The sequence below is a fragment of the Alloacidobacterium sp. genome (assembly GCF_035631355.1).
Classification (GTDB): domain Bacteria; phylum Acidobacteriota; class Terriglobia; order Terriglobales; family Acidobacteriaceae; genus Alloacidobacterium.
On record NZ_DASQIX010000035.1, the window covers coordinates 1 to 57,671 of the forward strand.

Genomic DNA, 57,671 nt, shown 5'->3' on the forward strand with positions numbered 1-57,671 from the left:
CATCGGGATGAAGACCATGGCGCACATCTTCTCCGGCCGCCGCCATTTTGAAGCCGCGCAGCGCCTCGGCCGAATCGGCCAGTGGCCCTTCGTGTCTGATGGATGGGTGAAACACCTGCCCGGAATGCTGGGGAACTGGACTTCTGTGCGCGATCTGCGTCCGCTGCCAAAACAGACTTTCCGAAGTTGGTGGCGAGAACGAGAAAAGGCGTCCGTCGAAGCAACCTCCAGTTTCTCGCAACCTCCAAAAGATTTGTCATCCTGAGCGGAGCGCGCAGCGCGGAGTCGAAGGACCTGTTTTCTGTTTTGCTGTGGCACAATTTTGGTTTAAAGGGTCAAGTCAATGTCTGATATAACAAACGCGCGCGAAGCCATCCTCAACCGCATCCGCGCCGCAAATGCGACCACATCGCATTCCGAATATCAGGCCATCGAGCGCGAATACCAACAAACCGCCAGCCTCGACCGCGAAACAATCCTGAAGATCTTCATCGATCACCTATATGAATACGACGCGCGCATCTCTGAAGCAAAAGCGGATACACTTGCCACTGCCATTGCCGATGTCATGAAGTCGGGCAATCAAAAGTTCGCCATAGTCGCTAATGATTTTCCAGAACAGAATCTGCCGCCCGGCTTTTCATGGCAACGCGAATTAGAAAGCACGACCGACCAGCTCAACATCGCGGAAGGAGCAATCTCTGGCTGCGAAGTAGCTATCGCCCACACCGGAACCATCATCCTCAAAGGCGCGCGCAAGCTGACGCTCCTGCCCGACCGCTTCCTCTGCGTTGTCTATGAGAATCAAATCGTCGAGACAGTCCCGGAAGCCATAGCAGCGTTGGAGCAATACAAAACCGAGCCGCTGACGTTCGTATCCGGCCCATCTGCTACAGCCGACATAGAAATGACGCGCATCCGCGGTGTCCACGGCCCGCGCTTCCTGGACGTAATACTCGTCCGATAGACAGATGTGTTTTTAGGTAGAAGCCCCGGCCTTCAGGCCGGGGAATAGAACATTCGTCGATGAGGGCCTTTATCCCAGCGTGCAGCCCTAGGCAGAAACGTGCCGCACCCGATACCCGCGCACCCCGAAATAAAGCACAAACAAATAGCAGGCCAGCGGCACAAAAAACGCAGCCTGAATGTTCGTAGCATCCGAAATGCGCCCCATCAAAGCAGGAAAGACCGCTCCGCCAAGAATCGCCATCACGACCAGCGATGAGCCACGTTTCGTATACGGTCCCAGGTGACGAATGCTCAATGCGAAGATGGTCGGAAACATGATCGAGTGAAAGAACCCGAGCAGAACGATCCCTGCCAGCGCCGCATCACTATGTGTAAAAATCACTGGAAGAACCGAAAGCACGCAGCCCACAGCAAAAGCCGCCAGCATGTGCGCCGGCTTGATCCTCTTCATCAGCGCCGACCCGGAAAACCGTCCTATCATGAACCCCAGCAGATGCAGCTTCAGATAATTCGCTGCCACAGTGTCCAGCGTGCCTGGATGCGCATGTTGCACCAGCCGTATCACGAAACTCGCCACGCCCACCTGCGCGCCGACATAAAAGAACTGCGCCGCCACACCTTTCAGCAGGTGCGGAAACGCCAGAATCCCCGAAAAGCGCGTCGATTCTTCTTCCGCTTTCTCTTCCTGAACCACCGGCAGCTTCGCCGAAAAAATAATCAGCGCCATCACGAGAAAAATTCCGACGATGATCATGTAAGGCAGTCGGACTACGTCCGCTTCTGATCCGGCCGGCGCTGCATGGGCACGTGAAAGAATAAACGCCGACCCAAAAATCGGAGTTACCACAGCGCCCACAGCGTTGAACGACTGCGCCAGATTCAGTCGTTGTTCTGAAGTCTCGGGCGGCCCCAGAAACGTCACATAAGGATTCGACGACACCTCAAGAAACGACTGCCCGCAGGCCATGACAAACAGTCCAAGGAGAAAAACCGCATAGACATGGATCGAAGCAGCCGGAATGAACAGGAACGCTCCGCACGCACAGATCAGCAGCCCGCAAACGATGCCGCGCTGATAGCCAATCTTCTCCATCAGCCGCCCAGCAGGCCATGCCGCTAGGAAATACCCTCCGAAGAATGCCACCTGCACAAATGAAGACTGAAAATCCGTCAGGTGAAACGCGCCCTTAAGGTGCGGAATCAGAATGTCGTTCAGATTGACGCCAACCGCCCACAGAAAAAACAGGCTGGTAATCAGCATCAGCGGCAGAATGTAGCGACGCTCGGTGAGCGGTCCGCCCGTCTGCGGCGTCGATGTCGAGGAAATGCGCGTCACACCCATAGATGCAGCTATTCTCCCGCGACTACAGGATTCACCAGCGTCCCCAGCCCGTTGACATCGGCAGTGATCGTCTCGCCCGCCTTGAGCCAGCGCTGAGGCGTGCGTCCTAGTCCAACACCCGCAGGTGTGCCCGTGCTGATAATGTCCCCAGGCTGCAGCGAAGTAATCGAAGAGATGTACGCAATCAAATCCGGCAGCTTGAAAATCAATTCCCGCGTATTCGAGTGCTGCAGGACCTCGCCGTCAATCGAAAGTTTCACATCCAGATTGTGCGGGTCGGCAACCTCATCCTTTGTCACAATCGCCGGCCCGAGCGGCGCGAACGTGTTGAAGCTCTTGCCCAGCGTCCACTGCGATGTCGCCAGTTGCACATCGCGCGCGCTCACATCATTCAGAATCGTATAGCCGAAGATATGCTCCCGCCAGTCATCGCGCGCAATGCGGCTGCCGCCTTTCCCGATCACGCAGGCAAGTTCAGCTTCATAGTCCGGCTGCGAAGAAATTGAAGGCAGCTCAATCGCCGTATTCGCGCCGATCAGTGCGGAAGGCAGCTTCAGAAATATCGTCGGCACTTTAGGAATCTCCATCTTCGATTCCACCGCATGATCACGATAATTCAGGCCTACGCAGAAAATGCGCGGCGGATCCGGCAGTGGAGCCAGCAGCTTCACGGAATCCAGCGCAATGCGCGGTCCCGAAGCAAGGGAATCAGCCGCCTTCAGCGCTTCTTCACCACCGTGAATCACGGAAAGCACGCTGCGAAAGCGCGACGATACATCCACAATCGAATCGTCAATCAGCAATCCGGGTCGCGCCACCGCGTCAGTTTCGGCAAACGTAACGAACTTCATTCATTTCTCCAAAAGCGTCCATCCGGATAGCTGTAATCCTGCAGTGTCTCCGGATAAATCTCAGCGCTGTATCCCGGCTTTTCCGGCAGCATATAATGCGCGTTGCGAATCCGCACCGGATCGACAAAGTGCTCATGCAGATGACCGACATACTCTGTCACGCGGTCCTCAAGCGTGGTCGAAACCCGCAAATAATCAAACGCCGAAAGGTGCTGCACATATTCGCACAGCCCAACTCCGCCCGCATGCGGACATACCGGAATGTTGAACTTCGCCGCCATCAGAATTACGGCAAGGTTCTCATTCACGCCTGCAAGACGGCAGCTGTCAATCTGACAAACATCAATCGCATTGGCCTGCATCAGTTGCTTGAACATCACGCGGTTATGGCAATGCTCACCCGTCGCGATGCGTACATTGGGGACCTCGCGCCGGATGCGCGCATGACCCAGAATGTCATCCGGGTTTGTCGGCTCCTCCATCCACCAGGGATCCACCTCCGCCAATCGCCGCGTGTGCTCGATGGCTTCCTCAACATCCCATTTCTGGTTGGCGTCCATCATCAGCTTCTTGTCCGGGCCAATCGTGTTCCGTAGCAGGCGCGCGCGCCGCAAATCATCATCCGGCTTTCCGCCGACTTTCAATTTGAAATGCTTCCAGCCTTCGGCCAGTCCCTCGCTGGCCAGCCGCACAATCTTCTCATCGTTGTAGCCGAACCATCCGGCGGAAGTCGTATAAGCCGGATAGCCCGTCTCCTGTAGCTGCTTGAGCCGCGTATCCATACAGGCTCTGCGCGACCGCAGAAGCTCCAGTGTTTCATCGCTGGTCAGCGCGTCGTTGATGTAGCGGAAATCAATGGCGCGGACAATCTCCTCCGCATCCATGTCACTCAACAGTTTCCACAACGGCTTACCTTCCACGCGCGCATACAGGTCCCAGATCGCATTTACCAGCGCGCCGGTCGCAAGATGGATCACGCCCTTTTCGGGACCGAGCCAGCGGAACTGGCTGTCGGATGTCAGCAGCCGGTAGAAGGCCCCAAGGTCATCAGTGATGGAAGATAGCGTGCGACCGACAGCAAAGTGTGAAAGATACTTGAGCGCCTCGACGCACAGCTCCGTCCCGCGCCCAAGCGTGAAAGTCAGCCCATACCCAGTCGGCCCGTGTTCAGTTTCAAGAATGCAGTAAGCAGCCGAATAATCTGGATCGACATTCACCGCGTCAGAGCCGATATGTTCCCGCGAAGTAGGGAAGCGCAGATCGATGACGCGCGCGTGAGTAATCTTCAGTTCGCTCAATCGGAATCGCTCTCCTTCTACCTGCTATACAGCCGTCCATCCGCCATCGATGTCCAGCAGCGAGCCGGTCATGAACTCTGCTTCGTCAGAACACACATATCGAATCAGCGACGCAATCTCTTCCGGTTTGCCCATGCGACCCATCGGTTGGCGCGCATGCAGCTCAGCGCGTACCTTGTCCTTTTCCTGCGCGTGATATTTATCCAAGTAGCCCTCGACGAATGGTGTATGCACCGTCCCCGGGCAAATACAGTTCACCCGCAGCTCTTTCGCATACTCAACCGCAAGTTGCCGCGACATCGCCAGCACCGCGCCCTTCGTTGTGCAATAGGCAAAGCGTTGCTTGATGCCAACCTGACCGGCGACTGACCCGATGTTCACAATCGAGCCGCGTACTTTCAGCAAACGCGGCAGCAGTGCGCGTGTCACCAGATAAACCGACTTCACATTCACTTCCATCAGCCGATCAAAATCCTGCGGCTCGACTTTTTCAATCGATCCCACATTGGCAATACCGGCGTTGTTGACCAGAATGTCGAGCCTATTAAGCTGCGCTGCAACCGCCTCAATCGATTCGCGGTTCGTCACATCCATATGCGCAGCCTTCCCATTTGGCAGCGTCCCTGCCAGCGCCTGCGCAGCTGTCAGGTTAATGTCCGCCACAATCACCGAAGCCCCGCCGCGCGCCAGCTCTCTGCATGTGGCCTCGCCAATACCGCTCGCGCCGCCGGTCACCAGCGCCGTTTTCCCGTCCAGTCGAAATGCGTCTCCGCTACTCATCGAAATGCAATCCTTTGTACGTCTATGCGTTGCTGCCCTCGTGCCAGAATCGCAGCCGAAGGCTCCTCAGTCTTCAGTGCTTCCATGGCGACGTCGTTCAGAATCTCCGCAAACGCAGGAAGGTTCCGGCTGCGTGGCAGCCTGCGCGCTCCCAGAGAAATCTCCTCGATTCTGGCATACGCGGGAATCTGCTTCTGCACGTCGGCATTCCTCCAGGTCGAAAGCCGCACTCCAACCGTGCCATGCTTCACGATGCCCAGGTCCATCTCCGGCTGTGTCAGGAAGTGGATGAAGTCATACGCGGCCTGCTTGTTCTTCGATCCCGTCCCGATCCCCAGAGTCCAGAAGACCGAGAGTGACGCGGGCGGCTTGCCTTCATCCGCCGGAATCGGCGCAATCGCAATCTTGCCCTGAAGAGGAGAACCCGGCCGGTCGCAGCGCGCAGCAAAGCCAAACCAGTTCACCATCATCGCAATCGCTCCAGACAGCACCACATCGCCCGAGCGCGTCGAATCAAAATCCGCCGCTCCCGGATAACACATTGACGTATCGCGTATCGTGTTCCGGTAAAAATCCAGTGCAGCCGTCGCTTCCGGAGTGTCTAAAACCGCCTTGCCATCCTTGTCTTCAAACTCGCCGCCCCGGCTCCATAGCTGCAATGCAAAATCGTAAAGCGTATTGTGCCCATCCGGAAATGCCGCAAACAGCGTCCCATAGAGATTCTCAGCAGGCCGGGTAAAGAAACGCGCCATATCTGAAAACTGCTTCCATGTCGACGGCGGCTTCAATTCGTAACCGTATTGATTACGAAATCGCTCCTGCTCGCCGCGGTCCTCAAAAAGGTCCTTCCGGTAGATAAGGCATTCCGGCCCATCGTGCCACGGCAGCGTGTAAAGCTTATCGCCAAATATCAGAGGCTCGACAATCGACCGCGCCCATCCCTGCGGCCAGTCCGCCACTGGTTTCTGCTTCATATATGACGCCAGTTCTTCGACTGCGTACTCATCCACCGCCTCGGCCAGCCAGTCCGTACTGATGTAGCCAATGTCCCATGTGCCGTTGCGCAGCCCATTCTTCTCGAACATCTCGCCATGCAGCTTATGCAGGTCCAGCGGAACAGCCTCGAACTCCACTTCCGGATGCTGCTTGCGATAAATTTCGATCTCTTCGGCAAGCGCATTCTCAAAATCCACAAATTCCCGGACCGCGATGCGCAGGCGTGTAGTTGGCATATTCAGTGCCCCATCAGCGGAACCCCGTCCCGCTCGTTTGAAATATACGCGGCCTCAACCGTCCGCATCGTGTCGATTGCGTCTTCAACGCTGGTCGGCAGCGTTTTTACGTCGCCATTCACATAAGCCTGCAGCGATCCCATCGAGCCGATAAACGCATCCGGAAACCAGTTGCCTTCGGTCGGCAGCGCCTGCCATCCCTCATCCGTCCGCGCGAAACTCAGCGAATCCGGACGCCCCTTCGGATAATCGAGATTCACGCCCATCACCGCGTGGAGCGCTCCTTCAGTCCCTTCCCACTGCACATAACTATGCTGCGAATCCTTGAACTTATGGCCGTGATTCGTCGCAATATACACGCGCTTACTGCCGTCGTACTCGAGTATGATCACGCTTTTGGTTGCCGCCAGCTTTGCCGTTCGCGGATTCCGTACCGTTTTCGCCAGCACTCGTTTCGGATTGCCGAACCACGACCGCGCCAGGTCAACATAATGAATGCTGTGGTAAAGAATCTCTAGCCGCGGTGCTGTCGCAAGAAAAGTCCACAGGTCCCAGGGCGTGAAGACGTTCACCCGGACTTCCATGTCATGTATGTCGCCCAGCAGGCCTGCATCGGCCATATGCCGCGCCGCCATCATCACCGGCGCATAGCGCAGCTGGAAATTCACTGCCGCGGTCAGCCCCTTTTTACAGCAGATTGCCAGAATCTGCTCCGCTTCCGCGAGCGTATTCCCCATCGGCTTCTGAACCAGGGCAGCCGCGCCGTCCGGAAGTCTGGGCAGCACATCAAGAATCGCCCCCGCCGGTACAGCCACATCAAAAATGCAGTTGGCAGGCGATTTCCGAATCGCCTCATCCAGCGACGAAGTAGCGAGCGGAACGGAAAACTCAGCGGCCACCGCTGCCGCCCTCTCAGGATTCGCGTCTACCAGCGCCGCCACCGGAAATCCCGCTTTTCGATATGCAGGAAGGTGCGCGTCACGCACAATCCCGCCAGAGCCGACTACGATAATCGAACGCGGCTGCCGCGGCAGAGGCGGCTTCTGCTGAATACGGGCTGGAATGTCCATGCTCACGACAAAGAAAAGGAAAGCGCTCTCAAACTTCTATATGTAAAACTTATTATTTGTCAATAAAACATTAGCGGCCAGATGCGCCAGACCAAAGTCCGACGAATCTCGCCTACGCCATTCATTCGCCCGGAGGCGAAATCTTAAAGCTGTAAGCATAATCGCCTGGGGCCTGCGCCGGAAGCTCCAGATGCAGCCCATCGCTTTCCTGGGTGAAGTGAATCGCCCCGCTCGCTCCCAGCAGTGAAACATTCCCCACCTTGAACCCGCCGCCCTCGCCTAGCGAATGAATCACTAGTTTTCCGTCCGCAGGCCAGCCCATCGCAATTGCATACAGTGTCTTACCTTTGGTCGTAAACCGGATGTCCTGCGCCGTATAGGGCTTCGTATCCGCGTCGTTGAATGATCCCGCAACCACCTTCGTCGGGCCTTCGCCGTAAACCGTCCACGGTCTCGTCCCATAAATGGCATCGCCATTCACCTTCAGCCACGCGCCCATATGCTTCAAAATCGACTGCGCTTCCTCCGGAATCGTCCCATCTGACTTCGGCCCAATATTCAGCAGCAGGTTCCCGTTCTTGCTCACAATGTCAATCAACTGCCAAACAATGCTCTCCGGCGACTTGTAAGTATCGCCCTTGATGTACCCCCACGACTTCTGGCTGACAGAAGTATCCGTTTGCCAGTGCTGTTCTCGAATCTTGTCCAGTTGCCCGCGCTCAATATCCAGCACTGTCGTTCCGTCCGGAAACGCATTGTTCTTCCGGAACAGCACCACCTGCTGTCCATTCTTCGCCGCCTCGTTGTAATAGAACGCCGCAAACCGCTGCAGATACGGCTGGAACGTGTCCTGCTCCACCCACCAGTCGAAATACATCAGCTCCGGATGATACCGCTCTACAATCTCGCCGCTGCGCGCCAGCCAGTCATTCAGGTAAGCTGTATCGGGATGCCCCGTCTGGTCTTTGTCCGGATCGATGCCCACATGCGCCGGCCCATAAAACGAAGCATACTTCGGGTCCTGAACGTCTGAAGGGAACTGCCGCCCGCCGTTCATGAACCAGTAATGCTCCGCACGGTGCGACGACGCCCCAAAGTGCAGCCCTTCGGCCAGAATCGCCGTCCGCAGCTCGCCGATAATGTCCTGCTTCGGCCCCATCTTCGCAGCGCACCAGTCGCTCAGGTTGGAGTTGTACATCTGGAAGCCGTCATGGTGTTCCGCCACCGGAATCACATACTGCACGCCTGACTCCTTGAACAGCGCGGCCCACGCCTTAGCGTCAAAGTCCTGCGCCTTGAACATGGGGATAAAGTCCTTGTAGCCGAACTTGGTCTGCGGCCCGTAGGTCTCCACCTCATGTTTGAACTCGGGACTGCCCTGCACATACATATTCCGCGGATACCACTCGTTCCCAAATGCCGGCACCGAATACACGCCCCAGTGAATAAAAATCCCGAACTTGGCGTCTTGATACCACTCCGGAATCTTGTACCCTTTCAGCGAGTCCCAGCTTGGTTGAAACGGCCCTTCATGCGCCGCCTTGTCCACATCGGCCAGCACCGCCGTGCGCTGCTTGTCATACTTCGCTACCGATTTCTGCCAGACGATATCGTCCGCATTAGGCTGCTGCGCCACGGCAATCAATCCGGCGCTCATCACCACCATCCCGGCCAAAACTCGCAACCCACGTTTAGCTCTCAAGCTCATTCTCCTATTTGTCCCTGCGGTGAAACAGGTTTTCCTCTGCGCACCTTAGCGCCCTCAGCGGTAGAGGTTTTCGCCTGCAGAGGCAAGATGTACGCCGAATCACTCCTTTTATACGCTAAACACCCTTTTGACCGGCAACACCAAATGCTCTACAGTCTTTCCGAATGGCCGGTTTACAATCGCTGCAATCCCCCACGGGGCACCCACTTTGAAGACGCCAAAACGACGCTACCCGACTCCGGCCCTTGAAAAAGGCCTCGACATCCTTGAACTTTTCGCACTTGAACCGTCCGGCCTGACCAAGAGCGACGTTGCCCGCCGCCTCAACCGCACCGTCTCGGAAATCTTCCGCATGTTGTTGTGCCTGGAGGAGCGCGGCTATATCAGCCGGTCGGACGAAGACGACCGCTTCCGTCTGAGCCTCAAAATCTTCCGCATGGCGCTCGAATACCCGCCCACTAAGCGCCTCGTCGCCGAAGCGCTTCCCGTCATGCAGGACCTGGTGCACGAGCTCAACCAGTCCGTCCATCTGGGAGTACTCGAAGGTGGCCACGTCGTCATCATCGCGCAGGCCGATTCGCCCGTCAGCCCTGGCTTCTACGTCAAGGCCGGCTCCATCGTCGATCTCATGCACGCCGCCACTGGCCACGTCATCCTGGCCCACATACCGCGCGAGCAGTGCAACCGCGCTGTAGAAATTTGGCAGCACCAGACCGGCAACCGCATTCCCAAGGATTTAGAGGAGCATCTCGCAAAAATACGCGAGCAGGGATACGAAGAGCGTGACAGCTACCAGATACGCGGCGTCATCAACATCACCTATCCCGTGTTGGACGAGAACAACAATGCGGTCGCCGCGCTCACCGTACCATACCTGGCGCGACTCGAAGATCCGGCCACGCCCAGGACCGTGCGCGCCGCTCTCCGCGAAGCCAGCCTGAAGCTGACAGAAGCCATCGGCGGTACGCACCATCCCGCCATCGCACAAGCCGAAAAGAAACCAGCAAGAAAGCCGAGAGCCCCGCAGCCCCAACCCGCTTAAACCTTATTCGCGATTAAAGACCATGATGTCGGGTTTGTCGCGTCCCGGTATGTGAATGGTCATGGTGAGGATTTTGCTGTCTTGGGAGATCTCGATCTGCTGCGTATAGAGGGTCTTGCCATTAATTTTGTCGATGCGCTCAACGCTGCGATCGTTGATGCGACGCCCTGAGGAGGCATAGCCCGCGGGCACATTAGGACCGGAGCCGGGATAGTCCTTGCCGTCAAATTGGAGGCTTTGCGTTACCTGGGCGGAGACGTTGGTAAAGGAGAGCCCGCCATCCTGGAATGGCTTGATCTCCATCTCGTAAGTGGAGTTGACGTCTTCCGTAGTGCTTTCCCATGTGCCTACAAAGCCAGCGGCAGGGCCAGAGATGCGCTGGTAGATGTAGTGCAGATTGGTGGTGGTCCCGTTGTTGTGATAGCCGGTAAAGTTGTCGGTTAATGTTTTGCCGTCGGGGGAAAGCTCCCATAGTCCGATGATGGTGGTGCGGCCGTTGGTTTTGCGGATCACCTTCCAGTTGTTGGCGTCCTGGACGATGATGGCGAGGGTGCTGCCGAAAAGACCGGGCTGGTCAGTGCCGTCGGCTACGATGGTTTCGACATTGTCGCCAGAAAAATTGAGGTTATATTTGTCCGGCCCAGCTGATTCGACTTTCATCTGATCGGTGAGACGGCTATGTGCGGGATCAAGCTTCCATTTGCCGAGGAAGGGAATGACCGAATCGCCGGGAGCTGCATAGAGAGTGCTGGTTAACACGGCGAGAGTGAGCAAAAAGCGTAGAGTGCGTTTCGTCATGGCTTGCTCCGTGTATGAACGGTGCTGCTTTGGCTGCACTGTTAGGTATGCATGAGAGTGACCAATCGGGATGCAGCCAGAAGAGGTGGAATTAGCGGGAGCTAATTATCACAAAAGTAATGGTTTAGGCGCGCGATGAGCGCGGAGCGAACGCAATGTGGAGCAGAAGAGATGTTCGCCATCGGACAGCATGTGTGCTGAAGCGGACACTCAACTTGGAGGAATGCCTCTATGTGTACCAGGCTTTCCGCTTTATCTAACTCCCGCGATGGAATAAATTCCTCATCCCTCAGTTCTCCTCGATGAACTCATATTGCAGGAGCAACATCAGGCATGAAAAAAAATACGACTCATCCTGAACCGGATGTCCTCGACTCATCCGCATCATTGGACGGCATCGACAGGCGCGGTTTTCTCAAGTGCATGGCCTGGGCTGGGACAGGCGTGGTCTGGAGCTTCGCCGGGGGCGTTCCCATATCGCGCGCTTTTGGATTGCCGATGCGCGGCTCCAGACAAGAAGACTTCAGCTTCGTCCAGATCAGCGACAGCCATATCGGTTTTAACAAGCCCGCGAACACCGATGTTACTGGGACACTACAGGCCGCTGTAGACAAAATTCTCTCCGCACCCGGCTCGCCCGATTTCCTGATCCACACAGGCGATCTGACACACACTTCCAAGCCATCTGAATTCGACACCATGGACCAGGTGCTCACCGGCGCCAGGCGGCAAATATTCTATGTCCCCGGCGAGCATGACACCGCCGTCGACGACGGCAAACTCTACCTTGAGCGCTACGGCAAGGATGCTGCCGGAAATGGCTGGTACAGCTTTGACCACAAAGGTGTGCACTTCGTTGGCCTGGTGAACGTGGTCCAACTGGAAGGCATGGGCAGGCTTGGCCAGGCGCAGCTTGACTGGCTGAAGAAGGATTTGGCTTCACGCAAAAGCAGCACCCCAATCGTGCTTTTCGCCCATATTCCTCTCTGGGCTGTCTACCCAGACTGGGGATGGAGCACGTCGGACAGCGAGCAGGCCTTCTCTCTTCTCAAGCGCTTCGGTTCCATCACCGTCCTCAACGGACACATCCATCAGGTCATGCAAAAGGTGGAAGGCAACGCGACCTTTCACACCGCCATGTCCACCGCCTTTCCCCAGCCTGCTCCCGGCTCGGCTCCATCGCCGGGCCCGGTGAAGGTATCAGCGGAGAAATTGCGCGGCGTGCTTGGGATCGCGGAAGTTCATTTTGTGGCGCAGCGTCATTCACTTGCAGTCGTCGATTCCACGCTCACTGCTAGGGCCGAGAAACAAACTTCTTCAGGCGCGGAAATGAGCAACAGGTGATCCACGAAGGTGCAGGGCTAAACGGGAGCGAATCGAGCATGATGTCGGAGCAGAAATGATGTTAAGACAAAACTCAATCCTGTCGTGGATGGTCGGTGTTGCAATGGCTACGGCGCTGCTCTCTGGTCTGGCCATCTTTCCTCGCGCCAGTAGCGCCTATGCCAGTGCCGATGCTGACCGAGGCAAGCAACTCTTTGAAAAGCGCTGCACCGGATGCCACTCCCTCGACCGGAACGAGGAGGGTCCGCGGCTGCGTGGCGTTTACGGCAGGCAGGCGGGCAAATCGCCCGGCTTTACATATTCAGCGGCGTTACAATCGTCGCAACTAACCTGGAATGATGCTTCGCTCGATAAATGGCTCATGGATCCCGATTCGCTCATCCCTGATAACGGTATGGAATTCTATGTTGCAAATCAGGATGAACGCGCCGACATTATCAGCTATTTGAAGAAACTGTCTACGAAGTAAGCACGACTTAAATGTTTCCGCGAGAAGGAAATTTTAGCCCTGAAATGTAAGAACCCATGGGGTTGCACAGGAAATGGACCCTGAGTTTTTTGAACAGCTTGCAATGCCGCTGTTCGATTCGTTGTATAACCTCGCCCACTGGTTGACTGGCGACCGTGTCGACGCGGAAGACCTGGTGCAGGAAACCTATGCCAAGGCATTGAAAGGATTCAAGTCATTTCAGGAAGGCACCAATCTGAGGGCATGGATGTTCCGTATCCTCCGCAACACGTTTCTCACATCGCGCAGTGGCCTGGCGGCACGCAGTACCTCGTCGCTTGAAGACGAGGAGGAAGAAGCAGGGGCGCTCGCCGCGCATAGCATCACGCCGGAGTCCCTCCTGCTGAGAAGTGAGGACCGGCAGCGCGTACTCGACGCGCTGGCGGAGTTGCCCGTCCATTATCGCGAGATTCTTCTGCTGTGCGAAGTCGAGGAGCTTTCCTACCGGGAAATAGCCGATGTGCTGTCGCTACCCATCGGCACTGTCATGTCACGCCTGTCACGCGCAAGAAATTCGCTGCGCCGGCTGGTGGAAATGCCATCCATGAGGTCTCAACATGAGTCCGTTTGATTGCGACACTGACGTGCTGGCGCAGTATCTCGATGGCGAACTGCCGCTGGACCAGGCCGGCCACATTCGGCAGCACATCAGCGAATGTCCGCGCTGTGCAGCCGAGGTCGGTGCGCTCATCAGCATGAAACGCAGCCTGCGCGCCGCCGACGGCCATTTCACGCCCGCGCCCGAATTCCGGCGGAAGATACAACAGCAGATTTCGCGTAGGCCCCACCGCGGCTGGGACCTGCGTCTTTCGTGGGTCTTCGCCGCACTGGCGGTGGTTCTCATCGCCCTTGTCTGGTTGGAACATCCGCGCCATGCGGATGCCTTCACTGAGGTCGCTGATTTGCATGTCAGCGCTTTGGCCAGCGCGAATCCGGTCGATGTCGTTTCCACGGACCGCCATACCGTCAAGCCTTGGTTTGCCGGCCGGATTCCGTTCAGCTTCAATATCCCCGAACTGCAAGGGACTGAGTTCACATTGCTTGGCGGACGAATCGTCTACCTGGACCAGCATCCCGGAGCGCAGCTCATCTTCGCTTATAAGCAGCACAAGATATCTGTGCTCATTTTTCGACAGTCTTCTGCCCCGGCAAATGAGCTGACTGATGGGGGAAAGGTGGAGAAGCGCAACACCTTTAACATCGCCGCATGGAACGAGCAAAATCTGCGCTTCATAGTGATCGGCGACACAGCTCCTACCGAAATGGATAAGTTGATCCAGTTGATAAAAACCGCAAATGAATAGTCGGATAAACCAATGCGACCTCTCACTCTTCTCGAAGAGATATGAGTGAGACAGGCGCCTCACCTTCGAGACCGCAAAAACTCAAAATGTTTGTGCGGCACAGGAGATGAGAGCACGATGCTTGTAGTCGGAATCCCGTAAGGCAAAAGGCGCTCAATCACCTGCTCCAGCTCTGCGATGGAGGCCGCCGTCACCTGCAGGAAGAAGGCGTCACCTCCGGTGACGTGATGGCATTCCCGGACTTCGGGCAGCTCTTTCACGAACTTGAGGAAAGGATGATAGCGCGGCCCGTCGCAGGTCATGCGAATGATGGCCAAGATCGGCAGACCAAGCGCTTCGCGGTCGATCTCGACCGAGTAACCGCGGATGATTCCTGCATCTTCCATGCGTCGCAGGCGCTCGGCGGTAGCTGAAGGGGACAGCCCGATGCGTCGTCCCAGATCGGCATAGGAAGCGCGCGCGTCGCGTTGAAGCTCGATGAGCAGCTTTCTGCTGTAATCATCCAGGATTTCCGGTGAATCCATTGAAATAATCTCCTAAATAGATGAAAACCATTATAGGTAGCTATAAATTCAGTGGAAATGCCATGTACGGGGAAATGTATGACTCGGTACCATTGCGAGTCATGGCAGTAGCAGCACCGCTCGCGCTTTCCGGACAAGCGCTCACCATCGAAGAAATCGCATCTGTGGCGTTCGACAGCCGCGAAGTTACAGTGGCCGTCGAAGCATGGCCTAAGATCAGGGCATCACGCGAAGTCGTGGAAAAAGTTGTCGTCAACGGCGAGACTGCCTATGGAATCAATACCGGATTCGGCAAGCTGGCCGATGTCCGCATCTCAAGTGGCGACCTGAGCGCGCTCCAGCACAATCTGGTTCGCAGCCATGCCAGTGGACTTGGCGAGCCGCTACCCGAGCCGGAGACTCGCGCCATGCTGCTGCTCCGCGCTAACGTCCTGGCCAAAGGGCACAGCGGCGTACGTCCGGTTGTGCTGGAGACACTGATCGCGCTGCTCAATCACGGCGTTCATCCTGTTATTCCGTCGCGCGGGTCGGTGGGGGCAAGCGGAGATCTTGCGCCACTCGCGCATCTCGCTCTGGCGTTGATTGGCGAAGGGGAAGTCATTTACAAAGGCGAGCGAGTCGGGGCCTGCTGCGCGATGCTCGAAGCCGGAGTGGATCCACTTACGCTCGAAGCCAAGGAAGGATTGGCGCTGCTGAACGGCACGCAAGCCATGGCTGCAACCGGAGCGCTTGCGCTTGGCCGTGCATTGCGCGTGACCCAGCTATTTGATCTCGCCGGGGCGATGTCGCTCGAAGCGCTGCGCGGGACACCCACTCCGTTTGATGAGCGCATCCACACGGCCCGCCCGCATCGCGGACAGATTGAGGCGGCCGCGCATCTCCGCCGCCTGCTCGCAGACAGCGAGATACGCGAATCGCATCGCCACAACGATCCACGCGTACAGGACGCTTACTGTCTGCGCTGCATGCCGCAAGTCCACGGGGCCGCTCGCGGCGCGCTTGCTCATATCCGCGAAGTCATCGAGACAGAAGCTGGCTCGGCCACCGACAATCCGCTGATTTTCACTGACGGAGACGACATCCTTTCCGGAGGCAACTTTCACGGCGCTCCGCTCGCTCTCGCGCTCGACTATGCAGCCATTGCTCTGACTGACCTGATGAGCATTAGCGAGCGCCGCATCGACCGTCTCATCAATCCGGACATTAACGAGGGACTTCCGCCGTTCCTGTCTGATACGCCGGGCATCTCATCCGGCCTGATGATCGCGCACGTTGCCGCCGCCTCGCTGCTCAACGAGGCCAAAGTGCTCTCACATCCGGCAAGCGTAGACTCGGTGCCGACTTCCGGCGGCAAGGAAGATCATGTCTCTATGGGCATGACCTCGGCGCTCAAGTTGCGGCAGGTTGTCGAGAATGCAGAGCGGGTGCTGGCGATTGAGATGATGTCAGCAGCGCAGGGGCTGGATTATCGCGCGCCACTTAAGCCGGCTCGTGAAGTGGAATGTGCGCGGATTGTTGTTCGCGGCGTGGTGCCGCGCCTTGTGGAGGACCGCGTATTGTCGGGGGATATCGAGAAGTTAGCAGACACGATTAGGTCAGGCGCATTTGACGATTGGAGAAACTAGCATTGGGTGCATTGGGTGCATTGGGTGCCCCACATCTCGAAGAGATGTGGGTTCCTCCTAAAGGAGAAACAGAGATGTTAGAGACAACTACAGAAGTCATTCGCGCTCCGCGAGGCACCGCGCTCAATACCAAAGGCTGGCAGCAGGAAGCCGCGCTGCGGATGCTGATGAACAATCTTGATCCGGAGGTGGCTGAACGTCCTGACGACCTCGTTGTCTACGGCGGAACCGGCAAGGCCGCGCGTAACTGGGAGTGTTTCCACGCCATCGTCCAAGCTCTTAAGGGCCTGGAGAATGACGAAACGCTGCTTATCCAGTCGGGTAAGCCGGTGGGCATCCTGCGCACGCATGAAGCGGCCCCGCGCTTGCTGCTGGCCAATGCCAACCTTGTCGGTAAATGGTCGAGCTGGGAGCATTTCCACGAACTGGAGCGCAAGGGCCTGATGATGTACGGCCAGATGACGGCCGGTTCGTGGATCTACATTGGCAGCCAGGGCATAGTACAGGGAACGTACGAAACGTTCGCCGAAGCCGGGCGCCAGCATTTTGGATCGCTTGACGGCAAGTTTGTCGTTTCAGGCGGAATGGGTGGGATGGGCGGCGCGCAGCCTCTTGCCGCGACTATGAATGGCGCTCGTTTCCTGGGAATCGATGTTGACCCGGCTCGCATTGAGAAGCGGCTGGCAAGCGGATACTGCGACCACATCACGCGGACGCTCGATGAAGCGCTCACTATCCTCGATGCGGCAAAGAACGAGGGAAAAGCGATTTCCGTTGGGCTAGTAGCGAACGCGGCTGACGTGCTGCCGGAACTTATCCGCCGCAACATTGTTCCCGATGTGCTGACCGACCAGACCAGCGCGCACGATCCGCTGAATGGATATGTGCCGAATGGGATGAGTCTGAAAGAAGCGCTCGATTTGCGTCAGCGCGATGCGGACGAGTACACGCGGCGCTCCATGAAAACGATGGGAGAGCACGTGAAGGCGATGCTGGAGCTGAAGCGCCGAGGCGCGGTCACATTCGACTACGGCAACAATATCCGTGCGCAGGCGAAGCTGGCCGGGGTGGAAGACGCATTTGAAATTCCGGGCTTTGTGCCGGAATATATTCGTCCGCTCTTCTGCGAGGGCAAAGGGCCGTTTCGCTGGGTCGCGCTCTCCGGCGACCAGAAGGACATTTACCGGACGGACGAGCTTGTGCTGGAACTCTTCCCGGAAGACGCGAGTCTTCGCCGCTGGATTGAGCTTGCGCAGAAGCGTATCCACTTTCAGGGACTGCCCGCGCGTATCTGCTGGCTCGGTTATGGGCAGAGGGCAAAATTCGGCGTTGCCATGAACGAGTTAGTTCGCAAGGGCGAGATCAGCGCGCCGATTGTGATTGGCCGCGACCATCTCGATGCTGGCTCCGTCGCGTCGCCCTATCGCGAGACAGAAGGGATGATTGACGGATCTGATGCTGTCGCTGACTGGCCGCTGTTGAATGCGTTGGTCAACACAGCGGCGGGCGCATCGTGGGTGAGCATCCATAACGGAGGAGGAGTGGGTATCGGCTATTCGCATCATGCAGGCATGGTTGTTGTCGCCGATGGATCAGATCTGGCGGCGCAGCGACTTGAACGGGTGCTGACCACAGATCCGGGAACCGGCGTGCTGCGCCATGTTGATGCAGGCTATGAGAAAGCCATCGAGTTTGCTAAGGACAAGGAGATTCGCGTGCCGATGAGCGAGAGGCACGCTTGAGCCAATCATCACTCCTCGTTACGAACTGCTCTCAGCTGGTGACACTGGTGGGGCCGGCGCGTCCGCGCATTGGCCCGGAGATGCGGGAACTGCACATCATCAACGATGGCGCGATGCTGGTGAAAGATGGACACATTGCAGAAACCGGAACAAGGGAGCAGGTTGAACCGCTGGCTGAAGCGGATACACACGTTGTTGATGCTGGCAGGCGGGTCGTTATGCCGGGGTTTGTGGACGCGCATACGCACTTAGTCTTTGCCAGCAACCGCGCTGATGAGTTCGAGATGCGCTGCGCAGGCATGACCTATCAGCAGATCGCAGAGCGCGGAGGCGGAATACGATCCACGGTCCGCCGCACTCGCGAGGCCACGGAAGATGAGTTGGTCACTATAGGACAGAAACACGCTGGCTGGTTTCTGCGAGGCGGGACGACGACGGTCGAGGCGAAGTCCGGATATGGCCTGACTGTCGAAGACGAACTAAAGCTGCTGCGTGCAGTGCGCCGTGTTTCGGAAACAACACCCCTGCGCTGCGTTCCGACGTTTCTTGGCGCGCACGAAATTCCTGACGAGTACAAATCGCGACCCGACGATTATGTCGATCTGGTAGTGAATGAAATGATTCCCGCCGTTGCCGCTGGAAAACTGGCGGAGTACTGCGACATTTTCTGCGAGGCTAAGGTTTTCAGCGTAGCCCAGGCAGAGCGTGTGCTGACAGCGGCAAAGCAGCATGGACTTGGCCTGCGTGTACACGCCGACCAGTTCACATCAAGCGGAGCGGTTGAGCTTGCAGCTAAACTGGGTGCGAGGACAGTGGACCATCTGGAACAAACTACGCCGGAATCGATTGCCGTCATGAAAAGGGCAGGCGTGCAGCCAGTGTTGCTGCCGGGTTCGGTTTATGCCATTGGTTCGCAGAAATATGCGCCTGCGCGAGCGATGATCGAAGCAGGACTGCCGGTCGTGATTGCCACGGATTTTAACCCCGGTTCGTCGCCCACGGCTTCGATGACGATGATTCTGTCGCTTGCATGCACGCAGATGAAGATGACACCGGCGGAAGCGATTACAGCGGCAACCGTGAATGCGGCGTGGAGTTTGAATCGAGGATACAGGATAGGTAGCCTCGAAGCCGGTAAATCTGCGGATTTCGTCATCCACGATGCTGGAGACTATCGCGAGCTTGCGTACTATTTTGGCGGTCACCGGGCACATGCTGTTTTCGCAGCGGGCATGAGAGTTTGACGCAGCCGCGCGGCTCTGATACTGATAAGTCAACCGCCATGGAAATCAGCAGCCAGCGCCGTGAAGTAGTTCCGCAGTCCCGCGCGATTGCCATTTCCATTTGCATCGGCATCATTCGAATTACTTTCGAACAACATGCGGGTGCATAAGGCGACCGGAGTTTAGAAGCAACACAGAGCCACCACCCGCAACGGGTGGTGGCTTTTTTATTACCACCCCAGTACGTGAATACCGCGCGTGCCGGGAACCCGGTTTTTGGCGTGAGGAAGTCATAGGAATGAGCGTGTCATTAGAAGACGTACAGGCAGCGCGGGCGCGGGTCCGCGACTTTATCTATTGTTCACCCGCGCAGCACTCGGCAGCGTTATCGCAGATGACGGGGCAGGAGGTGTTTCTCAAGCTCGACAACCTGCAGCGCACGGGGGCCTTCAAGGAGCGCGGCGCCCTCAACAAGATTCTCATGTTGACGGAAGCCGAAAAGTCGCGCGGCGTGATTGCCGCTAGCGCGGGCAATCACGCTCAGGCCGTCGCATTTCATGCAACACAGCGCGGCATCAAGGCGCGCATTGTGATGCCACTGATGACGCCGCTGGTGAAGGTGTCTTCGACCTCCGGGTTCGGCGCAGAGGTTGTGCTGCATGGGGCGAATTACGATGAAGCCTATGCAGAAGCGACGCGACAGGCGGAAGCGGACCGGATGACATTCCTGCATCCGTTTGACGACGCGCAGGTGATTGCCGGGCAGGGGACCATCGGGCTCGAATTGCTGGAACAGGTGCAGGGGCTTGAGGCGGTTGTCGTACCCATCGGCGGCGGCGGACTCATCAGCGGTGTGGCCTGCGCCATCAAGGAAAGCAATCCGAAAATTCGCGTTGTAGGAGTGCAAACCGAGCGGCTGCCCTCGATGCTGCGCGCCACGGAAGCCGGCAAACCGATCACGGTTTCGGCTGAAGCAACCATCGCAGACGGCATTGCCGTGCGGCGCGCGGGTGAGCAGACACTAGCTCTAGTCCAGAGCTATGTCGATGAAATTGTGACCGTGGACGAGGAAGAAATCGCGAAGGCGATCCTTATTCTGCTGGAACGGGAGAAGACTCTGGCGGAAGGCGCGGGCGCGGTTGCTCTGGCCGCATTGTTGCAGCGTAAAACCTCACTGAATGGCCAGCGGACAGCGGTTGTAGTGGGCGGCGGCAACATCGACGTCAGCCTGCTGGCGAAGATCATTGAGCGCGGTCTGGTGAAAGACGGACGGCGTACGCGGCTGCGGATTCATCTGACGGACAGGCCGGGAGCGCTGCATCAGCTTACGAAAATACTTGCCGATGTACGGGCCAACATTGTGCAAACGGCGCATGACCGCGCCTATTACGGTGTGAACCTAGGCGACACCGTCATTGACTTTACGCTGGAAACGCGCGGCTATGAGCATATCCGCGAGATAGCTGATGTGTTGACCGCAGCCGGCTATCGCCATGAGAGGATCGAGTGATCCGGTGAACGTCTAGTGTTTGCCGGCGGGTCTTGGGCCAGTTGATTTGCGCACGATCAGGGTAGGCTGAATGGGATATTCGGCCCCTTTGACTGCACCGGATTGGTAGGTGTTGTAGAGCGCGCGAAAGGCCATTTTGGCGATTTCCTGCCGCGATAATCTGACTGTGGTGAGCGCGGGTCGCGTGAAAGCGCTCAACTCAATATCGTCAAAACCGATAATGGAAATGTCGCCCGGGATTTCGAGGCCGCGCTCAAAGATTGCGCCCATAGCACCGATTGCCGTGAGGTCGTTGGACGCGATGACTGCCGTTGGACGCGACTTCAGATCGAGTAGGCGCGCCATCCCCTCATGTCCTCCGTCAGTGCGGTGGTTGCCTTCTTCAATGAGCTGAAGATCAAGATGTAGGCCGTTGCGCTTCATGCTCTGGATAAATGCGCGTTTACGGATACGCGCCGATTCAAGCGACATTGGGCCTGCAATGAAGGCGATGGCCTTGTGTCCCAGGCTGGTCAAATGCCCCACTGCCGCGTCGACACCTGAGGCATAGTCAACGAGGATGTTGCTGATGCCTTTTTGCGGGACGGCGGTATCGAGAAAGGCCAGAGGAATTCTGCGGTTATGGAATTCATCGATCAGATGTTCGGCGATTTCCGAAGTCATGATGGCTACGCCGTCCACCTTGCGCTGCAGCATCCGGCTTACGCATAGTTCCATGCGGTGCGGGTCGTAGTTGGTGTTTGCGATCAGCACTTCCTGGCCGTGCTGCACAGCAATGTCTTCAAAGCTCTTGACTAACTCGGGAAAAAACGGGTTAGTGATGTCGGAGATGATCAGCCCATAGAGGCTGCTGCGTCCTGAGCCGAGTGCGCGCGCGTTGGTGTTGGGGTAGAACTTTAGCGTTTCTATCGCTCGGCGCACACGCTCGGCTGTTTCCGGCGTGACCTTATCGGAGCCGTTGATGGTGCGGGAAACAGTTGCAGTGGAAACTTTGGCGAGCTTGGCAACCTCTTTAATGTTCATACCGGTTCTGAAGTCGAGGGCAAACGGCAAGAATTTTGCGGATGCCTGTACGTCTCAAAAAGAATAAACACTTTAAAGATTGGATAGTATCGCAAAGCGACAGATTGTGACACGGTTGCGGCTTCATGCACTTCGGGCTGAGACGAACACCATGCCAAATCTGCTATATTCAGCGCGTGTCCCGTTGTAAAAAAAGGTGCCATTTGTACAGAGGCGGACGTGTGTCTGCCACTTCCATTTTTCTTATTTTCTTCGCAATTCTGTCCGCACGCGGACAAACGCCTCAGCCTGCCCAGGCCCCGATGGGAGGCAATGCCACGGGAGGGGTCCATGCGCCCGTCCATGACGCTGAAAACAGGCCCATTACCGCCGGCGGATTCGTAGACAGCGGCCCAGTTATTTTTCAGGACATCAGCAAGCAGGCGGGTCTGACGGTCTGGCGTCACCAGATGGGAGTTCCGGAGAAGCAGTTCATCATTGAGACGAATGGCTCTGGCGTGGGGCTGATTGACTACGACAATGATGGCTGGCTGGATATTTATCTCGTAAACGGCTCGACCTATGAAGCCGAACAAGGCAAAGCCACAGCTCCGCACGCGGCGCTCTTCCACAATAATCATGACGGCACGTTTACCAACGTCGCTGAGAAAGCCGGAGTCACCAACGATCGCTGGGGTTTTGGAGTCGCGATCGGCGACTACGACAACGACGGCTGGCCTGACATATTTGTCGGCAATTACGGCAAGAACCGCCTGTATCACAACAACCATGATGGGACCTTCACCGACGTTGCCGAGAAGGCCGGAGTCACGCTCGGCAACTGGTCAACCGGGGCCACGTTTGGCGACTACGACGGGGATGGCCGTCTCGATCTGTTCGTGCCGGGGTATATCCACTACGACATGAGCAATCCGCCGGTACCGGGAACGAAGGCTGTAGGGTTTTCGGGATGCCAGTTCCGCGGCGTTGCAACCATGTGCGGCCCGCGCGGCCTTCAGGGGGAGCACGACCACCTCTTCCATAACAATGGCAACGGCACGTTTACCGATGTGGGCGAAAAAGCAGGAGTGAGCGACCCGAACGCCTATTACGGCTTTTCTTCCATCTTTGTTGACCTGAATAACGATGGCAAAGTCGATCTAATAGTCGCCGACGATTCGACGCCCAACTACCTCTACATCAACAAAGGCAATGGCACGTTTGAGGACGACAGTTACGCCTCGGGATTTGCCCTCAACCAGGACGGGCGGGAGATTGCGGGCATGGGCATTGCAGTTGGCGATTACCAGAACAATGGACTGCTCGACATTGTCGCCACTGATTTTTCTGACGACTACAAAGTCCTGTTTCATAACGACGGCGACGCCAATTTCACTGACGTAAGCTACCACGCGGGCATCGCGCAGGAGAGTATTCCATTTCTCGGCTGGGGCGTTGGTTTTATTGACTACGACAACGACGGGTGGAAAGACATTTTCATGGTCAACGGGCATGTCTATCCGCAGGTGGACAAGTATGACTGGGGCACCAGCTTCGCCGAGCGGCCGCTGCTATACCACAATATGAAAGGCCAAAAGTTCGAATATGTGCCTCCGGTGAAGGGGACAGGACTTGCTGATGTGGTCGCGGGACGCGGAGCGGCGTTTGGCGATCTCTTCAACGACGGCAAGATCGATGTGGTCATCAGCGTGATGGACAGCACGCCGGTGCTGTTGCGTAACGTGAATGCCGACAACCATCACTGGGTAGAGATGAAGCTGATTGGCGGGCCGAAAAGCCCGCGCGACGCTGTAGGCGCGACGGTTTACCTGACAGCAGGCGGCATCAAGCGGCGCGACGATGTGTTGAGCGGCGGCAGTTACATTTCTTCCAACGATCAGCGTGTTCACTTTGGGCTTGGCGAAACGACCAAGGTTGATCAGGTCGAGATTCATTGGCCCAGCGGTGCGGTTGAGAAGCTATCTCTGCCGAACATCGACCGCATTTATACCGTCCAGGAAGGCAAGGGCATTGTCGGTGAGCTGTGCACGGCCTGCGAGAAGTCCGGCAAAGAGTCGAAGTCTAAATGATGGGTTTTTGCCAGGGTCGCCTCCGCACGATCGGCACCGCTATCGTGTGCGGATTGTTCCTGCTGCCTGCGATCTGCCGTGCTCAGACACCCACTCCGGGAAACTTCATCGAAGTTACTGATGCGGTCGGCATCCACTTCCTGCATCAGGCGCCGCATACCTCGAAGAAGTATCTGATTGAGACGATGGGGTCGGGGGTTGCGCTCTTTGACTACGACAATGATGGACGGCTCGACCTGTTCCTGGTCAATGGTGCGCCTTTTGGCGATCCAACTCCTAAGGGGACTATTCCGCAGAAGACGGGGCCTGAATATTGGAACCGGCTCTATCACCAGAAGGCCGATGGCACTTTTGAAGACGTGACGGAGAAGGCAGGACTGCAAGGCGTTGGATACGGCATGGGGGTCGCTGTCGGTGATTACGACAACGACGGCTATGAAGACCTGTATGTGACCGCTTATGGCGGCAACAAGCTCTACCACAACAATGGCAACGGCACGTTTACCGATGTCACGGCCAAGGCCGGTGTTGGCGGCAGCGGCTGGTCGACCAGTGCGGCCTGGGTCGATCTGGATGGCGACGGGCGGCTCGATCTTGTTGTCCTGCGCTACATCAAGTGGGACTGGGACGATTTGTGGTGCGGTGAGCATCGCGAGGGATATCGCGGCTACTGCCACCCCGACGTTTTCCAGCCCATCACGATGCTGGTCTACCACAACAACGGCAATGGCACTTTTACTGAGGAAGCGCACAAACTTGGTCTCGACAAGCCTGCGAAGGCCCTGGGCATCGCCATTGCCGATTACGACCACGACGGGCATCCTGACATCTTTGTCGCCAACGATTCGATGGTGGAATATCTCTTCCACAACAAGGGTGACGGGACCTTTGAAGAAGTGGGCCTCGATTCAGAGGTTGCGGTCGATAGCGAAGGCCGGACGTATGCCGGAATGGGCGTGGATTTCTCGGACTACAACAATGACGGCCTGCCTGACCTTGTCGTGACCGATCTGGCGAACCAGAAGTATGCACTTTATCAGAACAACGGCGACGGCTCGTTTACGTATTCGAGCTACACGTCGGGCGTTGCGGGCATGACTCTGCTGCATTCCGGATGGGGCATTCGCTTCATGGACTACGACAACGACGGCCGCAAGGACCTGCTGATCGCCCAGGGGCATGATCTGGACACGATTGAGAAGACCTTTCCGCAACTGCATTACCGCGAACCTCCGCTGCTGGCCTGGAACGCGAATGGCAACAAGTTCATCGACGTTTCGGCGATGTCGGGCGCTGCGTTCACCAGGCGCTGGGTAGGGCGCGGTATGGCCATCGGTGACATCAACAATGATGGACTGCTGGATGCTGTCATCACCGAGAATGGCGGCCCTGCGCACATCCTGCTCAATAAGACGAAGACCGATAATCACTGGCTGGGCATCAAGCTCGTTGGCCACAAGAGCAACCGCGATGGCATTGGGGCGGTCATCAAGATCACTACGTCAGCCGGGCCGCAGTGGCAGACGGTGACAACCAGTGTCGGCTATCTTTCATCGAGCGACCCGCGCGCGCATTTCGGTCTGGGTAAGGATGCATCGGCGCAGACGGTAGAAATCCGCTGGCCGAGCGGCATCGTGCAGACGCTCAAAGATGTGAAAGGCGACCAGTATGTGACGGTGGATGAGGCGGCGAAGTGAACCGGCTCACGGGCCATTTTCTACGGGGCCGAAAAAGTATGTGTCACTCTTTGAGCCTGACTATCGCATGGAAGCTGCTTGTTTTGTGCCATTAATTCAATGGCTTTCGTCAGAATCTTTCGCAGAATTGAATCATGATCATAGCCTGATGAAGTTGTACGCGCGTGGCCGGCAGCAGCAACCCTGTTTCTGGCGGCTTCATCAGGAAGGTATTGCCTTATTTTGGCCAGGCACTCTTCAAATGATGAAAAGAAAATGGCCTCCTCATCTTCTTTGAACAATTCCAGGTGGCGCGGGGTCCGTTCAGCCAGCATAAAAGCCGCAGCGGCTGTGATTTCGTAGGAGCGTTGAGCTACCTCGTCCATGTTGGATTTAGTTACAAAGCAAAGATTGATTTTGGATTTCCAGATACCTTCACGGTAGGCATTTCCGACCAACTCTCCCTGTCGAAAAATGGCTTTCATAATTTCGGGAGCAAGCGCTTTTTCCCAGCGTGATCGGGGGCCGGAGATGTCGAGAAGAACGTTCTGATGGCAGAGTGAGGTAAAGAACTCGGCACGATTGTCGTAAGGCGAGCCGATAAACGAGACATTGCGAGTCCTGTCTTTGTCGGTCAACGGAATGGGAGATGGGAAATGCAGATCACGATCATATCCAACCAGTGTGGTCACGACTTCACGTCCTCCGTGGTCTTTGAAATCCTTCACGCTGCTCTGGCGCTGGACCGCATGGAGGTCAAACGCTGGGAGCGCCTTCTTAAATAGCCGGAACCCCGGATCATTACGAGGCCCGAAGGGGTTGTCGATGAGATAGTCGATTGTAAAGACATCCATCCCGCGTAACTTGTGAAGCGCAGCGGGCGAAAGGGAGAGTGCTTTATCGCTGAACAAGACATTGATACGGTTCAGCCTGGCGACGTTGAGAATTTCCCGATTGAACCTAGCAATCTTCGGACCTATTTGGGTTCGTAAACAGATTTTGTCCAGGAGGCTGACGACCGGCAAGTATTCGCTCAGATCGATGCTCCAAATCCCATCGAGCCCTAGCCGCTCCAATGCTTTCAGTCTGCCCTTGCTGGCAGACCCGGAAGCCGCGGTACCTACGAATAAGACCCGTAAGTCTTTCAAACCTTTCAATGTGATCTCCTTTGATGACACACAGCACCGGATCGTCTGCAAAACAGCTCCAGAACAGCAGTGGACGAGTCCAGCATCCAGCAGCCGTCATTGCGTGGGCCGAATAGACTGTCCTGGTTGAAGCAGACGATCTTTGCTCCGGTGGCCTTAATAGTCTGAATCGTCTCGAACATGACAGTTCGGAGTCTGGTCCATGTGATCTGATGGGGCGCTTGCAATAACCCTGAAGGATATGGTTGCGCTATTGAAAAGGATCACTAATTAAGATAGTGGCAAATATTTAGCCAATATGAGTTATCTGTAAATAATTGATTCCTATGACGATATTTCATTTCATGCATTTATGCCGCCTTTTCCATGCAATTTTTATTGTAGCCAATTTCACGAAAAATTCCTGCGCAATGCGCGACTGGCGTTAATACAGATCTCCCATGCTAAAGAGGGGGAGGCGCACGGCCACGTGAATTTATCGACGTAGTTATAGCTGTTGTCGATGATTGATCCGGATATTCGCCAGCGTTCCTACTCCAGCTGAAGTTGCCGCTTTTGAGCACCCATAAACGCTGTCAATTGACGCATTCATTTGTTTTCAACTGCAGACATAGGCCCACAGCACTTCGCTGGGCGCTAAAGACCGAACTGAGAGGGAGTGACGATGGAGCTTGTCGAGCGAAGAGTTACTGATCCACTTCGAACTCGGCAGGAACCTTCCCCGAACGGACTGCCCGATCCAAGGCTGCATGGTCCCGTTCGTTCTGGTCGGCGTAGTCCACGGAAAACGCCGCGATGGCGCGATCGAACGCGTCACCGTTCCCCATATATCCGCTGAGAAGCGTGGGTGTTCCCGACCGCGCGTGGGAGAGCGCGAGGGCCTTTCCGCACCATTGCGCATACAGACCTAGCTCGTACTTTCCGAACGTTTCGACGCGCGGACCGATCTTCACGTCGCGAAGCTGGCGCACGAAGAAGTCTCGCGTTTTGCCGCGCGTCCACCCCAGAAACATATCGCTGGCAGACTGCATCAGGCGATAGCCATTTACCACGCGCTCTCCGTGATTCGAAAAGGCGCTCGCGCCTGCGTACGGTTCGAGGACCGATGCGCGTGCTTCCTTGACCTGGAGAAATAGTGGATCATTTTCTCTCGCCATGAGAAGAAGCACCCAGCAGGAGGTGCCGACACTGCCGATGCCGACCACTTTTACCGCAGCGTCGTAAATCGTATATCGATCGAGCAGAGACCGATAGGAGGGGGGAAGTGTATCGCGATAAGCCCTGAGAGAACTCTCGACGATCTTGCTCACTGTCCCGGGAGGGTTCAATTCGTCATGGAAGATGGTCGGGAGAATGTCCTTGATGAGCGGTATGTCTCCTTTATGCTCGACCAGCTTGGGAAAGAGTTCTTCGCCTCGGCTTTTTGCCTGCTCCTGCGCGATGCGCTTCATCACTCTCTTGCGAATATCGGGATCGTCCATCCCCGCCAGAGATGCGGGTTCCATGGCGTAATACCACAATTCCAGAGTCTTCAATTGGCTGAACTCGGCCATCGATTCACGGTAGCTGCGGACGCACGTCGCGGCAATGTCCTTGCCGGCGCTGTCGCTGATCCCGTTGTCGCGGCATGCCACCACAAAGCTTGCGGCAAGACGTTTGACGTCCCACTCCCACGGGGCAGGCAGAGTCTCGTCCAGATCATTCACCGAAAAGATGATCTTCCGCTCAGGCGTGGCAAAGCCCCCGAAATTGCAGAGATGCGCGTCGCCGCAGCACTGGACTCGGATACCGGTCGAGGGCGTTGTCGCAAGATCGGCCGCCATGGCAAGGGCAGAACCGCGATAAAAGGTGAACGCGGAGCGCACCATACGTCCGTGGCGCAGGGGGAGCAGTTTTGGAAGTCGGCCATGCTCGGAAGCCAGAACCATCTCCACCGCTTCGCGTCTGTTTTTGGCGGCGTTCCACCTCGCGTGGGATTGGCGAGGGCATTTGTCCCTCAGCGCCTTTCCTTCCGCGTACCGTTCTTTGTAGCTGGTTTCTTTTACGACGGTCAGCAGACTCGTTTTGCGCTGCTTTTTTGCCATTGGATCTTTTCCCATACGGTCAGGCCGCAGGCGTACTCACGGCCCGCTGCACTGCCCTGAGTTTGAATGTTCAGAGGAGGTGAAAAAAAGATAGGCGTAATATCCGCTCCCTGGCAACTAAAAACTCACAGTCAAATCCGAACGCAGCACCACCAGATCTTTCTAGCAATCCCGCCGGTATGGGATTGCTTCCGGGTTGCCGTAATCCGGCCCGCTGGAGCGACACAGCAATGTTCCGGAGGATAAATCGAAATTTATTACGGAAATGGTGATGCGGAAGGCTGAGAAGGTTTGATTTCCCCGCAGGTCCCTGCGCTCCTTCGGCGCTCCGGTCGGGATGACAATTCAACTGCCTAATTCCACCGCTAAGGGTTTCCTTCCTCATGTTCTTGTGATTGAGTGAAATTCGGCTTCGCGCCAGGTGTTGCCGATTTGCGGTACTCTGTTGGCCGGAGCTGGGTTCCGTGATCGAGGCGCTGCGGCAGGAATTCAATCAACGCTTTCGCCCGGAAGCATACCGCAATATGCTGCACAGCCTCGACGCATGCGTACGTACGCATGTCGAGTTCCGCGTAGCCGAGACGCCGTGCTTCTTTCCCAAATCCATGCTCGACGAGATGGCTCGAATCGGCGCGGAGCTGACACATCAGCTTGTCGGCAACAAAGCATATCTCGACGCCTCGCGGGCGATGATTCCCGCGGAGTATCGCGCGGCGGATGAGACGCCGCATCCGCACTTTATGACGGCGGATTTTGGTCTGGCGCGCGACGCGCAGGGAAAGCTGGTTCCCAAGCTGGTTGAGCTGCAGGCATTTCCGTCGGTGTTTGCATATCAGTTTGTGCTGAACGAGGTATACCGATCGGCATTCAAGCTGAATGGCGACTTGGGGTATTTGCTCGGCGGGCATACAGAAACAAGTTTCTGGAAGCTGATGGAGCGGGTGATTCTGCGCGGGCACCATCCGGAGAACGTGGTGTTGACGGAAGTTGAGCCGCGCAAGCAGAAGACGCTGCCGGATTTTCTCGTAACGGCGGAGCGGCTTGGCATCGAGATGGTGGACATAGCCGAGCTGGTGGCGGATGTGCGGCCGGGAAGGCCGACACGGTTGTGCTATCACAAAGGGAAAAAGCTGATACCGGTCCGGCGCATCTACAACCGGGCCATCGTGGATGAGCTGATCCGCAAGCAGATTGAGCTGCCTTTCGATTATCGCGAGTCGTTTGACGTGGAATGGGCGGGACATCCGAACTGGTACTACCACATCAGCAAGTTTTCGATTCCGTATCTGGACCATCCGGCGGTGCCTCCGGCGGTCTTTCTTGATGACTGGATGGCAGGCAAAGGGCGAAAGCGGCTTTCACCAGACCGCGAGCAGTGGATTCTGAAGCCGCTGTTCTCGTTCGCGGGCAAGGGGATTGAGTTTGCGCCGTCAGACGAGATGCTGGCTGCTATCCCCAAATCGCAGCGTCATGAGCATCTGCTACAGCAACGCATCGATTTTGAGGCGGTGGTGGAGACGCCGCATGGATTGACGCAGTCCGAGATCCGCATCCTGTATCTTTGGCCAGACGGCGGCCATCTGGAGCCAGTCTTGTCACTGGTGCGATTGGGGCGAGGCAAAATGATGGGCGTCGACCACAACCGCGACAAGGAATGGGTGGGCGGATCGGCGGCGTTCTATCCTGCGTCAGGGCATTGATTTGTATGAATGTTAACGGCGACCGCACGTAACGATCCGTATTCCCGAAGCGGACAATTTGCAAAGCAAATGGTGACAAGATTTGTTGTCCCTTGGTTACATGGAAGGTGTAAACTTTGGTAATTCGGGGGAAGTATTACGTTCCGGTAAGGTAAAGAGAGCCTTTTGGATCTGATACGTAGTGAACATGCCGGAATACTCCTCCAGTTTTGAGATTGAGTCACAGGGAGCGCGCTTCTCTGTGCGGTTTCCTCTCCAGATTCCGTTAGTGATTTTGTCGGGGAACCGGGAGTTTTCAGGGACGACGGAAAACATTTCAGCGAGCGGGGTATTGTTTCGACTGAAGAACGACTTCCGCTTAATGCGCAGGTTGAGTTCCTGCTGGAGATTTCCGCAGGAGGAGTTTTTGGTGACAACACTGCTGCTGTTCATTGTCTTGGACGGGTCGTTCGCTCGTATGAAGAACGTTCCAACTGTTTTGCGGCCGCGGTGATTGATGAGTATCGCTTCCAATAGAGCGACGAAGTGCGGGTAGAAAAAACGATGACGTCGGAAGCAAAACCGAAGGCAGTTGACAGCGCTGCGCAGGGTTCAAACGGCGCAGTTGGAGTTTCCCCCGCAAAACCAGTGATTCGGGTCATTATGGCCGATTCGCAGGCCATTTACCGCGTCGGCATGCGCAAGGTATTTGCGCTGGAAGACGATATCCAGATCATTGCCCAAGTGGACAGCCTTGCCACGCTGCAGGCGTCACTGGCGCAGCACTCGGCAGACGTGCTGGTGCTGGAAGGAAACCTGCTGGCAGGCAAGGGCAGCGCCATTGCCGACATCCTTCAGCAGGCTCCCGAACTGAAAATTATTGTGCAGGCTACAGCCAATGATGAGTCGCACATAGTAGAGCTTTACCGACGCGGCGTGCGAGGCGTGATTCCGCGGTCGATTTCGCCCGATCTGCTGGTGAAGTGCGTGCGCAAGATTGCCGCTGGGGAAACCTGGATCGACAACCAATCTGTTACCTGGGTGCTTGAGGCGTATCGCACACAGGCTTCCGCGCTGGCCAGCCCGAAGAACCAGCCGCGGCTATCGCCGAAAGAACTGGCGATTATCGGCTGTATTACGCAGGGCAAGCGCAATAAGGAAATTGCTTATCAGCTCGGAACCAGCGAGCAAGTGATCAAGAATTATCTGCGCAAAATTTATGACAAGCTCGGCGTCTCAGACCGGCTGGAACTGGCCCTTTACTGCCTGCATCATCACCTGCAGAGCAAGGGCGGCGAGGCCGAGGCAAGGGCGAGCATCGAAGTGGCGCTGGGCGAGGCTGTGAAAATCTAGGCAGCCTCATAAGTCTGTCGACTGGCCAACATCTCACAATTGTCCTACAGCCATCAGTCCTGTTTTCCGGACGGGCGTTTGTCTCAATTTCATCGTAAGAAGGCGGGTCAAGCCGGGAGCGATGCCACAACCACCAGATCCGGTACTTTACGGTGGACTTGATTTTTCACGATCATTACTTCAGCGCCCCAGAAAGCAAGGAAGCCACATTCGCGCCGCCCTTAGCCTGGACGAAGTTTGTAAGAATCGGCACAAACTTCTCAACCATACCCGGTGAGAGGCCCAGCTTTTGAAATGCGGTCGCTGTTGACGCCAGGCCACCTACGCTGCTCGGCAATGAGCCGGTCAGACCTGAAAGTCCTGAACCTTCGCTCGCGGAAGGCGCCGCCTTCAGAAAGCTGCCCATGCCTGGCACTACCGCCGCAATTTTGCTGAAATCGGTTGGGCTGAGGCGGCTCTTAGCCAGGCTGAACAGAGCGCCCGCTCCCCCGGTAGCCTGCTGCGGCGTAACCGAGAGCCCCTTCGCCAGCTCGCCGACTAGTTCAGGACTCGCGGGCTGCAAACCATAAGCGGGAATGGCCTGTGCAGCGATGAAAGTAATAATTGATAGACAAACGACACTCATCCTTCTCGTTGACCAAGTCATGGTACACCTCCTCCATTCTGAGAAAGCAGGAGTCTGAGAAAGCGGAGCTGGCTCTGCCGAATCTGCTCAATGTGCTGGTTGGAACCGTCTGCTACGCAAATTGGGCATCTCCACAAGCACTGAAATTCCAATCGCGAAATATACGTAAGCCTTTGGGATATGCGCCCAAGACCTCAGCAATTAGTGTTATGCCAATAGCCTGAGAAAACTGAGCGCCGCAATTTTAACAGCAGGAAGCTGATCTGGAAATGCACTGACTTTGGCCTTCATCGAGCAAATTAGCCAAAAGGGTCAAAAAATGAAGAATGGTTGGCCTTAGAGGGCGATTTTAGAACTTTGTGGCGTCCGCCTTTGGCTGATGCGGTTACATCCTCCGATAGCAACTGAAGGTAATGATGCAGGTCGCTGCCCTTCTATTGCTACCTGACAAGGTTGCGTGGCATGTCAACATCCTATCCCATGTCTTCTATGAGACATGGGGCACCCTCATTGTGTTGATTTCCAAGATATGGGGCACCCGCCCATCCTCGAAAGGACGGTGCTTCTACCCAACACCGCTTCTGAATTACGCTGTGAGCCGATGTGACCTTAGTTCGAGAGTGGCTGACGGGCTTCTTCCAGCAGCGATATCAGGGTCGCAAGTTTCTCCCTGCTCATGTGTTTGAACAACTGCTTCGTGCTCTCGTTGACCAGTGGATCGGTTTCCTTAAGCAGTTGCAGACCCTGATCCGTGATTTTCGTGTAGATGACACGCTTGTCTTTCGGGTCACGCTTGCGGCGGATGAGATTCTGCTTTTGCAGGCGGCCGAGCAAGCGTGTGATGTCCGGATCGCTGCTCACGAGGCGTTCTCCAAATTCTGAACAACGCAGGCCCTTGTCACCAGCTCCGCGCAGAATGCGAAGGACGTTGTACTGCGTGGGCGTAATACCGTGCTGCTTGAAGAACTGCTGCCCGTGGTGCTGCAACCGGTCGGATGTGCGCCGGATGTTGAGCAGCGCTTCTTCTTCGATCGTTGCAAAAGAGCGGGTTTGTTTGATTTCTTCCTGCAGTCTGCTGGTCATGTTCGTTTTTGAATACCAGTCGCTCTTCTCGAAAGGACGCGCCTGTAAACAAATCATAACGGCAAATCAGAAGGGCGGGATGATCCGGGTGCCGCTCTGGTAAGCTCCAATTTCGGGCCTGCTGATGCCAACTCGTTTCTTTTCAAATTTCCAGTCGCTCACACCGCGGCAGCGGCACGCCTTTATTGCCGCGTTTCTCGGCTGGTCTCTCGATGCTTTTGACTACTTTCTTCTGGTCTTTTGCGTTTCGGCGATTGCCGCCGATTTTCATGCGCGGGCATCGGCTGTGGCCGAAGCGCTGTTTCTGACACTGGCATTTCGTCCGGTGGGAGCGTTTCTTTTTGGCGCGATGGCGGAGAAGTATGGGCGGCGACCGGTGCTCATGCTCAACATCGTCTGCTATTCAGTTTTTGAACTGTCGTGCGCCTTTGCCCCATCGTTGAATGCGTTGCTGGTTTTGCGCGCCCTTTTTGGGATTGCTATGGGCGGAGAGTGGGGCGTGGGCGCGGCGCTGGCATTTGAGACGCTGCCGAAGGAAGGCCGCGGGTTCTTTTCCGGACTGCTGCAGGAGGGCTATGCCGTTGGTTATCTGGTGGCGGCAGCCGCGTATGCCGTGCTTTACAAGCCTTTCACGCATATGTTCTGGCTTGGGCATGTGGTTGGGTGGCGCGGGCTTTTTGTAGTTGGCGCGGCGCCTGCGCTGCTGATTCTTTATATCGGCTTCAAGGTGGAAGAGTCGCCGGCGTGGCGCGAGGGCAGGAGCAGCAGCACTAAACCGGCGGTGTCAGTTGCAAAGAGCATTTGGCGGTATGGGCCGGCATTTCTTTTCCTCGTTCTGCTGATGACAGGGTTCAACTCGTTCTCGCACGGAACGCAGGACCTGTATCCGACGTTTTTGCAAAAAGATCACGCATTTTCCGCCGCGCTTACCGGCGGAGTGGCAATTATCTACAACATCGGCGCGCTGCTCGGCGGCGTCTTCTTTGGCGGCCTCTCGGAACGCTTTGGGCGGAAGCGCGCGATTATCGCCGCGGCATTGCTCGCCTTGCCGGTGGTTCCCTTATTTGCGTTTGGGCAATCGCTGTATGCGCTGACTGCCGGAGCCTTCCTGATGCAATTTATGGTGCAGGGAGCATGGGGTGTTGTGCCTGCGTATTTAACGGAGCTTTCGCCGGGACCAGTGCGAGCGACTCTTCCTGGGCTCGCTTATCAATTGGGAAATCTGCTTGCGTCGCGCAATGCGGTCGTGCAGGCGAAGGCAGCGGAGCATTACGGCAGCTATGGTGGGATGCTGGCGGTGACGGTGCTGATTGTGACTATCTATATTGCTGTCGTTACGATGTTTGGGCGCGAAGCTAAAGGCGCGGAGATGACGGCGGGATAAGCCGCTTCTCTGACGGGTGTCAGCTTACAAACTTCTTATGCATTCCTTGCAACATGTTTGTGGTTCAGGGCGTTTGATGGAAGCGTGGACGGAAACGCATTCGCACTCTATATCCTGCTCGTTATCGTTACAGCCAGTATCTGTGCTCTGGTGTGGGTCTTCTATCATCTGGCACTGGAGTCACGGAGAAAGAGGCATCGCTGAGCTGGGAAAGCGGCGGCCCAATGTCTGCCGCTTGATTTGCACGAAGCTACAGGTTGCCGCGCGCGGCCTGTTCGCGTTCGATAGCTTCAAAGAGTGCTTTGAAGTTGCCTTTGCCGAAGCTGCGACTGCCTTTGCGCTGGATGATCTCGTAGAAGAGCGTCGGGCGATCTTCTACCGGACGGGTGAAGATCTGAAGCATATAGCCTTCGTCGTCGCGGTCTACAAGGATGCCAAGTTCTTCTAGTTCCTGAACAGGCTCGTCAATCTTGCCGACTCGATTTTCAAGCTCCGTGTAGTAGGTGTGCGGCACTTTGAGGAATTCGACGCCCTGCTTCTGTAATTTCGCTACCGTATGGAGGATGTTGTCCGTGGCCAGCGCAATGTGCTGCACGCCGGGGCCGTGGTAGAACTCGAGGTACTCTTCAATCTGCGACTTGCGGCGGCCTTCCGCAGGTTCATTGATCGGGAACTTTACGCGCCCATTGCCGTTTGCCATCACTTTCGACATGAGGGCTGAATATTCTGTGGAGATGTCTTTGTCGTCAAAGTGCTGGTAGAGAGAGAAGCCCATCACGTCGGCGTAGAAATCGACCCAGCGGTTCATTTCGTTCCAGCCAACATTGCCCACCATATGGTCGATATAAAGCAGGCCGACGGGACGCGCGAGTGGATCGCTATCGACGGCGCGGTAGCCGGGCAGGAATGCCCCGTTGTAATCGCCGCGTTCAACAAAGGTGTGGACGGTATCGCCATAGGTGGCGATGGTCGAGAGCTTGACTATGCCGTGGTCGTCGCGCAGTTCATAAGGCTCATGCACACTGCGAGCGCCTCGCTTGGTGGTTTCTTTCCAGGCAAGCTTTGCATCGTCAACCCAGAGCGCAACGTCATGCACACCGTCGCCGTGGCGGTGGACATGCTCGGCGATTTCGCCGTCAGGACGCAGAGCGGTTGTCAGTACAAAGCGCACTTTGCCTTGCTGCAGCACATAAGAGGCGCGGTTGCGGACTCCGGTTTCCGGACCGGCATAGGCAACGAGCTTCATCCCGAATGCCAGGCGATAGTAATACGCAGCCTGTCGCGCGTTACCAACGTAGAACCCAACGTAGTCTGTTCCGTTCAGGGGAAGGAAATCTTTTTGTGTTTGCACTTCCGGGTGCGCAAGCGTGGACATCGAAAACATACTCCCAGTACTGAGTTAGACGCGCAGGTCAGTGGCCAAGATGCCGTTCAAGCCATGCCTGCGACCCACTAACATATACCCAGCGATTAAGAGTTGGCCAGAGTCAGACGGCTACTTCGGGAGAAATGAAATGCCGCTGAAAATTACAGATCGCGATGCACTGCTCATTATCGATGTGCAAAATGATTTTTGTCCGGGCGGCGCGCTGCCTGTGCCGCATGGCGATGAAGTGGTCCCGGTCATCAATCGTCTCGCGCCGTTATTTACCTGCGTTGTCTTAACGCAGGACTATCACCCAGCCGGGCATTTATCGTTTGCATCAAGCCATTCCGGGGAAAAGCCATTCAATACTACACGCGTGATATATGGCGAGCAGACGCTGTGGCCCGACCACTGCATCCAAGGAAGTGAAGGAGCGGCGTTTCACCGAGACCTGGATACAACGAGTGCACGGTTAGTATTGCGCAAGGGTTTTCGACGCGAAATTGATTCGTATTCGGCGTTTCAGGAGAACGACCGCGTGACGAAGACGGGGCTCGCTGGGTATTTGCGCGAATTGGGTATAGAGCGCGTATTTCTTGCCGGGTTGGCTTACGACTATTGCGTGCACTATTCCGCGGTTGATGCGCGCGGCGCCGGATTTAAGGCGGTAGTGATTGAAGACGCCTGCCGCGCGATTGGATTGAACAACTCAGTTGAGGCGGCACGGAGTGAGTTCTCCAGCTGCGGAGTGGAGCAGATCACCTCGTGTGAATTTAGTTTGGTAGTGCGATAGCCGCGTATTGACACTCCCAATTTAGAGTGCGATGCTCAAATGTTTTGAACCAAGAGGGCTTTTACATGAACCCAGCCGCCACGCAGTTGCACATCGCCGAACCATTTCTTATCCAGCAGGATTGGAACGCCTACACGCCGGAGCAACATGCGGTGTGGGCGGAGCTGGTGAGGCGACGCATGCCGCAGCTTGAGGAACATGCCTGTGCGGAATATCTGGACGGCTTTCACCGCATTGGACTGCGCGAGGATTCGATTCCGAACCTGGCCGAAGTAAACAAGCGTCTCGGCCCGCGCACAGGATGGAACGCGACTCCGGTCAGCGGCTTCCTGCCACCCGACGCCTTTTTTGAAATGCTGGCCGCGCGGCAGTTTCCTACAACGACATGGCTGCGCAAGCGCGAGTCGCTCGAATACACGCCTGAGCCGGACATCTTCCATGACGTTTTTGGGCATGTGCCCATGCACGCGCATCCTGTATTCGCCGATTTTTTGCAGCAGTATGGCCGCGTCTGCGCCCGTCTAGTCGAGGACAAGGACAAACTCGAACGCATGGGCCGGCTCTTCTGGTTCACAGTCGAGTTCGGAGTGATTCGTCAGAATGGGACGATCAAGCTGTATGGCAGTGGGTTGATTTCTTCGCACGGGGAATCGACGCACGTGATTAACAGGACTTCAGAAGGCGGTCCGGAGATTCGCGACTTCGACCTGGATGCGGTGCTGAAGCAGGAGTTCATTGTGTCGGAGATGCAGAAAGTGCTGTACGCGGTCGAATCGTTTGACCAGATTTATGAGGCGGCCAAGGAAGCCGAGGGGCGTCTCGTATAAAGCTATGCAAAATACCCTCTGTTGACCCTGATGGATGTGCAGACGAAAGTGCTTTATCTGTGAGGCTGGTATTTGTATAGATGAAAGCCATCTAATGGGTTGGTATCGTTGTCTGTGAGCGTAAAATTACATGATTTGTAAGCAGAAGCTCCGCTCCCGGTGCGTTTCGAGGAGCGGTTTTCTTTGTCTTGTTTGCGACGCGGGCTAGTTCTTGTCAGACACAGGCAGAATGATGTGCGACGCGTGCTCAGCCGATCCGTAGATATGCTGTGTAGCTGATTTGTAGTCGGATGGCGTGGCGGTCATGATGCTGGGTACAAAGGTCTGCGGGTTGCGGTCGTAGAGCGGGAACCATGAGCTCTGCACCTGCACCATGATGCGATGGCCCTTGAGGAACGCGTGGTCTGCGCCATGCAGGCTGAACTTGAATTCCTCGAGTGTGTTAGCGGGGATGGCTTCCGGGTGTTCGTAGCTCTGGCGGTAGCGGCCGCGGAAGATTTCGTCAACGATCATCAACTCAGTTCCGGACATTTTGCCCAGCGCGGAGTCGGTGGGGTAAACGTCGATGAGCTTGACGACCCAGTCGGAGTCAGTTCCGGAGGTAGAGGCGAAGAGATCGGCTACGATGTCGCCGGTGATGGTCACTGGGTGGTCGAGGACGGATGTCTGCCAGGTGGCGATGTCGCTTCTTTTGCCTAGAAAGCGCTGGTCCTGCACGAGCCAGGTGTACCAGCCCGAGCCGCCGGGCGCGTAGGTGGCTTCAATAGGGCGCTTGCGGTAGGGGACGGGGTTCGCCGGGTCGGAAGTGTAGGTAGTGAAGGTAGTAGCGTCATCGCCTGTAGGCCTACTGAAGCTGAGTGAGCCGTCGGCGTCGAGGTAGAGGTCCTTTACTGTGACGTCCTGCGTTGGCGGCCAGTGGCTGTAGCGCATCCAGCGGTTGGTGCCAGTCTGAAAGCTGGCGGTATCTTTGAGATCGAAGCTGCCCTCGTCCTTTAGATAGTGGGCGAAGAAAGGCGCTTCAATCTGGGAGCGGAACTGGTCTGTGGTAGCTGCGCCGAAGTTTACTTCGCCGAGACGGCGCGTGGTGCGCGCCCACTCACCGTGGTTCCAGGGACCGAGGACGATGAAGACTTCGTGATTAGTATCATGCGGCTTGAGGGCGGCGTATTCGGCCTGCGGCCCCCACATATCTTCCTGGTCCCACCAGCCGCCGACTTCAAGCGTAGGCACGTTGACCTGGGTCAGGTGCTTCTCTACGGCGCGAATCTGCCAGTAATGGTCGTAGGCAGGATGGTCGAGAAAGCCCTGCCAAGTAGGCAGAACGCCGACGCCTGCTTTCTTGATGTCGCCGGCGAGCGAGCCGGCATCGAGAAAGAAGTTATAGGCGTCTTCATTGAGTTTGTTGAAGGCGTTTTCCTTGCTGGTCTCAAGACCAATGGCGTAGTCGTATCCGTAACTCTGCCGCCACGCGCCATTGTGGAAGAAGTCATCGCCCATCCAGAGGTCGGTCATGGGCGCCTGCGGCGAGATGGCTTTTACCGCCGGGTTCGGGTCGATGCCGGATTCAATGGCGAGAAAGCCCGGATAAGACACACCCATCACGCCGACGCGGCCATTGTTGTTGGCGACATTCTTGATGAGCCATGCGACGGTGTCATACGCGTCAGTGGTTTCGTCGATTCCGTTCGGGTCTGGTGAGTTGGGGTCATGGTGCTCGACGATGGGGCGATTCATAAAGAACTGGCCCTCGGAGCCGTAGCGCCCGCGAATGTCTTCCATGACGAAGATGTAGCCGCTCTGCGCGAGCTCGGTGTAGCGCGAGTTGATAGAGTCTGAGGTCGATTCATCAACGCCGTAGGGCGTGCGCTCCATCAGGATGGGCAAAGGCTCATTCGTGTCGGTGGGGCGAAGGATGACAGTGTGCAGGCGAACGCCGTCGCGCATGGTGATCATCATTTCGTGGCGGTCATAGGGGCGAAAGTGGTTGGACTGAGGCTGGTCGCTGATGCGTGTGGCATTGACTTCTTCTTTACCTCGGTTGCCTTCGAAGACGAGCTTCATGCCGGCGACTTTGCCCGCAGCATCTGTCAGGAAAATGTAGCGCGTCGTGCCTTTGCCTTGTGCGAAGGTATCTTGCGAGACGGCATGCAAAGGCGTATGCGGCATACGCGGTCCTTCGGCTGCCAACTGATTGCCATCGCGGAAGAACGAGATGGTGATGTCCGGTTCGTCGTCATAACGGTACTGGCCGACATACTTGCTGAGGATAGCGGCGTCTACGTTGACCTGGGCTGCGGTTGCGAATTGCGCGGCAGAGAAGAGGACGGATAGCGCGACGACTATCCGAAGAAGCAAACAGCGAGTTGGCACGGCGTGAATCCTTTGCGATGGCAAATGCAAAGAAAACCATAGCAGAGGAGAGGCTTTGATAGTCGGGAAGAATTGTGAGGAGAGGCTTTTTGTGACGATTATTGCTACAAATTCACCTCGGGATTCTGTACTACCCGGAGATCGGGACGTACTTTTGCAAGTCAATATAGTAATTACATTTAAGTAAACTTGCTCCATCCATCAGAGCCGGGGAAATCTCACATGGCACAGTTCATTTCCATAAAAATGATTGAATATTGCGGCCATACGGTGCACAATGTTTACTTTATTGTAAATATCAATATCAATAACAAAGCTGTACTGCTGTAACTTTCGGAGGACCCCGTGATCAAGCAACGCGCACTCTGCGTTTTCCTATTCGTGCTTTCCCTCACCGCATTCACATTTGCCCAGACAGCGACGACTTCGCTGCGAGGAACCGTAAAAGATCCCAGCGGCGCGGTTGTGCCGGGCGCAGCCATTAGCCTGACCGACAATGCCACCGGCAAGGTTTTGCAGACCACTTCCGGCAGCGGCGGAGAATACCAGTTCAACCAGATTCCGCCGGCAAAGTACACCATCAAGGTCACCGCTGGGGGCTTTGCCAATCAATCGAAGGTTGCCGAGCTTTTGGTGAACCAGCCGGCCACCATCGATTTTTCGTTGTCGGTACAAGCGAGTGAAGAGGTGGTGAACGTCAGCGCCGAGGCGGAAACGTTGAATACTTCCGACGCGACGCTGGGCAACTCGTTTAATAATGCAACGATCCAGTCCCTGCCCAGCGAAGGACGCAATGTGCCGCAGCTGCTGGCATTGCAGCCTGGAGTTCTTTATCTGGGGCAGGACAACGACCAGAAAAATGACAGCCGCTCTGGCGCGGTGAATGGCGGGCGTTCTGATCAGGGCAATGTGACGATTGACGGCCTGGACGACAACGACCAGATCACAGGAGATGCGTTCACAGGCATACTTCGCCAGACGCTTGATTCAGTCGAAGAATTCCGCGTGACCACGAGCAACTCCAACTCGGATTCAGGGCGCTCTTCCGGCGCGCAAATCTCGATGGTCACCAAGTCGGGGACCAATCAGTTTCATGGAAGCGTGTATGAATATCACCGCCCGACATTTACGGTCGCCAACGACTGGTTCAACAAGCAGGCGCAGCTGGCGAATGGAGAGCCGAACATTCCCGGCAAACTGATCCGCAATACGTTTGGCGCGGCGGTCGGCGGCCCTATCAAGAAAGACAAGCTCTTCTTCTTCGCTAATTATGAAGGTCAGCGGACCGCTGAGAATACGCAGGTGAATCAGACAGCACCGACGGCGACCTTCCAGCAGGGTCTGGTGATTTATCAGTACACAACGGATGGGCAGACCGTGGCTGGAAACCAGACGCTGACCGCGGCCGATATCGCAAAGATGGATCCAAACTGCTCCGGGAACGGCACTTGCCCCTGGGGTCCCGGAATCAATCCCAATGCGCTGGCGGTGTTTGCGAAGCAGTATCCAGCGGCCAACGGCTCCAATGCGGGCGACGGTGGATTCAATTCAGGCTCCTATACATTCTCATCGCCCAGTCCGGGGTCGCTGAACACCAGCATCGCAAAGCTCGACTACCGCCCCAGCGACCGGCAGGCATTTTTTGTCCGCGGCAATCTGCAAAAGGACACCTCAGCCGGGCCCGAGCAGTTTCCGGGCCAGCCTCCATCCTTCAACCTGGTGGACAACTCAAAGGGAATCGCAGGCGGATATACACTCACGCTGACTCCGAACCTGGTGAATGACCTGCGTTATGGCTACACACGGCAAGGGTTTTCCAATCGCGGGCAGGTGGATGACGATTACGTCAGCTTTCGCTTCCTGAATCAACCGCTGGCTAGGACTTTCAGCACGCTTCAGAATGTTCCGGTCCACAACATCGTTGACAACGTCTCATGGACAAAAGGAAGACACACAATCTCCGGCGGCGCGAACTGGCGGCTGATATCCAACAACAACACCACGAATACCAACTCCTTTACTATCGCTTCTACAAATGAGTATTGGCTGGTGAATGGCGGAACAATCGCCAACACCGGGACTAGTCTTGATCCTGCTGCTTTTGGTTATCCAGCTGTGTGCTGCGGAACATCCAACGGATTTACAAATTCTTACAACATCGCCATTGGCCTGATCACCGGGCTGGTTCCGGAAACAGAAGCCCAGTACAACTACAACGTATCAGCAGACGGGACGACCGGGAACCAATACGCGGATGGCGCCTTTATCAAGCGCCAGTTCAAAGCCAACGAATTTGAATACTACCTGCAGGACGCCTGGCGCGTATCGCCGAAGCTGACTTTGACCTTTGGCATCCGCCACAGTCTGCTGCAGACGCCGTATGAAACCAGCGGCCAGCAGCTGGCTCCTACTACCAGCACGCATGACTGGTTCATGCAGCGCGCGGCGAATGCAGCGCTGGGTAATCCCTACGAACCGATACTTACGTTCGCTCCAAACGGGCAGGCGCGCGGAAAGAGCGCCTACTGGCCAATGCAGAAAAACAACATTGCGCCACGGTTCTCCTTTGCCTATGCGGCGGACTCCAAAACATCGATTCGCGGCGGCTTTGGCATGTTTTATGACCATTTTGGCCAGGGCATCGTGAGCTCGTTCGACCAACTGGGGTCATTCGGACTCACGACTACCGTCACCACTCCTGCCTCCACTTATAGTGCGGACACTTCTCCACGCTTTACGGGGATCAACAGCATTCCGGCATTGCCGCCGGGACTGGGCCAGCCTTCCACCATCAGCTATCCTTACACTCCTCCGGTGACCGGATTTGCAATTGCTTTTGGTTTGGACGACCATCTGAAGACTCCCTATTCGTATGCCGCTGATTTTTCCATTCAAAAGGAGCTTGGTCAGGGCTTTGTGTTTGAAACTGCATATGTGGGCCGGTTTGGGCGCCACTTGATGCAGCAGCTTGATCTTGCCGAGCCGGTGAACTTTGTCGATACGAAATCAGCCACAAACTATTTCACCGCAGCCACTGAGCTTTCTAAGGACGTAGATGAAAGTCTGACCACCGTGCCGACGATTCCGTATTGGGAAGATTTGTTCCCGAACCTTGCAACAGGTGGAACGAGCGCCACGCAATACATCTATGACAACTTCTGGGTTTTCAACCGCGGAAATGAAACAGGCGCATTGCAGGCATTGGATACCCCGCAATCTGTGGGCGGGGCCGGCGCGTGCGATCCATCGAATGGCGGCCTTGGCTGCTATCGCTTCTGGCAGCCGCAGTTTTCATCGCTGTTCTCCTTTTCGAGCATCGGCAACAGCAGCTACAACGCGTTGCAATTCATTCTGCGCCATGCCATGTCGCATGGTCTCGAAGTGGATTTGAGCTACGTCTTCTCCAAGTCGCTTGATATGGGTTCCGACACCGAACGCATGGTCTACAACACCGGCTTCAGCACCATTCTGAACAGCTTCAATCCAAAACTGAATAAAGGTGTTTCAGACTTCGACACCGCGAACAATGTGACTGCAAATTGGGTCTATCAGCTTCCGGTTGGACGCGGCCAGCACTTTGGAGGCGGCATGAACGGCTGGGCCGATGCTTTCCTGGGCGGCTGGCAGTGGTCGGGCCTGTATCGCTGGACCACAGGTCTTCCCTTTGGCATCATCGCCCCTGCCTGGGGGACAAATTACGAGGTCCAGAGCTACATGGTGAAAACCGGGCCGGTAATGACTCATAAGCATATCCAGTCCAATGGGTCGCCGCAGGCATTTGCCGATCCCAATAACCTTGCTTTGCGGCTGCCCTATCCGGGTGAGGCTGGCGAGCGAAACAACTTCCGCGGGGACGGCATCTTTGATATCGACTCCGGTCTTACCAAGTCGTGGAAGATTACCGAAGGCCAGAACGTGAAGTTCTCATGGGAAGTTTTCAATGTGACGAATTCTGTTCGCTACGATTTGAACGCGACAACGACCACTTCATTTACTAATACATACGGCAGCGGAGCTCTTGGCGTGTATGCGGCGACTATGTCGCTTCCACGAAAGATGCAGTTCTCGCTGCGCTACAGCTTCTAACCGAATACCTGAACAGGGGGCTCGCTGAGTATTCAGCGAGCCTTCTAAGCTATGGCTTCCTTCTCTGCTTCTCTCCCTGCCAGATTTTCTCCACCTTGTCACTCTGCTGATTCCCCAGTATCCACTCGTGGTGTGTTTTATTCGCCGAATAAGTATTTTTGATACTTGCCCCGCCAAGTCGATGCAGGTGTTTAATTTGTGCAGATTCCCCTTTTTCATGCCAGTGCGAGTGGTTTTCATGGGCTGCAAAACAGTCTGACGAAAATGTGTTGAAATTCACCAAGCACTGGCACACAATGGTTGCCTTACCGCAACAGAGCTTGAACGAATAACAAAGGACGACCGCTGCCATTAGCGGCGGTCTTGCTGTATTTTCCTGGAGGAACCTGTGGCCAAGCGATACGCAATCTGCGTTCTCCTATTCCTGTTTTCCCTGATCTCACCTGCATTTAGCCAAACGGACACAACATCTTTGCGTGGGTCCATTAAGGATCCGAGTGGAGCCGTTGTACCCGGCGCGAGCGTTACGCTGACTGACAGCGCGACGGGAAAGGTGTTACAAGCTACTTCGAGTGCCAGCGGCGATTACCAGTTTGTACAGATCCCGCCGGCGAAGTACAACGTCAAGGTTTCGGCAACTGGATTCGGCGAGCAGACAAAATCTGCTGAACTGCTTGTGAATCAGCCGGCGACGATCGATTTTGCGATGACAGTCCAAGCCAGCACAGAAGTTGTCAATGTCAGCGCCGAGGCTCAAACTCTTAATACCTCTGATGCCTCGCTAGGCAACTCAATGAACAATACGTTGATTCAGGCGCTGCCAAGCGAGGGACGCAACGTGCCTGACCTGCTCTCCCTGCAACCCGGTGTACTTTACCTCGGGCAGGATTCGGGAAGGCCCAGCAACAGCATGCTTCAGAACGACCCACGCAGCGGCGCTGTGAATGGAGGCCGATCCGACCAGGGCAACATCATCGTTGACGGTCTCGACGACAATGACCAGGTCAACGGCTATGCTTTCACGGGAGTACTGCGGGAGACCCAGGACTCGGTTGAAGAATTCCGCGTGACCACAGGACTTTCAGGGGCCGACCAGGGGCGCTCATCAGGGGCGCAGGTCAGTATGGTCACGAAGTCGGGGACTAATAGCTATCATGGGGCCGTCTATTGGTACAACCGTCCGACGCTGACTGTGGCCAATGACTGGTTCAACAAGGAAGCGCAACTAAGCAGTGGTGAAGCGAACAGACCCCCCAAGCTTATCCGTAACAATTTCGGGGCGGCGGTCGGTGGTCCGATCTTCAAAGACAAGCTGTTCTTTTTCGGGAACTACGAAGGGCAGCGACAGGCGGAGAACCAGATTGTCACCAGGACCGCTCCGACGGCCAGCTATCAGCAAGGGATCCTCACCTATTTAAGCAACGGCGCCCCTGCTTCGATCTCGGCTGCACAGGTTACGGCACTCGATGGGGGCTGTCAGGTATGCAATACGTCTGAGTATCCAGCCGGACCCGGTCCCAATCCAAATGTGCTTGCATACTATAATCAATATCCGGCGGCCAACGGCACTGCAGCGGGGGATGGCCTGAATACCGGTTCATTCACATTTTCCTCGCCCAACCCGGTAACCTTAAACACCAGCATTGCCCGCCTTGACTATACGCCCAACCAAAAGCAGCGCATTTTCGTGCGCGGCAACCTCCAGAAAGACACGGCTGGCGCGGTTGAGCAGTTCCCGGGCCAGCCCCCGTCTTATCAACAGACCGACAACACGAAGGGCATTGCGGCTGGTTACACGTACATGTTCACTCCGAATTTGGTCAACGACCTGCGCTATGGCTACATTCGCCAGGGTTATGGCCTGACAGGCGGGGGCACCGGTGAATACACAGACTTCCGCTTTATCGATCCGCTGACGGATGAGACCCGCAAAACCATCTATAGCGTGCCAGTCAATAACATTGTAGATAACCTGAGCTGGACCAAAGGCAAGCATACGCTCCAGTTTGGCGGGAACTGGCGGCTCATTCATCAGAATCGCGGAACCGATGACAACTCTTACAACAGCGCAACTTCGAACCCATACTGGCTCGCCGGCAATGCCCCCTCGCCCAGTAGTGTCGGCGGCGCGCCGTTAGACAGCGGATTCCAGCTTTCGTACAACACAGCTTATGCCAACCTTATTGGCACCATTCCACAGATCACCGAAGTACAGAATTATGCAATTTCCAGCCCTACAAGTGGTTCCTTGCTTCCGGAGGGCGCCTTCATCAATCGAAATTTTAAGGCGAATGAATATGAGTGGTACGTTCAGGATGCATGGCATGTGTCTCCTAAACTGATTCTGACCCTGGGACTGCGACAAACCATCCTTCAGACGCCATGGGAAATTCATGGTCAGCAACTGGCTCCGACAGTCGACACGCACAGCTGGTTTTTGGAGCGCGCAAGCGCCGCTGCCCAAGGAGCGGTTTTTGAAAATGACCTGAGCTTCGCCCCGAATGGGCCGTTCTACCACAAGCCCGGCTACTGGCCGAAGCAGAAGAATAACTTTGCGCCTCGCTTGTCCTTCGCTTATTCCCCCGATCCAAAGACCTCGATCCGCGGTGGCTTTGGGCTGTACTTCGACCACTATGGCGAAGCGCTCGTGAACACGTTCTCTCAGCAAGGTTCTTTCGGGCTTAGCAGTTCACTCTCTAATCCGGCGGGTGTCTACGGCTACACCACCTCACCGCGCTATATCAACCGCACTACCCTTCCGAATATCAGCGTTCCGCCAGCACCCCCCACGACGAGCTTTCCTTACCTTTACCCGCAGGGAAACTTCGCGATTCAATGGGGGCTGGACAGCAAGATAAAGACGCCTTATTCCGAGTCGATGGACCTCTCTGTGCAACGCCAACTGCCAGCCGGATTCACGGTTGAGGTGAACTACGTTGGCCGCCTTGGACGGCACTTGTTGCAGAGTCTCGATATTGCCGAACCAGTGGATTATGTGGATCCCCAAGGCGGTGGTGACTACTTCAGTGCCGGCGCAAAGCTCTCCCATCAGGTGGATCTCAATGGCGGGAATGGCCCATATAGCGGGAACGGGCAATCGGTGACTGTGCCGTCGATTCAATATTTCGAAGATGTATTTGGATACATGGCCGGCGCGGAATTCGCAGGTGAGACTGCAACGCAGGCGGTTTACGACCTCGAGTGGGCTCCTTTCCGCTCGATCCTGGGAGCAACCTCGGCTCTCGCCGATCTCGATTTTTATTGCGGCAGCCCTATAACAGGGCAGGCATACAACTGTCCCGGACAACCGCGTTTCTGGCAGGACCAGTTCTCCTCACTCTACGTACTGTCCTCTATGGGCACCAGCTACTACAACGCTGGTCAGCTCATTCTGCGGCATCCGACCAGCTACGGCCTCAGTCTTGATTTCAGCTACACACTCGCCAAATCGATCGATATGGGATCGGATCCGGAGCGCGGTACTGAGTTCAACGGTGGAGGCGGCAACTTCAGCAACATCACGAACACATGGAAGCCCGAACTCAGCCGCGGTGTGTCCGACTTCGACACGCGTCACCTCATCACTGCCGACTGGGTCTACCAACTCCCCATTGGACGAGGGAAGAAGTTCATGAGCTCTGATAACGCGGCTGTAGATGCCCTTATTGGTGGGTGGCAGTGGTCGGGCATCAACCGCTGGGCCAGCGCTCTTCCGTTCAGTCTTGCCGATCCCGGCTGGTCCACTGACTGGCAGATTTCAAGCCTCGGAGTTGTGACCGATAAAGCTGCAATGAGCAAACAGATGCACAAAAACTATGCTGGCGGCGCTCCACAGGTCTTTGCCGATCCAAATGGGATTAACAACGGGACCGCCACAGGCAGCCCCGTTCGACTGTCGTATCCGGGCGAGGCTGGGCAACGCAATATCTACCGCGCAGACGGAATTTTCGGTATTGATTCTGGCCTTTCTAAATCGTGGCACTTTGGGGAATATGGAGCTCTCAAATTCGACTGGGAAGTCTTCAACGTCACCAATAGCGTCCGTTTTAACAGCAATGGAGTCTTCATGGGCCAGTCGCTGACGAATGGAAACCTTGGCGTCTACAGCGCCATGCAGAATCTGCCGCGGCGCATGCAGTTCGGTCTTCGTTACGACTTCTGAGGAGCAATTGCAAAGAACGCTGAAAATGCACTTTTTATTCGCTTAACAGGGCTGAAAAAGCGGCTCTTCTGCGCTGGATGTTGACAGCCCTGCTATGCTGCAAGTGAGGGCATGGCCTTGTTTCAAGGCCATGCCTTTATGTTTCAGTAAGTGGCACAAAATAAAGGATCCCCGTACAGAATCCACGCTGTAAACCATTGAAAATAAAGGATCCTAGTAAAAATCGGGAGGAGGGGGTAGGAGAAAGCCATCGCATAAAGCGGCTGTGACGTAAATTATTGAACAGTCAGCGCCTTTACAAACTGGTAGTAGAAATCGACACCCTTGTAATAGGAATCGACGGGCAGCCGCTCGTCTTTGCCATGGGCGCGAACATCGTTTGTCTCAATGGCAATGCCTGAGATGCCATAGGTTGGCATCCCGGCAGCGTTGGTATAAACGCCATCTGAGGCTCCAGTTGCCATGGTTGGAATAACGGGTGCGCCGGGCCACATCTTGCTCACGAGAGCTTCGAGCGGCTGCATAACTTCCGGTTTCAGCGCAGCAGGCGGCAGAGCTTTGCGATCAGGCGCAGTGTCGAAGACTCCACCGGCATCATTTTCATAGCGCACAGTAATTTTCGGGTCGTTGAAGATGCGAATGAGATCCTGTCGGACTTCTTCGAGCGAGTGCCCGGGCAGGATGCGGCAGTTGACGATGGCCTGCGCCGTCTGTGGCAGAGCGTTGTTGGCGTGGCCTCCAGAAAGGCGTGTGGCCACGCAGGTGGTTCGCATGGTGGAGTTGTATTCGGGGTTTTCCGAGAGGCGCTGAATGGCGGCTTTATCAGGCGTCGCGCCAAGGGTCGCCTTCATGTCCTGAGCCGTCTGACCGGATTCGAGTGTATTCATCTTCTCGAAATACGCGCGTGTAATGGCGTTCAGCTCAAAGGGGAAGGTGTAGTTCTGCAGGCGCTGCAATGCGTCGGCAATGTGATAGATGGCGTTGTCGGGCACGGGCAGCGAGCTGTGCCCACCAGGATTGAGCGCTGTGAGCTGGTAGTCGCCATAGAGTTTTTCCGTCGCATCGACATCCATGGCAATGGCCTTACCATGTTCCAGGTCAATGCCGCCGCCATCCGGATTCACGACATATTCAGCATCAATCAAATTGCGCTGGTTCTTGAGGAGCCAATCGACGCCGTTTGATTTGCCGCCCTCTTCATCAGCGGTGAGAGCGAGGATGAGGTCGCGGTCGGGCTTGTAGCCTTCTTTATAGAGGCGAATGAAAGTAGTGACAAGGATGGCGTCGCTCTCCTTCATGTCTTGCGTGCCGCGGCCGTAATAGTAGCCGCCTTTCTCAACAAACTTGAACGGATCAGTGGTCCAGTCTTCGCGGCGCGCTTCCACCACATCGAGGTGGCCGATGAAGAGGATGGGTTTGTTCTGCCCTGTTCCATGGATGCGGACGACGAGGTTTTTCTTGCGGTCATTGGGGCCGCCAAGATAGATGTCCTCTTTTGAAAATCCGGCGTCGAAAAAGCGCTGCATCATGGCTTCAGAAGCGGCTGTGACGCTGCCTACAGAGTCTGTGGTGTTGATTTCGATGAGCTGCTGAAAGATGTCGTGGGAGAGCTGGTGAGTTTGCTCATCCACCTGCGCTTTGCAGGGTATGACGGCTGATGTAAAGGCGCACAGCGCAAGCAGGCTGCGCGCGGCGGAGCAACGCATTGGATTTCCCCTTTCCAGTGAAAGTCAAAAAGTAACAGATTGGGCGCATGTTTGGAATTGCCTGGAAACGCGAGGATGCGGGTGGTATCGTCAACCATAAACTTTCTTAGCTGAAAAAGGTAGACGAGAGTGAAGAAGACTGTCTGCGTCCTGCTCTTTTTCTGCGCGTCGATTTGCATCGCGCAGAAACCGAAACCACCCATTACGCTTGATGAATTTATGAACACGACCGACATCCGCTCGGCGAAGCTGTCCCCCGACGGGCAGGCAGCAGTTATCTGGACATCATCGCCGGACTGGGAGCACGACCGTTTCCGCGACGACCTGTGGCTGTGGCAGCAAAAGACCGGCGCGACTGTACAGCTGACGCAGTCCGGGTACGACTCACAGCCCGCGTGGTCTCCGGATGGGAAATACGTTGCCTTTATCTCGTCGCGCGAATTGGGCGATGAAGACACTGATGCCAAAGACGATGACAAGGACAGCACGGAGCGTGTGTGGTTGATTTCCACCACCGGCGGCGAGGCATTTCCCCTGTATGAGGAGAAGCTCGACGCGCATACGTTTGCCTGGTCAGCGGATGGAACGAAAATATTCTTTGCAGTCGAGGAGCCGCTGACGAAAGCGCAAAAAGATGCACGCAAGGAGGAGTGGAAGGATGTGATCCGGTGGCGTGAGCAGGAGCGGGGGGACGTGCTGCTGGCGATTTCGCTGCAGGATGCGATTGCCGGAGCGCAGAAGATTCCAGGACCGAAGGTCGCAGCGAAGAAGGAGAAAGAGGATGATGATGACTCTGCGCTGCCGAAGGCCGCCAAAGTCCTGACGAAGAATGACCGGGAAATTTCCGAAATAGCGGTAGCATCGCAACAGATCGCATTCGAGACGGAATCGGTCTCGCATCGGATGGAGGGCACGGAAGCGAGCGAAATTTTTCTTGCGAGTCCGGACAGCGGCGAGGCGAAGCAATTGACGCACAATCAGGCTGTCGAAAGCGGCCTTCATTGGGGACCTGATGGTAAGCGGCTCTATTTCAATGTCCGCGCAGGTGCCGGCTCGCTTGAGGGTAAGTATCAGGATGTGCAGGGGCGCTTGTATGTGATCGATCCGACAAGCGGGAAGGTAGACAGACTGGGCGCGGACTTCAAAGGATCACTGGAAGAATTCACAATCAATAGCGATGGAAGCGTCATTGCTGAAGGGCTGACGGGCACACAGCAGCAGCTCTACAAAATTGACGGCAGCAGGGTGGAAGAACTGAGCGGAGTTTCCGGAACATATTCCGGCCTGGACGCGGCGAGGCAAGGGCACAGACTGATTGTGCTCCACTCGACCATCAACGATCCCACACAGGCATTTGTTGCCGATGCCGATAGTTCTTTAGGAAATGCGAAGGCTGTAACGAGCTTCAATCCAATCTTCCATGAGCGGGCGCCGCCTGAGTGGACGACATACAAGTGGAAGTCCGACGACGGCACAGAGATTGAAGGCGTGCTGATCTATCCTCCGGGCAAGAAAGGCGCAAAACACCTGCGCATGTTAACGCTGATTCACGGCGGCCCTGCGGATGCGGATGGCAACCGCTTTGGCGCGGACTGGTATGACTGGGCAACGCTGGCAGCGGCGAACGGATGGCTGGTCTTTCGTCCGAACTATCGCGGATCGAGCGGCTATGGTGACGAGTTCATGCTGCAGATCGAGCCGCATCTGGTTTCCGTCCCCGGCAGAGACATCCTTACGGGCGTGGATGCGCTGGTGAAGGACGGCATCGCCGACCCTGATCGCCTGACGATTGGCGGATACAGCTATGGCGGCTACATGACGAACTGGCTGATCACGCAGACGACGCGCTTCAAGGCGGCGGTGACCGGCGCGGGTGCCGTAGAGCATGCAGCCAACTGGGGCAATGACGATGAGACGTTCGACGACGCCTGGTATCTCGGCGGCACTCCCTGGGAGAACCCGAAGCTGTATCAGTCTGAAGCCGCGTTGTTCCAATTCAACAAGGTGAAGACGCCAACGCACCTTGTCGGCGGCAATGCCGATGTGCGCGTCAGCTTTCTTGAGGATGTGCTGATGGAACGGGCGTTTCAGCAGATTCACGTCCCGCATAGTTTTCTTGCGTTCCCGGGCGAGGGGCATGGCCTCGACAAAAACCCCTGGCATGGCTACATCAAGGTGCGCGAAGAGCTGAAGTGGCTGGAGAAGTATGTCAATCAGTAGGTGGTTGAAGGTATTCGCGGCGTGTTTTGTGGTTTGCATCGGCGCGTTCGCGCAGCAGCAGAAAGTCATCATTGACACAGACATCGGCGACGATATCGACGACGCTTTTGCCGTCAGTCTGGTGTTATCAAGTCCGGAGCTGAAGATTCTCGGTGTTACGTCGGCGTGGGGCGACACGGAGTTGCGTAGCCGCATGTTGGACCGCCTGCTGTGTGAGGCCGGACGGAGTGATATTCCTGTTACAACTGGAGTGAAAACGGCGAGTAAGACTACGTTTTCGCAGGAGGCATGGGCAAAGGCGGGTGAAACGCATACACATGCGGACGCGGTAGATTTTCTCCTTGGTCAGATTCGGAAAAATCCCGGTGAGATTACGCTGATCGCGATTGCGCCGCTTACGAACATCGGCGCGGCGATTGACCGCGACCCGGTGACCTTCAAAAAGCTGAAGCGCGTTGTGATGATGGGCGGATCGATCCGCCGTGGCTATGACGAATTCGGAGTTGTCGGCACTGCACCGCGTCCCGCGGATGCGGAGTACAACATCGCCATGGCTCCGGAAGCGGCGCAGAAGCTCATACAGTCAGGTGTACCAATCTACATGATGCCGCTCGATTCGACACAACTGAAATTCGATGAAGTGAAACGTGGGATGCTGACCACAGTGAGCACTCCACTTACCGATTCTTTGCAGGTGCTTACGGCGGAGTGGCAGAGAGCGACGCATCAGGCGACACCGACAATGTTCGATGTGATGGCTGCTGCGTACGCGATCAAGCCGGAACTGTGCCCCGCAACACCATTGCATATCGACGTGGATGACGAGGGTTTTACCCGTGAAGGTCCAGGCACAGCGAATGTGAATGTTTGTCTCAACTCTGATTCAGACCAGTTCTTTCAATTCCTGATGCCGCGATTGCTGGAGCAGAAGCTGCATGGAGCTTCCTCGTGTGTCGTAAAATAATATGTTACTTCGGGGTCACGTCGAGCGTTAACACTTCGAACGGAGCAAGCTGGAATTCATGCGGAAGATGCGCTTGCAGCTCGATGGCCGGCTTCCCTGCATCATCCTTCCACGGGCTTTTCGCCGTGTAGCTCTGCTGTGCGTCAGTTGGAAGCTCGAACGCGTCCTGAATGTCGATGTGAATGCTCTGCGGCTTGTCGCTGGGATTACGCAGCACGAGAATGCCTTTCTTCGGCGTCCATGAGGCCCATCCGTAAACTTCAAGCCATGCCGGGTCGCCGCCAATCCAGTGTGTATCTTTGAGCACATCGGCGTTGGCGCGCGACCACTTCGCCGCCTCGGCCAGGTCGTCCCAGTTTGCCTGCGTGAGCAAAGATGGCGTGATGTACATCTCCTGCAATTGGGTGCCGGTGCCGAAGTAGTCGTGAATTTCATTACGAAAGTCGTTGTCCGGGTCCTTGCTCAATTGCTTATGGTGCTGAGCGTAAATCAATCCATGCAGCATGAGCGAGTTGAGAGGATAGAGCGGACCTGCCTGTACTACTTTCTGATAGGTAATGGCATCGCGATAAGTGATCCAGCGCTCGCGATAGGGGCCAATTCCGGCCACATTGTCGTCATCGCCGCCACGCCAGATCGAATCGGCGTAGAGAAGCCAGAACGGCGATGGATACGTACCGGTGGTCAGATTGATGTAGATGTCCGGCTTGACCGCACGCAGTTCGCCAATGAGATGAATGGCCGCGGAGAAATCGCTGTCGAACGCGCTTCCGGAGAAGACGCTGTTGGCATTTCCTGTGCCATCGAACTTGAACTGATTAACGCCGTACTTGCTGACCATTTCCATGCAGACATCCCGGAAACGCGCGTAGTATTTGGGGCCAGAGAGAGCGAAACCGTTGTCAACAATCTCAAAGCCCTGCTGTCTGCCATACTGAATGCGCTCCTTCTTTGGGCCGTCATAACCGCCCCACGGCGACATCCAGATGCCGGGCTCTGCCCCGTATTTCTGAGCCGCTTCGCGCACCGGCGTGAAGCCGTTCGGGAAGCCTTTGTTGAAGCTCCACAAGGAGGCATGATCGTCCCAGCCGTCATCGAAGAGAAATGAATCCAGTGTGACGCCGCGCTTCTCATGCAGTTCGCGCCCGAAAGTATTGATGCGGTCGAGCGCGCCGTCTTGGTCATAGGGATTGAAGTAGCCGAGATCGTACCAGGAGTTGTAGTGCAGAAAGGTGCGATAGGGATGAGCACGCTCGCGCTCGATGTATCTCAGGAAATCGCGGCGAAGCTGCCCAGTCTGCACGACGCCAATGACAGATGAATATGTAACAGACTGCCCTGCTTTAAGCGGTAGATCACGGTCGATCCATGCGGTTGCGCGGTCGTTCGAGACTTTGCTGTCAGAGAGCGGATGCTCGAAGCCGAGGAAGAAATTGCCCTGAACAATGGGGGAGCCTTTGACCGAGCCGACCACCCGCGCGTCGGGTAGATTCAAGTCAATAAGCTGCACGTGGCTGATAGGCACGTCGTGCGCGCCCGCAGTCGCGGTAACGAACTGCCGAATGTAGTGCGAACCGTCGCGCAAAACAACCGACCACGTCAGGTGAAGATTGCCGTCGCTGCTTACAAGCGGCAGAGTGGATTGCTCGCCGGCGAGGCCATCGGAATAGCGCGATGCTCCTGAATCCGGCGTGAGGGCCTGCATTTGCGGCTTGCCGTCGATTTGCAGGTTACTGGTCTTATAAATGGTGCCGTCTTTGAGCAGGAGCGCGAACGGATCAGAAAGCAACAGCAGCGTCTTGTGCTCTTTGTCTGTGACTGTGACGGTGGCTAATCGGTTATCCGCCATTGTCCAGGCAGCTTCAATCGTATTGTTGTGCAGGACATAAGTATTTCCCCGGTTTGTAGCAAGTGCCTTGCCGGGATCCTGCGCTTTTACAATTGCGGTAAGGATAAAGGGCGAGAGAGTCAGCAAAAGCACGTGGCGTTTGAGTGCCGTCTTGATTTTCGTCATCGGGTTCAGGCCTATTTCAGACAGAAGGGAATTTGAGTGCTGCAACGAGAACTCCTTGCGATGCGAAGTCCTGATTGTAGCGTAATGAACGAACGCTTTTATGCCTCAGTTCCAATGGCCACGACGAAATACTGCGCCGCCTCGCTGCCCGTGTTGCGGACGCCGTGCTCCTCGCCCGAGTGAATGAAAGCAGCAGAGCCAGGGCCGATGGTTGTACTCTTGCCGCCGATCGTGACTTCAATTGTTCCCTTCGAGAGCAGAAAGAGTTCTTCATGCACATGGTGATGGGGTGGATGAGGCGCAGCGCCGGGGGCGAGCACGGTTTCGTGGACTTCAAGGTGTGCCCCGGAATTCGTGATCCCGTTAAGAATGGGACGCCCCGTGCTGCCGCCATTCGTGTGCGGCTTCATCTGGTCGAAAGGCAGGGCGAAAGATGGAATAGGCTGATTGGTCGTGGATTGCGCGAGACTATCCGCCGTAAGTGAGCCGATGATCAGGGGTAAGGTTTGGCACAAATTGCGTCGCGATATCTCCATGCTGCATCCTCCGGAAATGCTTCGACCAAACTAGCACCAGCGCAGGCATAAAATACAGCACAGGCAATTTTCATGTATCTGGAAGCAGACGTTAAAGAGCGGAAAGAAAAGATTGCGGTGGCGTTCGCTGGTGTGCGGACAGAATCGGATAGGACGCTGCTGGAACTGCTGGACGCCAGTCCAGTGTTGCTCATTTTCCTGCGGCACTTTGGATGCTCGTTCTGCCGGCAAGCCATCGATGATGTTTCGAAAGTTCACGGCGCGCTGACGGAACATGGCGTGCAGTCGGTGTTTGTCCATCTGGGAACGCCAGAAAGGGCAAAGCCCTACTTCGACTACTATGGTCTTTCCAGCGGGGAACGTATCAGCAATCCCGACGGCTCCTTCTATCGAAATCCTGTTTTTTCGCTGGCGCGTGTTTCCTTGCTGCGGACTGCTTTTCAACCCTCTGTTTGGAAAGCGTTGCTGCAGGGCGCGCTGGTCCGGCATGGCATCGGCTTACTGCGCGAGGATGCCTCCCAGATGCCGGGTGTGTTCTTTCTGAGGGACAGGGCAATTGTGCGCTCGTTCCGACATCGCACGATTGCGGACCGTCCTGACTATTTGCGTGTGATTGCCTGACTTTCGCGCCCCAATTCCGATAGACTTTTGCTTCGACCATGGACCTCTCAGAAATTCAATCCGCGCTACGCGATCTCAAGCTGGACGCATGGCTCTTTTACGACCACCATCACCGCGATCCTATAGCAGAGCGCATCCTCGGCCTCGACCCGCACGCGCATGTCACGCGCCGCTGGTATTACGTTGTTCCGGCGCAGGGCGAACCGCACAAGCTGGTGCATCGCATCGAGCAGGGCCGGTTGGATTCGCTCTCTGGTGCGAAGACGCAGTACTCCTCCTGGCAAGAATTGCAGGGTGGGCTGGAGACAATGCTTGCGCCCTATCACCGCATCGCCATGCAGTATTCGCCGGGGAATGCGATTATGTACGTCTCGATGGTCGACGCGGGAACGGTGGAACTGCTGCGCGAGATGGGCAAGATCATCGTAAGCTCTGCCGATCTTGTGAGCCAGTTTGAGGCGGTGCTTTCTCAAGAACAGATTGCCAGCCACTATGAGGCGCAGAAGGCGCTCGATGAGATTCTGGCGGAAGGATTTCGCGCCATTGAACGCAGACTGAAGAGTGGCGTAACTGAATACGAAATGATGACGTGGTTTCAGCAGGCCATCGAACGTGCGGGGATGGTGACGGAGAACGGCCCCAACGTTTCTGTGAATGAAAATTCTTCGGATTCTCACTACGAGCCGACCGCGTCGCGTTCGCGCCAGATCAAGAGCGGCGACTTTCTGCTGATTGACATCTGGTCGCGCATGAACAGACAAGGAACATGCTGGTACGACATTACCTGGACGGGCGTGGTGGGACGAGAACCTTCCGAGCGCGAGCAGCAGATATTTGCAACGGTAAAAAATGCGCGGGATGCGGCCATCCGGGCTGTGCAGGGCGCGTTTGCTCAGAAAGAAGCGATTGCAGGGTGGCAGGCCGATGATGCGGCCCGCAACGTTATTTGCGAGGCGGGATTCGCGGCGTATTTCACGCACCGGACTGGTCACAATATCGGAACCGAATTGCA

The 57,671-nt window shown here is 56.0% G+C and carries 43 protein-coding genes and 1 pseudogene (1 of these 44 running past the window's edge); 25 read left to right on the top strand and 19 right to left on the bottom strand.

Annotated elements, in window-relative coordinates; translation table 11 throughout:
- A pseudogene (locus VEV40_RS06125) lies at positions 1-265 on the top strand (lactate utilisation protein LutB domain-containing protein); the annotation flags it as partial.
- A 78-nt stretch (positions 266-343) separates the two neighbouring features.
- A complete protein-coding gene (locus VEV40_RS06130; RefSeq protein WP_324830895.1) occupies positions 344-967 on the top strand; it encodes a LutC/YkgG family protein in 624 nt (207 codons plus the stop codon).
- Between the two features lie 87 nt (positions 968-1,054).
- On the opposite strand, the gene fucP is transcribed toward VEV40_RS06130, so the two are convergent.
- The 7 genes from fucP to VEV40_RS06165 all read right to left on the bottom strand — a co-directional run bounded on the left by fucP (position 1,055) and on the right by VEV40_RS06165 (position 9,244).
- A complete protein-coding gene (gene fucP, locus VEV40_RS06135; protein ID WP_324830896.1) occupies positions 1,055-2,311 on the bottom strand; it encodes an L-fucose:H+ symporter permease in 1,257 nt (418 codons plus the stop codon).
- An 8-nt stretch (positions 2,312-2,319) separates the two neighbouring features.
- Positions 2,320-3,162 (bottom strand): fumarylacetoacetate hydrolase family protein, encoded by an 843-nt coding sequence (locus tag VEV40_RS06140; RefSeq protein ID WP_324830897.1) that lies wholly within the window; start codon positions 3,160-3,162, stop codon positions 2,320-2,322.
- The gene (locus tag VEV40_RS06145) at positions 3,159-4,460 is read right to left on the bottom strand and encodes an enolase C-terminal domain-like protein (RefSeq protein WP_324830899.1); all 1,302 of its coding nucleotides are present in this window, start codon (positions 4,458-4,460) and stop codon (positions 3,159-3,161) included. The genes VEV40_RS06140 and VEV40_RS06145 overlap by 4 nt, the downstream gene beginning before the upstream one ends.
- A 24-nt stretch (positions 4,461-4,484) precedes the next feature.
- Complete coding sequence (locus tag VEV40_RS06150) at positions 4,485-5,240, bottom strand: SDR family NAD(P)-dependent oxidoreductase (RefSeq protein WP_324830900.1); 756 nt, start codon at positions 5,238-5,240, stop codon at positions 4,485-4,487.
- Positions 5,237-6,472, bottom strand: a complete 1,236-nt coding sequence (locus VEV40_RS06155) for a sugar ABC transporter substrate-binding protein (RefSeq protein WP_324830901.1) — start codon at positions 6,470-6,472, stop codon at positions 5,237-5,239. Before VEV40_RS06155 ends, VEV40_RS06150 begins: the two co-directional genes overlap by 4 nt.
- A 2-nt stretch (positions 6,473-6,474) precedes the next feature.
- Positions 6,475-7,542: a Gfo/Idh/MocA family oxidoreductase gene (locus VEV40_RS06160; RefSeq protein ID WP_324830902.1), complete on the bottom strand. Its 1,068-nt coding sequence runs from the start codon at positions 7,540-7,542 to the stop codon at positions 6,475-6,477.
- Positions 7,543-7,663: 121 nt separating this feature from the next.
- On the bottom strand, positions 7,664-9,244 hold the full coding sequence (locus tag VEV40_RS06165; protein WP_324830904.1) for an alpha-L-fucosidase: 1,581 nt from the start codon (positions 9,242-9,244) through the stop codon (positions 7,664-7,666).
- Positions 9,245-9,458: 214 nt separating this feature from the next.
- Here VEV40_RS06165 and VEV40_RS06170 point away from each other — a divergent pair, with 214 nt between their 5' ends.
- Positions 9,459-10,292 (top strand): IclR family transcriptional regulator, encoded by an 834-nt coding sequence (locus tag VEV40_RS06170; RefSeq protein ID WP_324830905.1) that lies wholly within the window; start codon positions 9,459-9,461, stop codon positions 10,290-10,292.
- A gap of 3 nt (positions 10,293-10,295) precedes the next feature.
- Here the strand turns inward: VEV40_RS06170 and VEV40_RS06175 are convergent, their stop codons facing one another.
- Positions 10,296-11,090: a hypothetical protein gene (locus tag VEV40_RS06175; protein ID WP_324830906.1), complete on the bottom strand. Its 795-nt coding sequence runs from the start codon at positions 11,088-11,090 to the stop codon at positions 10,296-10,298.
- A gap of 333 nt (positions 11,091-11,423) precedes the next feature.
- Here VEV40_RS06175 and VEV40_RS06180 point away from each other — a divergent pair, with 333 nt between their 5' ends.
- The 4 genes from VEV40_RS06180 to VEV40_RS06195 all read left to right on the top strand — a co-directional run bounded on the left by VEV40_RS06180 (position 11,424) and on the right by VEV40_RS06195 (position 14,246).
- On the top strand, positions 11,424-12,434 hold the full coding sequence (locus VEV40_RS06180) for a metallophosphoesterase (RefSeq protein WP_324830907.1): 1,011 nt from the start codon (positions 11,424-11,426) through the stop codon (positions 12,432-12,434).
- A gap of 55 nt (positions 12,435-12,489) precedes the next feature.
- Positions 12,490-12,903 carry a c-type cytochrome gene (locus VEV40_RS06185; protein ID WP_324830908.1) on the top strand — a complete coding sequence of 138 codons (414 nt, stop codon included), beginning with the start codon at positions 12,490-12,492 and terminating at the stop codon, positions 12,901-12,903.
- A 73-nt stretch (positions 12,904-12,976) separates the two neighbouring features.
- Positions 12,977-13,513: a sigma-70 family RNA polymerase sigma factor gene (locus tag VEV40_RS06190; protein WP_324830909.1), complete on the top strand. Its 537-nt coding sequence runs from the start codon at positions 12,977-12,979 to the stop codon at positions 13,511-13,513.
- Positions 13,500-14,246, top strand: a complete 747-nt coding sequence (locus tag VEV40_RS06195) for an anti-sigma factor (RefSeq protein ID WP_324830910.1) — start codon at positions 13,500-13,502, stop codon at positions 14,244-14,246. Before VEV40_RS06190 ends, VEV40_RS06195 begins: the two co-directional genes overlap by 14 nt.
- Before the next feature lie 59 nt (positions 14,247-14,305).
- On the opposite strand, the gene VEV40_RS06200 is transcribed toward VEV40_RS06195, so the two are convergent.
- Positions 14,306-14,770: an Lrp/AsnC family transcriptional regulator gene (locus tag VEV40_RS06200; RefSeq protein ID WP_324830911.1), complete on the bottom strand. Its 465-nt coding sequence runs from the start codon at positions 14,768-14,770 to the stop codon at positions 14,306-14,308.
- A 101-nt stretch (positions 14,771-14,871) separates the two neighbouring features.
- On the opposite strand from VEV40_RS06200, the gene hutH reads away from it, so the two are divergent.
- From hutH to ilvA, 4 genes are all read left to right on the top strand, one after another.
- The gene (gene hutH, locus VEV40_RS06205) at positions 14,872-16,395 is read left to right on the top strand and encodes a histidine ammonia-lyase (RefSeq protein ID WP_324830913.1); all 1,524 of its coding nucleotides are present in this window, start codon (positions 14,872-14,874) and stop codon (positions 16,393-16,395) included.
- A gap of 74 nt (positions 16,396-16,469) precedes the next feature.
- Positions 16,470-18,137, top strand: a complete 1,668-nt coding sequence (hutU, locus tag VEV40_RS06210; protein ID WP_324830914.1) for a urocanate hydratase — start codon at positions 16,470-16,472, stop codon at positions 18,135-18,137.
- The gene (gene hutI, locus VEV40_RS06215) at positions 18,134-19,381 is read left to right on the top strand and encodes an imidazolonepropionase (protein ID WP_324830916.1); all 1,248 of its coding nucleotides are present in this window, start codon (positions 18,134-18,136) and stop codon (positions 19,379-19,381) included. The genes hutU and hutI overlap by 4 nt, the downstream gene beginning before the upstream one ends.
- 277 nt (positions 19,382-19,658) lie before the next feature.
- Positions 19,659-20,870 (top strand): threonine ammonia-lyase, encoded by a 1,212-nt coding sequence (gene ilvA, locus VEV40_RS06220; protein ID WP_324830917.1) that lies wholly within the window; start codon positions 19,659-19,661, stop codon positions 20,868-20,870.
- Positions 20,871-20,882: 12 nt separating this feature from the next.
- Here ilvA and VEV40_RS06225 read toward each other — a convergent pair whose 3' ends face one another.
- Entirely contained in the window at positions 20,883-21,893 is a 1,011-nt protein-coding gene (locus tag VEV40_RS06225) for a LacI family DNA-binding transcriptional regulator (protein WP_324830918.1), read from the bottom strand.
- Between the two features lie 302 nt (positions 21,894-22,195).
- On the opposite strand from VEV40_RS06225, the gene VEV40_RS06230 reads away from it, so the two are divergent.
- Together VEV40_RS06230 and VEV40_RS06235 are read left to right on the top strand one after the other, a co-directional pair.
- Positions 22,196-23,962 carry a CRTAC1 family protein gene (locus VEV40_RS06230; RefSeq protein WP_324830974.1) on the top strand — a complete coding sequence of 589 codons (1,767 nt, stop codon included), beginning with the start codon at positions 22,196-22,198 and terminating at the stop codon, positions 23,960-23,962.
- Entirely contained in the window at positions 23,959-25,659 is a 1,701-nt protein-coding gene (locus tag VEV40_RS06235) for a CRTAC1 family protein (protein WP_324830919.1), read from the top strand. Before VEV40_RS06230 ends, VEV40_RS06235 begins: the two co-directional genes overlap by 4 nt.
- A 20-nt stretch (positions 25,660-25,679) precedes the next feature.
- Here VEV40_RS06235 and VEV40_RS06240 read toward each other — a convergent pair whose 3' ends face one another.
- Both VEV40_RS06240 and VEV40_RS06245 read right to left on the bottom strand, forming a co-directional pair.
- Complete coding sequence (locus VEV40_RS06240; protein ID WP_324830920.1) at positions 25,680-26,795, bottom strand: CgeB family protein; 1,116 nt, start codon at positions 26,793-26,795, stop codon at positions 25,680-25,682.
- A 677-nt stretch (positions 26,796-27,472) separates the two neighbouring features.
- Positions 27,473-28,870, bottom strand: a complete 1,398-nt coding sequence (locus tag VEV40_RS06245) for a DUF2252 domain-containing protein (RefSeq protein ID WP_324830921.1) — start codon at positions 28,868-28,870, stop codon at positions 27,473-27,475.
- A gap of 464 nt (positions 28,871-29,334) precedes the next feature.
- Here VEV40_RS06245 and VEV40_RS06250 point away from each other — a divergent pair, with 464 nt between their 5' ends.
- The 3 genes from VEV40_RS06250 (at position 29,335) to VEV40_RS06255 (ending at position 31,902) form a co-directional block, all read left to right on the top strand.
- Positions 29,335-30,570: a hypothetical protein gene (locus VEV40_RS06250; RefSeq protein ID WP_324830922.1), complete on the top strand. Its 1,236-nt coding sequence runs from the start codon at positions 29,335-29,337 to the stop codon at positions 30,568-30,570.
- Positions 30,571-30,757: 187 nt separating this feature from the next.
- Positions 30,758-31,063, top strand: coding sequence for a PilZ domain-containing protein (locus tag VEV40_RS20685; protein ID WP_414637813.1), 306 nt, complete (start codon positions 30,758-30,760; stop codon positions 31,061-31,063).
- 50 nt (positions 31,064-31,113) lie between these two features.
- Positions 31,114-31,902: a response regulator transcription factor gene (locus VEV40_RS06255; protein WP_324830923.1), complete on the top strand. Its 789-nt coding sequence runs from the start codon at positions 31,114-31,116 to the stop codon at positions 31,900-31,902.
- Positions 31,903-32,077: 175 nt separating this feature from the next.
- Here VEV40_RS06255 and VEV40_RS06260 read toward each other — a convergent pair whose 3' ends face one another.
- Positions 32,078-32,548 (bottom strand): DUF2780 domain-containing protein, encoded by a 471-nt coding sequence (locus VEV40_RS06260; RefSeq protein ID WP_324830924.1) that lies wholly within the window; start codon positions 32,546-32,548, stop codon positions 32,078-32,080.
- Positions 32,549-33,136: 588 nt separating this feature from the next.
- The gene (locus tag VEV40_RS06265; RefSeq protein ID WP_324830925.1) at positions 33,137-33,610 is read right to left on the bottom strand and encodes a MarR family transcriptional regulator; all 474 of its coding nucleotides are present in this window, start codon (positions 33,608-33,610) and stop codon (positions 33,137-33,139) included.
- Positions 33,611-33,734: 124 nt separating this feature from the next.
- Here VEV40_RS06265 and VEV40_RS06270 point away from each other — a divergent pair, with 124 nt between their 5' ends.
- Positions 33,735-34,994 (top strand): MFS transporter, encoded by a 1,260-nt coding sequence (locus VEV40_RS06270; RefSeq protein WP_324830927.1) that lies wholly within the window; start codon positions 33,735-33,737, stop codon positions 34,992-34,994.
- A gap of 250 nt (positions 34,995-35,244) precedes the next feature.
- On the opposite strand, the gene hppD is transcribed toward VEV40_RS06270, so the two are convergent.
- Complete coding sequence (hppD, locus tag VEV40_RS06275; RefSeq protein WP_324830929.1) at positions 35,245-36,369, bottom strand: 4-hydroxyphenylpyruvate dioxygenase; 1,125 nt, start codon at positions 36,367-36,369, stop codon at positions 35,245-35,247.
- 139 nt (positions 36,370-36,508) lie between these two features.
- Between hppD and pncA the strand changes: the two genes are divergently transcribed.
- Together pncA and VEV40_RS06285 are read left to right on the top strand one after the other, a co-directional pair.
- Positions 36,509-37,153 carry a bifunctional nicotinamidase/pyrazinamidase gene (gene pncA / locus VEV40_RS06280; protein ID WP_324830931.1) on the top strand — a complete coding sequence of 215 codons (645 nt, stop codon included), beginning with the start codon at positions 36,509-36,511 and terminating at the stop codon, positions 37,151-37,153.
- Between the two features lie 65 nt (positions 37,154-37,218).
- Positions 37,219-37,980 carry a phenylalanine 4-monooxygenase gene (locus tag VEV40_RS06285; RefSeq protein ID WP_324830933.1) on the top strand — a complete coding sequence of 254 codons (762 nt, stop codon included), beginning with the start codon at positions 37,219-37,221 and terminating at the stop codon, positions 37,978-37,980.
- A 204-nt stretch (positions 37,981-38,184) separates the two neighbouring features.
- Here the strand turns inward: VEV40_RS06285 and VEV40_RS06290 are convergent, their stop codons facing one another.
- Positions 38,185-40,350: a CocE/NonD family hydrolase gene (locus VEV40_RS06290; RefSeq protein WP_324830935.1), complete on the bottom strand. Its 2,166-nt coding sequence runs from the start codon at positions 40,348-40,350 to the stop codon at positions 38,185-38,187.
- A 345-nt stretch (positions 40,351-40,695) separates the two neighbouring features.
- Between VEV40_RS06290 and VEV40_RS06295 the strand changes: the two genes are divergently transcribed.
- Positions 40,696-44,436, top strand: a complete 3,741-nt coding sequence (locus VEV40_RS06295) for a TonB-dependent receptor (protein WP_324830937.1) — start codon at positions 40,696-40,698, stop codon at positions 44,434-44,436.
- 388 nt (positions 44,437-44,824) lie between these two features.
- Positions 44,825-48,598, top strand: coding sequence for a TonB-dependent receptor (locus VEV40_RS06300; RefSeq protein WP_324830939.1), 3,774 nt, complete (start codon positions 44,825-44,827; stop codon positions 48,596-48,598).
- 275 nt (positions 48,599-48,873) lie between these two features.
- Here the strand turns inward: VEV40_RS06300 and VEV40_RS06305 are convergent, their stop codons facing one another.
- A complete protein-coding gene (locus VEV40_RS06305) occupies positions 48,874-50,304 on the bottom strand; it encodes a M20/M25/M40 family metallo-hydrolase (protein ID WP_324830940.1) in 1,431 nt (476 codons plus the stop codon).
- A gap of 129 nt (positions 50,305-50,433) precedes the next feature.
- On the opposite strand from VEV40_RS06305, the gene VEV40_RS06310 reads away from it, so the two are divergent.
- Both VEV40_RS06310 and VEV40_RS06315 read left to right on the top strand, forming a co-directional pair.
- Positions 50,434-52,524 carry a prolyl oligopeptidase family serine peptidase gene (locus VEV40_RS06310; protein WP_324830941.1) on the top strand — a complete coding sequence of 697 codons (2,091 nt, stop codon included), beginning with the start codon at positions 50,434-50,436 and terminating at the stop codon, positions 52,522-52,524.
- Positions 52,511-53,488: a nucleoside hydrolase gene (locus VEV40_RS06315; protein ID WP_324830942.1), complete on the top strand. Its 978-nt coding sequence runs from the start codon at positions 52,511-52,513 to the stop codon at positions 53,486-53,488. The genes VEV40_RS06310 and VEV40_RS06315 overlap by 14 nt, the downstream gene beginning before the upstream one ends.
- A 4-nt stretch (positions 53,489-53,492) precedes the next feature.
- On the opposite strand, the gene VEV40_RS06320 is transcribed toward VEV40_RS06315, so the two are convergent.
- Complete coding sequence (locus tag VEV40_RS06320) at positions 53,493-55,502, bottom strand: enterotoxin (RefSeq protein WP_324830943.1); 2,010 nt, start codon at positions 55,500-55,502, stop codon at positions 53,493-53,495.
- Between the two features lie 98 nt (positions 55,503-55,600).
- Complete coding sequence (locus tag VEV40_RS06325; RefSeq protein WP_324830945.1) at positions 55,601-56,038, bottom strand: cupin domain-containing protein; 438 nt, start codon at positions 56,036-56,038, stop codon at positions 55,601-55,603.
- Positions 56,039-56,110: 72 nt separating this feature from the next.
- Here VEV40_RS06325 and VEV40_RS06330 point away from each other — a divergent pair, with 72 nt between their 5' ends.
- Positions 56,111-56,659 carry a hypothetical protein gene (locus tag VEV40_RS06330; RefSeq protein ID WP_324830946.1) on the top strand — a complete coding sequence of 183 codons (549 nt, stop codon included), beginning with the start codon at positions 56,111-56,113 and terminating at the stop codon, positions 56,657-56,659.
- Positions 56,660-56,697: 38 nt separating this feature from the next.
- Positions 56,698-57,671, top strand: the 5' portion of a protein-coding gene (locus tag VEV40_RS06335; RefSeq protein ID WP_324830948.1) for a M24 family metallopeptidase. It continues 190 nt past the right edge of the window; 974 of the gene's 1,164 nt are visible here — the first part of the coding sequence; it begins with the start codon at positions 56,698-56,700; its stop codon lies beyond the right edge, outside the window.

What these genes read in the sequence shown, in the direction of transcription:
- pncA (WP_324830931.1), top strand. Translation starts at nt 36,509, where the DNA reads ATGCCGCTGAAAATTACAGATCGCGATGCACTGCTCATTATCGATGTG.
- hutH (WP_324830913.1), top strand. Translation starts at nt 14,872, where the DNA reads ATGGCAGTAGCAGCACCGCTCGCGCTTTCCGGACAAGCGCTCACCATC.
- VEV40_RS06140 (WP_324830897.1), bottom strand. Translation starts at nt 3,162, where the DNA reads ATGAAGTTCGTTACGTTTGCCGAAACTGACGCGGTGGCGCGACCCGGA.
- VEV40_RS06305 (WP_324830940.1), bottom strand. Translation starts at nt 50,304, where the DNA reads ATGCGTTGCTCCGCCGCGCGCAGCCTGCTTGCGCTGTGCGCCTTTACA.
- VEV40_RS06255 (WP_324830923.1), top strand. Translation starts at nt 31,114, where the DNA reads ATGACGTCGGAAGCAAAACCGAAGGCAGTTGACAGCGCTGCGCAGGGT.
- VEV40_RS06270 (WP_324830927.1), top strand. Translation starts at nt 33,735, where the DNA reads ATGCCAACTCGTTTCTTTTCAAATTTCCAGTCGCTCACACCGCGGCAG.
- VEV40_RS06185 (WP_324830908.1), top strand. Translation starts at nt 12,490, where the DNA reads ATGATGTTAAGACAAAACTCAATCCTGTCGTGGATGGTCGGTGTTGCA.
- VEV40_RS06265 (WP_324830925.1), bottom strand. Translation starts at nt 33,610, where the DNA reads ATGACCAGCAGACTGCAGGAAGAAATCAAACAAACCCGCTCTTTTGCA.
- VEV40_RS06245 (WP_324830921.1), bottom strand. Translation starts at nt 28,870, where the DNA reads ATGGCAAAAAAGCAGCGCAAAACGAGTCTGCTGACCGTCGTAAAAGAA.
- VEV40_RS06225 (WP_324830918.1), bottom strand. Translation starts at nt 21,893, where the DNA reads ATGAACATTAAAGAGGTTGCCAAGCTCGCCAAAGTTTCCACTGCAACT.
- hppD (WP_324830929.1), bottom strand. Translation starts at nt 36,369, where the DNA reads ATGTCCACGCTTGCGCACCCGGAAGTGCAAACACAAAAAGATTTCCTT.
- VEV40_RS06315 (WP_324830942.1), top strand. Translation starts at nt 52,511, where the DNA reads ATGTCAATCAGTAGGTGGTTGAAGGTATTCGCGGCGTGTTTTGTGGTT.
- ilvA (WP_324830917.1), top strand. Translation starts at nt 19,659, where the DNA reads ATGAGCGTGTCATTAGAAGACGTACAGGCAGCGCGGGCGCGGGTCCGC.
- VEV40_RS06330 (WP_324830946.1), top strand. Translation starts at nt 56,111, where the DNA reads ATGTATCTGGAAGCAGACGTTAAAGAGCGGAAAGAAAAGATTGCGGTG.
- VEV40_RS06190 (WP_324830909.1), top strand. Translation starts at nt 12,977, where the DNA reads ATGGACCCTGAGTTTTTTGAACAGCTTGCAATGCCGCTGTTCGATTCG.
- VEV40_RS06200 (WP_324830911.1), bottom strand. Translation starts at nt 14,770, where the DNA reads ATGGATTCACCGGAAATCCTGGATGATTACAGCAGAAAGCTGCTCATC.
- VEV40_RS06195 (WP_324830910.1), top strand. Translation starts at nt 13,500, where the DNA reads ATGAGTCCGTTTGATTGCGACACTGACGTGCTGGCGCAGTATCTCGAT.
- VEV40_RS06175 (WP_324830906.1), bottom strand. Translation starts at nt 11,090, where the DNA reads ATGACGAAACGCACTCTACGCTTTTTGCTCACTCTCGCCGTGTTAACC.
- hutU (WP_324830914.1), top strand. Translation starts at nt 16,470, where the DNA reads ATGTTAGAGACAACTACAGAAGTCATTCGCGCTCCGCGAGGCACCGCG.
- VEV40_RS06155 (WP_324830901.1), bottom strand. Translation starts at nt 6,472, where the DNA reads ATGCCAACTACACGCCTGCGCATCGCGGTCCGGGAATTTGTGGATTTT.
- VEV40_RS06260 (WP_324830924.1), bottom strand. Translation starts at nt 32,548, where the DNA reads ATGACTTGGTCAACGAGAAGGATGAGTGTCGTTTGTCTATCAATTATT.
- VEV40_RS06230 (WP_324830974.1), top strand. Translation starts at nt 22,196, where the DNA reads ATGGGAGGCAATGCCACGGGAGGGGTCCATGCGCCCGTCCATGACGCT.
- VEV40_RS06180 (WP_324830907.1), top strand. Translation starts at nt 11,424, where the DNA reads ATGAAAAAAAATACGACTCATCCTGAACCGGATGTCCTCGACTCATCC.
- VEV40_RS06130 (WP_324830895.1), top strand. Translation starts at nt 344, where the DNA reads ATGTCTGATATAACAAACGCGCGCGAAGCCATCCTCAACCGCATCCGC.
- VEV40_RS06150 (WP_324830900.1), bottom strand. Translation starts at nt 5,240, where the DNA reads ATGAGTAGCGGAGACGCATTTCGACTGGACGGGAAAACGGCGCTGGTG.
- VEV40_RS06320 (WP_324830943.1), bottom strand. Translation starts at nt 55,502, where the DNA reads ATGACGAAAATCAAGACGGCACTCAAACGCCACGTGCTTTTGCTGACT.
- fucP (WP_324830896.1), bottom strand. Translation starts at nt 2,311, where the DNA reads ATGGGTGTGACGCGCATTTCCTCGACATCGACGCCGCAGACGGGCGGA.
- VEV40_RS06235 (WP_324830919.1), top strand. Translation starts at nt 23,959, where the DNA reads ATGATGGGTTTTTGCCAGGGTCGCCTCCGCACGATCGGCACCGCTATC.
- VEV40_RS06160 (WP_324830902.1), bottom strand. Translation starts at nt 7,542, where the DNA reads ATGGACATTCCAGCCCGTATTCAGCAGAAGCCGCCTCTGCCGCGGCAG.
- VEV40_RS06325 (WP_324830945.1), bottom strand. Translation starts at nt 56,038, where the DNA reads ATGGAGATATCGCGACGCAATTTGTGCCAAACCTTACCCCTGATCATC.
- VEV40_RS20685 (WP_414637813.1), top strand. Translation starts at nt 30,758, where the DNA reads ATGCCGGAATACTCCTCCAGTTTTGAGATTGAGTCACAGGGAGCGCGC.
- VEV40_RS06285 (WP_324830933.1), top strand. Translation starts at nt 37,219, where the DNA reads ATGAACCCAGCCGCCACGCAGTTGCACATCGCCGAACCATTTCTTATC.